General features: G+C 40.0%; 54 protein-coding genes (1 of these 54 running past the window's edge). 9 read left to right on the forward strand and 45 right to left on the reverse strand.

Features of this window, described 5'->3' with window-relative positions:
* The 6 genes from WKU33_RS05245 to WKU33_RS05270 all read right to left on the reverse strand — a co-directional run.
* On the reverse strand, positions 1 to 1,353 hold a 1,353-nt coding region (locus WKU33_RS05245; RefSeq protein WP_336251675.1), incomplete at its 3' end, for an acetyl-CoA carboxylase biotin carboxylase subunit.
* Between the two features lie 41 nt (positions 1,354 to 1,394).
* The gene (locus tag WKU33_RS05250; RefSeq protein WP_188857454.1) at positions 1,395 to 2,537 is read right to left on the reverse strand and encodes an acyl-CoA dehydrogenase family protein; all 1,143 of its coding nucleotides are present in this window, start codon (positions 2,535 to 2,537) and stop codon (positions 1,395 to 1,397) included.
* 77 nt (positions 2,538 to 2,614) lie between these two features.
* On the reverse strand, positions 2,615 to 3,217 hold the full coding sequence (locus WKU33_RS05255) for a TetR/AcrR family transcriptional regulator (protein WP_336251674.1): 603 nt from the start codon (positions 3,215 to 3,217) through the stop codon (positions 2,615 to 2,617).
* Between the two features lie 129 nt (positions 3,218 to 3,346).
* On the reverse strand, positions 3,347 to 5,800 hold the full coding sequence (gene parC / locus WKU33_RS05260) for a DNA topoisomerase IV subunit A (RefSeq protein WP_340453561.1): 2,454 nt from the start codon (positions 5,798 to 5,800) through the stop codon (positions 3,347 to 3,349).
* A 68-nt stretch (positions 5,801 to 5,868) separates the two neighbouring features.
* A complete protein-coding gene (gene parE / locus WKU33_RS05265; RefSeq protein WP_340453563.1) occupies positions 5,869 to 7,824 on the reverse strand; it encodes a DNA topoisomerase IV subunit B in 1,956 nt (651 codons plus the stop codon).
* 995 nt (positions 7,825 to 8,819) lie between these two features.
* Positions 8,820 to 9,236: a CoA-binding protein gene (locus tag WKU33_RS05270; protein WP_156856486.1), complete on the reverse strand. Its 417-nt coding sequence runs from the start codon at positions 9,234 to 9,236 to the stop codon at positions 8,820 to 8,822.
* Positions 9,237 to 9,450: 214 nt separating this feature from the next.
* Here WKU33_RS05270 and plsY point away from each other — a divergent pair, with 214 nt between their 5' ends.
* From plsY to yidD, 3 genes are all read left to right on the forward strand, one after another.
* Positions 9,451 to 10,032, forward strand: a complete 582-nt coding sequence (gene plsY, locus WKU33_RS05275) for a glycerol-3-phosphate 1-O-acyltransferase PlsY (protein ID WP_156856517.1) — start codon at positions 9,451 to 9,453, stop codon at positions 10,030 to 10,032.
* Positions 10,033 to 10,245: 213 nt separating this feature from the next.
* A complete protein-coding gene (folE2, locus tag WKU33_RS05280; protein ID WP_340453565.1) occupies positions 10,246 to 11,181 on the forward strand; it encodes a GTP cyclohydrolase FolE2 in 936 nt (311 codons plus the stop codon).
* 1 nt (position 11,182) lies between these two features.
* Positions 11,183 to 11,422 carry a membrane protein insertion efficiency factor YidD gene (yidD, locus tag WKU33_RS05285; protein ID WP_229782685.1) on the forward strand — a complete coding sequence of 80 codons (240 nt, stop codon included), beginning with the start codon at positions 11,183 to 11,185 and terminating at the stop codon, positions 11,420 to 11,422.
* Between the two features lie 80 nt (positions 11,423 to 11,502).
* Here yidD and WKU33_RS05290 read toward each other — a convergent pair whose 3' ends face one another.
* From WKU33_RS05290 to WKU33_RS05315, 6 genes are all read right to left on the reverse strand, one after another.
* Positions 11,503 to 11,802 carry a hypothetical protein gene (locus tag WKU33_RS05290; RefSeq protein ID WP_156856516.1) on the reverse strand — a complete coding sequence of 100 codons (300 nt, stop codon included), beginning with the start codon at positions 11,800 to 11,802 and terminating at the stop codon, positions 11,503 to 11,505.
* A 2-nt stretch (positions 11,803 to 11,804) separates the two neighbouring features.
* Positions 11,805 to 12,227 (reverse strand): acyl-CoA thioesterase, encoded by a 423-nt coding sequence (locus WKU33_RS05295; protein ID WP_188857467.1) that lies wholly within the window; start codon positions 12,225 to 12,227, stop codon positions 11,805 to 11,807.
* A gap of 238 nt (positions 12,228 to 12,465) precedes the next feature.
* Positions 12,466 to 12,696: a small acid-soluble spore protein Tlp gene (tlp, locus tag WKU33_RS05300; RefSeq protein WP_188857468.1), complete on the reverse strand. Its 231-nt coding sequence runs from the start codon at positions 12,694 to 12,696 to the stop codon at positions 12,466 to 12,468.
* A 61-nt stretch (positions 12,697 to 12,757) separates the two neighbouring features.
* Positions 12,758 to 13,342, reverse strand: a complete 585-nt coding sequence (locus WKU33_RS05305; RefSeq protein ID WP_336251672.1) for a TlpA family protein disulfide reductase — start codon at positions 13,340 to 13,342, stop codon at positions 12,758 to 12,760.
* Positions 13,343 to 13,859: 517 nt separating this feature from the next.
* The gene (gene acnA, locus WKU33_RS05310) at positions 13,860 to 16,565 is read right to left on the reverse strand and encodes an aconitate hydratase AcnA (protein WP_188857470.1); all 2,706 of its coding nucleotides are present in this window, start codon (positions 16,563 to 16,565) and stop codon (positions 13,860 to 13,862) included.
* Positions 16,566 to 16,920: 355 nt separating this feature from the next.
* The gene (locus tag WKU33_RS05315; RefSeq protein ID WP_156856480.1) at positions 16,921 to 18,009 is read right to left on the reverse strand and encodes an ATP-binding protein; all 1,089 of its coding nucleotides are present in this window, start codon (positions 18,007 to 18,009) and stop codon (positions 16,921 to 16,923) included.
* A gap of 291 nt (positions 18,010 to 18,300) precedes the next feature.
* Between WKU33_RS05315 and WKU33_RS05320 the strand changes: the two genes are divergently transcribed.
* Complete coding sequence (locus WKU33_RS05320; RefSeq protein ID WP_156856479.1) at positions 18,301 to 18,762, forward strand: DUF2621 family protein; 462 nt, start codon at positions 18,301 to 18,303, stop codon at positions 18,760 to 18,762.
* A 19-nt stretch (positions 18,763 to 18,781) separates the two neighbouring features.
* Here the strand turns inward: WKU33_RS05320 and WKU33_RS05325 are convergent, their stop codons facing one another.
* From WKU33_RS05325 to WKU33_RS05350, 6 genes are all read right to left on the reverse strand, one after another.
* Positions 18,782 to 19,264, reverse strand: a complete 483-nt coding sequence (locus tag WKU33_RS05325) for a CcdC family protein (protein WP_156856478.1) — start codon at positions 19,262 to 19,264, stop codon at positions 18,782 to 18,784.
* 55 nt (positions 19,265 to 19,319) lie between these two features.
* Positions 19,320 to 20,024, reverse strand: a complete 705-nt coding sequence (locus WKU33_RS05330; protein ID WP_156856477.1) for a cytochrome c biogenesis CcdA family protein — start codon at positions 20,022 to 20,024, stop codon at positions 19,320 to 19,322.
* 163 nt (positions 20,025 to 20,187) lie between these two features.
* Entirely contained in the window at positions 20,188 to 20,787 is a 600-nt protein-coding gene (locus WKU33_RS05335; RefSeq protein WP_156856476.1) for a DNA-3-methyladenine glycosylase, read from the reverse strand.
* A 120-nt stretch (positions 20,788 to 20,907) separates the two neighbouring features.
* Positions 20,908 to 21,129, reverse strand: a complete 222-nt coding sequence (locus WKU33_RS05340) for a YneF family protein (protein ID WP_156856475.1) — start codon at positions 21,127 to 21,129, stop codon at positions 20,908 to 20,910.
* A gap of 373 nt (positions 21,130 to 21,502) precedes the next feature.
* Positions 21,503 to 22,060, reverse strand: a complete 558-nt coding sequence (locus WKU33_RS05345) for a hypothetical protein (RefSeq protein WP_156856474.1) — start codon at positions 22,058 to 22,060, stop codon at positions 21,503 to 21,505.
* A 596-nt stretch (positions 22,061 to 22,656) separates the two neighbouring features.
* A complete protein-coding gene (locus WKU33_RS05350; protein ID WP_156856473.1) occupies positions 22,657 to 22,968 on the reverse strand; it encodes a YolD-like family protein in 312 nt (103 codons plus the stop codon).
* A gap of 437 nt (positions 22,969 to 23,405) precedes the next feature.
* Here WKU33_RS05350 and fabF point away from each other — a divergent pair, with 437 nt between their 5' ends.
* Genes fabF through WKU33_RS05365 form a run of 3 tightly spaced genes read left to right on the forward strand, consistent with a single transcriptional unit; the run spans position 23,406 to position 26,902 of the window.
* Entirely contained in the window at positions 23,406 to 24,638 is a 1,233-nt protein-coding gene (gene fabF, locus WKU33_RS05355) for a beta-ketoacyl-ACP synthase II (RefSeq protein ID WP_340453572.1), read from the forward strand.
* Between the two features lie 29 nt (positions 24,639 to 24,667).
* Entirely contained in the window at positions 24,668 to 26,389 is a 1,722-nt protein-coding gene (locus WKU33_RS05360; protein WP_156856471.1) for a class I adenylate-forming enzyme family protein, read from the forward strand.
* A gap of 39 nt (positions 26,390 to 26,428) precedes the next feature.
* Positions 26,429 to 26,902 (forward strand): acyl-CoA thioesterase, encoded by a 474-nt coding sequence (locus tag WKU33_RS05365; RefSeq protein WP_340453574.1) that lies wholly within the window; start codon positions 26,429 to 26,431, stop codon positions 26,900 to 26,902.
* A gap of 165 nt (positions 26,903 to 27,067) precedes the next feature.
* On the opposite strand, the gene sirA is transcribed toward WKU33_RS05365, so the two are convergent.
* The 4 genes from sirA to WKU33_RS05385 form a co-directional block, all read right to left on the reverse strand.
* Entirely contained in the window at positions 27,068 to 27,517 is a 450-nt protein-coding gene (gene sirA / locus WKU33_RS05370; protein WP_156856469.1) for a sporulation inhibitor of replication protein SirA, read from the reverse strand.
* A gap of 156 nt (positions 27,518 to 27,673) precedes the next feature.
* Positions 27,674 to 29,674: a transketolase gene (gene tkt / locus WKU33_RS05375; RefSeq protein ID WP_445321681.1), complete on the reverse strand. Its 2,001-nt coding sequence runs from the start codon at positions 29,672 to 29,674 to the stop codon at positions 27,674 to 27,676.
* A gap of 101 nt (positions 29,675 to 29,775) precedes the next feature.
* Positions 29,776 to 30,009, reverse strand: coding sequence for a DUF896 domain-containing protein (locus tag WKU33_RS05380; RefSeq protein WP_156856467.1), 234 nt, complete (start codon positions 30,007 to 30,009; stop codon positions 29,776 to 29,778).
* A gap of 170 nt (positions 30,010 to 30,179) precedes the next feature.
* Entirely contained in the window at positions 30,180 to 30,845 is a 666-nt protein-coding gene (locus WKU33_RS05385; RefSeq protein WP_156856466.1) for a YneB family resolvase-like protein, read from the reverse strand.
* 290 nt (positions 30,846 to 31,135) lie between these two features.
* On the opposite strand from WKU33_RS05385, the gene lexA reads away from it, so the two are divergent.
* A complete protein-coding gene (lexA, locus tag WKU33_RS05390) occupies positions 31,136 to 31,759 on the forward strand; it encodes a transcriptional repressor LexA (RefSeq protein ID WP_156856465.1) in 624 nt (207 codons plus the stop codon).
* A gap of 53 nt (positions 31,760 to 31,812) precedes the next feature.
* On the opposite strand, the gene glnA is transcribed toward lexA, so the two are convergent.
* The 9 genes from glnA to mutS all read right to left on the reverse strand — a co-directional run bounded on the left by glnA (position 31,813) and on the right by mutS (position 43,382).
* On the reverse strand, positions 31,813 to 33,150 hold the full coding sequence (gene glnA, locus WKU33_RS05395; protein WP_156856464.1) for a type I glutamate--ammonia ligase: 1,338 nt from the start codon (positions 33,148 to 33,150) through the stop codon (positions 31,813 to 31,815).
* A 58-nt stretch (positions 33,151 to 33,208) separates the two neighbouring features.
* Entirely contained in the window at positions 33,209 to 34,453 is a 1,245-nt protein-coding gene (locus WKU33_RS05400) for a methionine gamma-lyase family protein (protein ID WP_156856463.1), read from the reverse strand.
* Positions 34,454 to 34,462: 9 nt separating this feature from the next.
* Positions 34,463 to 35,695, reverse strand: a complete 1,233-nt coding sequence (gene hflX, locus WKU33_RS05405; RefSeq protein ID WP_156856462.1) for a GTPase HflX — start codon at positions 35,693 to 35,695, stop codon at positions 34,463 to 34,465.
* Between the two features lie 14 nt (positions 35,696 to 35,709).
* Positions 35,710 to 36,624 carry an AAA family ATPase gene (locus WKU33_RS05410; RefSeq protein WP_156856461.1) on the reverse strand — a complete coding sequence of 305 codons (915 nt, stop codon included), beginning with the start codon at positions 36,622 to 36,624 and terminating at the stop codon, positions 35,710 to 35,712.
* Positions 36,625 to 36,863: 239 nt separating this feature from the next.
* Positions 36,864 to 37,088 (reverse strand): RNA chaperone Hfq, encoded by a 225-nt coding sequence (gene hfq / locus WKU33_RS05415; protein WP_156856460.1) that lies wholly within the window; start codon positions 37,086 to 37,088, stop codon positions 36,864 to 36,866.
* Between the two features lie 38 nt (positions 37,089 to 37,126).
* Positions 37,127 to 38,062: a tRNA (adenosine(37)-N6)-dimethylallyltransferase MiaA gene (gene miaA / locus WKU33_RS05420; protein WP_340453579.1), complete on the reverse strand. Its 936-nt coding sequence runs from the start codon at positions 38,060 to 38,062 to the stop codon at positions 37,127 to 37,129.
* Positions 38,063 to 38,090: 28 nt separating this feature from the next.
* Positions 38,091 to 38,513 (reverse strand): Dps family protein, encoded by a 423-nt coding sequence (locus tag WKU33_RS05425; RefSeq protein ID WP_340453581.1) that lies wholly within the window; start codon positions 38,511 to 38,513, stop codon positions 38,091 to 38,093.
* A 428-nt stretch (positions 38,514 to 38,941) separates the two neighbouring features.
* Entirely contained in the window at positions 38,942 to 40,774 is a 1,833-nt protein-coding gene (mutL, locus tag WKU33_RS05430) for a DNA mismatch repair endonuclease MutL (protein WP_188858494.1), read from the reverse strand.
* 31 nt (positions 40,775 to 40,805) lie between these two features.
* Positions 40,806 to 43,382, reverse strand: coding sequence for a DNA mismatch repair protein MutS (gene mutS / locus WKU33_RS05435; RefSeq protein WP_340453585.1), 2,577 nt, complete (start codon positions 43,380 to 43,382; stop codon positions 40,806 to 40,808).
* Between the two features lie 234 nt (positions 43,383 to 43,616).
* Between mutS and cotE the strand changes: the two genes are divergently transcribed.
* Positions 43,617 to 44,192, forward strand: coding sequence for an outer spore coat protein CotE (gene cotE / locus WKU33_RS05440; RefSeq protein WP_156856455.1), 576 nt, complete (start codon positions 43,617 to 43,619; stop codon positions 44,190 to 44,192).
* Between the two features lie 152 nt (positions 44,193 to 44,344).
* Here the strand turns inward: cotE and WKU33_RS05445 are convergent, their stop codons facing one another.
* From WKU33_RS05445 to yfmF, 14 genes are all read right to left on the reverse strand, one after another.
* Complete coding sequence (locus tag WKU33_RS05445) at positions 44,345 to 44,755, reverse strand: RicAFT regulatory complex protein RicA family protein (RefSeq protein ID WP_156856454.1); 411 nt, start codon at positions 44,753 to 44,755, stop codon at positions 44,345 to 44,347.
* Position 44,756: 1 nt separating this feature from the next.
* The gene (gene miaB / locus WKU33_RS05450; RefSeq protein WP_156856453.1) at positions 44,757 to 46,313 is read right to left on the reverse strand and encodes a tRNA (N6-isopentenyl adenosine(37)-C2)-methylthiotransferase MiaB; all 1,557 of its coding nucleotides are present in this window, start codon (positions 46,311 to 46,313) and stop codon (positions 44,757 to 44,759) included.
* A gap of 147 nt (positions 46,314 to 46,460) precedes the next feature.
* Entirely contained in the window at positions 46,461 to 46,721 is a 261-nt protein-coding gene (locus WKU33_RS05455; protein ID WP_156856452.1) for a stage V sporulation protein S, read from the reverse strand.
* Positions 46,722 to 46,865: 144 nt separating this feature from the next.
* Entirely contained in the window at positions 46,866 to 47,663 is a 798-nt protein-coding gene (locus WKU33_RS05460; protein ID WP_188858505.1) for a TIGR00282 family metallophosphoesterase, read from the reverse strand.
* A 660-nt stretch (positions 47,664 to 48,323) separates the two neighbouring features.
* Positions 48,324 to 49,889, reverse strand: a complete 1,566-nt coding sequence (gene rny, locus WKU33_RS05465; protein WP_156856450.1) for a ribonuclease Y — start codon at positions 49,887 to 49,889, stop codon at positions 48,324 to 48,326.
* Positions 49,890 to 50,186: 297 nt separating this feature from the next.
* On the reverse strand, positions 50,187 to 51,245 hold the full coding sequence (recA, locus tag WKU33_RS05470; RefSeq protein ID WP_336251664.1) for a recombinase RecA: 1,059 nt from the start codon (positions 51,243 to 51,245) through the stop codon (positions 50,187 to 50,189).
* A 174-nt stretch (positions 51,246 to 51,419) separates the two neighbouring features.
* Positions 51,420 to 52,670, reverse strand: a complete 1,251-nt coding sequence (locus WKU33_RS05475; RefSeq protein WP_336251663.1) for a competence/damage-inducible protein A — start codon at positions 52,668 to 52,670, stop codon at positions 51,420 to 51,422.
* Positions 52,667 to 53,245, reverse strand: coding sequence for a CDP-diacylglycerol--glycerol-3-phosphate 3-phosphatidyltransferase (gene pgsA / locus WKU33_RS05480; RefSeq protein WP_156856447.1), 579 nt, complete (start codon positions 53,243 to 53,245; stop codon positions 52,667 to 52,669). Before pgsA ends, WKU33_RS05475 begins: the two co-directional genes overlap by 4 nt.
* A gap of 98 nt (positions 53,246 to 53,343) precedes the next feature.
* On the reverse strand, positions 53,344 to 54,243 hold the full coding sequence (locus WKU33_RS05485) for a helix-turn-helix domain-containing protein (protein ID WP_336251662.1): 900 nt from the start codon (positions 54,241 to 54,243) through the stop codon (positions 53,344 to 53,346).
* Between the two features lie 17 nt (positions 54,244 to 54,260).
* Positions 54,261 to 55,049, reverse strand: coding sequence for a DUF3388 domain-containing protein (locus tag WKU33_RS05490; RefSeq protein ID WP_188858514.1), 789 nt, complete (start codon positions 55,047 to 55,049; stop codon positions 54,261 to 54,263).
* Between the two features lie 154 nt (positions 55,050 to 55,203).
* Positions 55,204 to 55,467 (reverse strand): DUF3243 domain-containing protein, encoded by a 264-nt coding sequence (locus WKU33_RS05495; RefSeq protein WP_336251661.1) that lies wholly within the window; start codon positions 55,465 to 55,467, stop codon positions 55,204 to 55,206.
* Positions 55,468 to 55,551: 84 nt separating this feature from the next.
* On the reverse strand, positions 55,552 to 56,268 hold the full coding sequence (gene ymfI, locus WKU33_RS05500; protein WP_336251660.1) for an elongation factor P 5-aminopentanone reductase: 717 nt from the start codon (positions 56,266 to 56,268) through the stop codon (positions 55,552 to 55,554).
* A 4-nt stretch (positions 56,269 to 56,272) separates the two neighbouring features.
* Positions 56,273 to 57,556 carry an EF-P 5-aminopentanol modification-associated protein YfmH gene (gene yfmH / locus WKU33_RS05505; RefSeq protein ID WP_336251659.1) on the reverse strand — a complete coding sequence of 428 codons (1,284 nt, stop codon included), beginning with the start codon at positions 57,554 to 57,556 and terminating at the stop codon, positions 56,273 to 56,275.
* Positions 57,549 to 57,671, reverse strand: the 3' portion of a protein-coding gene (yfmF, locus tag WKU33_RS05510; protein ID WP_336251658.1) for an EF-P 5-aminopentanol modification-associated protein YfmF. 1,167 nt of this gene lie beyond the right edge of the window; the window shows 123 of its 1,290 coding nt (coding positions 1,168-1,290); the start codon falls outside the window, past its right edge; it ends in the stop codon at positions 57,549 to 57,551. Before yfmF ends, yfmH begins: the two co-directional genes overlap by 8 nt.

A 57,671-nucleotide genomic window follows, 5' to 3' on the forward strand; every position in this document is an offset into this window, starting at 1 on the left:
CGATTTTTGGATTAATGGGATATAATAATTATCCACAAAATTAGTCGTTGTATTTCCTTGTTTAAATTGAGGAATCGCTACAGATTTCTCTAGCATTGGCAGATTCGTTTTGATCCCATCAATCCGATAATTTGCCAATGCCTGTTCCAAACGCTCAACAGCTTCTTTCCGTGTCTCTCCCTTTACAATCAATTTACCAATCATTGGATCGTAAAAAGGGGTTACTTGATAATTTTCGGTAAAAGCAATATCATGGCGGATTCCTTTTCCCTCAGGTAAATTCACGCTTGTTATGGTACCTGGGGAAGGGAAAAATCGTACCGGGTCTTCCGCATAAATTCTTGTTTCTATTGCGTGTCCATTCCGTTTAATTTCCTCTTGTTTAAACGGAAGCTCTTCTCCATTTGCAATCCGGATCTGCATTTCAATCATGTCGATGCCTGTTATTTCCTCTGTTACAGGGTGCTCGACTTGAATCCTTGTATTCATTTCCAAAAAGTAATAGTTCTCTTCTTCATCCACAAGAAATTCAATCGTTCCCGCATTCGTATAAGAAATTGCTTTCGCTGCCTGGACGCCAGTTTCTCCCATCTTTTTTCGCGTTTTCTCTGAAATAAATGGTGATGGAGCTTCTTCAATCACCTTCTGATTACGCCGCTGAATCGAGCATTCCCGGTCAAATAAGTGGACAGCATTTCCATACTCATCTGCAAGAATTTGTATTTCAATATGGTGCGCATTTTCTATTTTTCTTTCTAAAAACATGGAACCGTTACCAAAAAAATTCAATGCACGTTCGGAATTACTTGTAAATACTTTTCTAAGTTCTTCCTCTTCCCGGACGACTTGCATCCCGATTCCACCGCCGCCTGCAGCAGCTTTCAGCATAATTGGATAACCAATTTCCTTGGCAAACTCTACCGCTTGTTCTACATCGGTAATTGCCTTTTCTGTTCCTGGTACAACAGGTACGTTTGCCGCAATCATTGCATTCCGGGCATTTATTTTATCCCCCATTTGTTGAATAACTTCACTTTTAGGACCGATAAAACGAATCCCTTCTTTTTCACATCGTTGTCTAAATACGGCATTCTCACTAAAAAAACCATAAGCCGGGTGAATAGCATCGGCTGCGACCTTTTTAGCAACATCGAAAATCTTATCCATATTCATATAACTTTCATTAACTTGAGAAGCTCCTAACAAATAAGCTTCGTCTGCCGCTTTTACGAACGGTGCTTCTTTATCCGCCTCTGAATAAACAGCAATGGATGTAATACCAAGACGTTTACAGGTCCGAATAATCCGAGATGCAATCTCCCCTCGATTTGCAATTAGTATTCTCTTAATCATTGGCTGCCCCCTCTATTAGATTACTGATCTCAACGGTTATCCTAGCATCCTAGATATCTTGCAATAACAAGACGTTGAACTTCGGAAGTACCTTCACCGATTTCTAAAAGTTTAGCATCACGTAGATAGCGCTCTACTTCATATTCCCTCATATAGCCATATCCGCCATGAATTTGGATTGCCTGATCAGCCGTGCGAACTGCAGTTTCTGAAGCATATAATTTCGCAAAAGCTGCCTCCTTACCAAATGGCTTATCTTGATCTTTAAGCCAAGCAGCTTTATGAACCATCGTTCTCGCTAGTTCAACTTCCATCGCCATATCTGCCAGCTTAAATTGAATCGCTTGAAATTTAGATAGGGATTGGCCAAACTGCTTTCTTTCCTTTGCATACTCGAGTGCTTTATCTAAAGAACCTTGGGCTATCCCGACACCTAGTGCGCCAATCGATATTCTTCCTCCATCCAGCGTTGAGAGGAATTGCTTGAATCCTTTGTTTACTTCACCAAGGACATTCTCTTTCGGGACGATGACATGATCAAGGACAATTTCAGCGGTATCCGAACCTCTGACACCCATCTTATCGTAATTGCTCGTAATTGTAACGCCGGCAGTGTCTGTTGGCACAATAATCGAGGAAATAAGTTTCTTCCCATTCTCATCCTTGCCAGTCACCGCAGTAACGATTAAAAGCTTTGCAAAGCTTGCATTCGTTATAAAGCATTTTTCCCCATTAATAACATAGTTGTCACCTTCCAGCACGGCGGTCGTCATTGTACCACCTGCATCCGATCCCGCATTCGGTTCCGTAAGTCCAAAGGAGCCGAGCGCCTTTCCTTCCGCTAAAGGTTTTAAAAATTTCTCTTTCTGCTCATCTGTGCCAAAATAATAAAGCGGACTTGCACCTAGTGAGACTGCTGCAGCATAACTAAGCCCCGTACTGCCGCATACCCGGCCAATTTCCTCCACTGCAAGAGCATAAGAAACCGTATCTCCGCCAGAACCACCATACTCTTCCGGAAATGGAAGTCCAAGTAACCCTAATTCACCAATCTGCTTAAATATATCTTCTGGGAATTCCGCCTTCGTGTCAATTTCAATCGCCCGTGGTCGAATTACTTCTTCCGCAAAATCTCTCACCATTTTCCTAATCATCTCTTGTTCCTTTGTTAATTCAAAGTTCATCCGCCTATTCCCCCTTGTTTAACTTATGAAAATCAAGACCGACTGGTTGGTCGGTATCCTGGTAAAAAAATACTCCTCTAGGAAGTCCCATCTCCTATATGCCCATTCCGAGTGACAGCATGAAGAATCAAGTCTGTGTAGATATCGGCTATTTCATCAATGCGCTTTTCTCCATTTCGCTGGTACCATTTATATGTCCAGTTCACCATACCGAGAATAGCCATCGTTGTAATATCAACGGATAAATCTCTACGGAAATTTCCAACAGCAATCCCTTCTTCGATTACATTTTGAATAATTGTTTTAAATTTATTCCGTTTCTTTTTGACGATTTCTTCATGTTCCGCTTTTAAATAAATGCTTTCTTGATAAAAGACGGTTAAATGAGCTTTATAAATGTCGAATACATTTACAAAGTCTTTGATGATTAGTCTTAATCTATCCTTGGGTGGCACATTCTGTTCATTTGCTTTGATGGCTCGTTCCAAGACATAGGTGATGAAGATATCATGGATAACAAACAATAGTTCATCCTTCGAAGTGAAATGGTGGTAAAACCCTCCCTTTGATATGCCTGCAGCGTCTACGATTTGGTTTACAGTGACGCCGTGGAATCCGTGTTGTTCAAATAAACTTAATGATGCTTCGATAATCCGTTCTCTTAGATCCGTTGAATTCATCCTCCCTCCAATGGAAGCGTTATCAATACTTTATCATATAATTTAAAATTGATAAAGAATAAACTTAATTATTTTAAAGTTGGGTTCTTAAAAAGCCTAGAGAATTCTCTAGGCTTTGTCGTTATTATTTTATTCTTTTTCCTCCTCGGCTTCGAAAGGTTTTTCGTAGGTGGTTTCTTTCCATGCTTCAGTTACCTCGCCGTCATGATCAGTGTCGATGACAAAGGAGCCGTTGCTGACGCGATCACTCATGGATAATTCAAGAGGATAGATCGAATGGGTAACTCCATTGGCCGTTTGAATGCTAATACTATCATTTTCATTAGCTGTAAAGAAACCTACGATGCGATGTGGCTTACTCTTCAATTCTCTTAACATATGGAGACCACGTTTCGCTCTCGTTGTTTTTTCGAACTCCGTAAGTCCCATGCGTTTCACAGCCCCCCGTTGCGTAACAAGGACTAAGGATGGGTCTGCCAAGTCTTCGAATATTTGACCACTAACAATGAATTCTTCGTCTCTTAAATTCATCGCTTTTACACCGGCTGTTCGCTGACCTGTCGGATTTACCTCAGATTCATGATACCATAGACCATATCCCGTATTTGATGCAAGGAAAATATCAGAATAACCGTTTGTTTCGTGGACGTCAATCAACTCATCGTCTTTCCTTAAATTAATTGCAATCATCGCCCGACCTTGTCGCTGGGTTTCATATTTGTCAAGCGCGGTTCGTTTAATCATTCCATTTCTAGTAAAGAAGACTAAATATTTCTTATCGGAAAACGCTTGGACCGGAATAACTCGAACCAGCCGCTCGTCTTCTGCAAGACTTGTAAAGTGTGAAATATGTGCCCCTAGATCCCTCCAGCGAATATCAGGGAGTTCATGGACAGGGAAATAAATAAACCTACCTTTAGTCGTAAATAAAAGAAGATGATCGGTTGTATTCAGCTCATAGAGACCGATTAGATAATCCAGCTCTTTCATTGTCAAATCATCATTATTCGAGGCACCGTAAGAACGTAAACTCGTTCGTTTTATGTAGCCATCCTTCGTAACAGATACAACTACATCTTCACTAGGAATGAGAACCTCGATGTTTATTTTCAACTCTTCTATTTTTTCTTCCACTACTGTCAAGCGTGGTGATTTGAATTTTTTCTTGATTTCCCTTAAATCTTTTTTAATCGTCTTCATTAACGTTGCTTCACTAGCTAGAATTGCTTCATAGGATTGAATGTTCTGTTCCAATTCCTTTGCTTCATTTTCCAACTGGGTAATATCCGTATTCGTTAGACGATATAGCTGCAAATTAACGATTGCTTCGGCCTGTGCATCGGTGAAGTCGAATGCTTTTATTAAATTCTTCTTCGCATCCCCTTTATCTTTAGATGAACGAATCATTGTAATTACTTCATCCAGGATGGAGAGCGCTCTAATTAGCCCCTCGATAATATGAGCTCTATTTTTCGCCTTATTTAAGTCAAATGTGACTTGCCTTGTAACGACTTCTTTTTGATGGTTAATAAATGCGTCCAATATTTGCTGTAAGGACATTAATTTCGGTGTCTTATCTTCAATTGCCACCATGTTGAAGTTATAAGAAACTTGCAAATCCGTATTTTTATATAAGTAATTCAATATCCCGGTAGCATCAGCGTCTTTTCTTAACTCAACGACTACACGCAACCCGGTTCGGTCTGATTCATCTCGGACCTCGGCGATGCCCTCTATTTTCCGGTCAATTCTTAGTTCATCAATTTTCTTCACCATTGCCGCTTTATTCACTTCATAAGGGATTTCTTCAATAACGATTTGCTCTCTGCCACCACGGATTGCTTCTATCTCCGTTTTTCCACGTACAATAATTCTTCCGCGTCCAGTTTCATAAGCTTTTTTAATACCGTCTACACCTTGAATGATACCGCCTGTTGGGAAGTCGGGACCTTGCATTACCTTCATCAACTGTTCAACAGTAGCTTGAGGCTTGTCCATCCGCATGATAACAGCATCAATGACTTCTTCTAAATTATGCGGTGGAATGTCTGTCGCATACCCAGCAGAAATACCTGTTGATCCATTCACTAACAAGTTAGGGAATTTCGCAGGTAGAACAACCGGTTCAAGAGTTGTTTCATCAAAGTTATAAATGAAATCCACTGTTTCTTTATCAATATCCCGAAGCAGCTCGGAAGCGATTTGGGATAGTCTTGTTTCTGTATAACGCATTGCTGCTGGCGGATCTCCGTCAATACTCCCGTTATTCCCATGCATTTCAATTAATTCCTCTTGCAGCTTCCAGTCCTGACTTAAACGGACCATTGCCTCATAAACGGAAGTATCCCCGTGAGGATGGTAGTTACCGATAACAGTTCCGACTGTTTTTGCAGATTTCCGGAATCCTTTATCAAAGGTATTCTTCTCCATATGCATCGCATATAATATTCTTCTTTGTACTGGCTTCAATCCATCCCGGGCATCTGGGAGAGCCCGGTCTTGAATGATATATTTACTATACCTTCCGAAGCGGTCGCCAATCACTTCTTCAAGGGATAGATCTAGAAATTTTTCTTGTTGCATCCGTTAATATCCCCCTCTTGGATTCATAGAGACATTGCTTCCTATTAAAAGAAATACCACTATACACATTATTCTTTTCTTATTTTTTCATTTTCAATAATATTTGTTTCTTCATCCAAGCCAAATCTCACGTTCGACTCAATCCAATTTCGACGTGGTTCCACTTTGTCCCCCATTAGGGTTGTGATTCTTCTTTCGGCACGGGCAATATCTTCAATCGTCACCCGAATTAAAGTTCTTGTTTCCGGATTCATCGTTGTTTCCCATAATTGATCCGCGTTCATCTCACCGAGACCCTTATAGCGCTGAACGATATAACCGTTTTTAAACGTATCTATTGCATCCTTCATTTCTTCTTCTTCCCAAGCGTAAACGACTTGTTCATTTTTACCTTTCCCTTTTGAAACCTTAAATAGCGGCGGCAAAGCAATAAATACTTTACCAGCTTCAATTAGATTCCTCATATACCGGTAGAAAAACGTCAGTAGGAGTACTTGAATATGCGCCCCGTCGGTATCCGCATCGGTCATAATAATGATTTTATCATACTGTACATCTTCCAAGTCAAAGTCGCCACCGACTCCTGCACCAATAGTATGAACGATCGTTGCGATTTCCTCGTTTTTAAAAACGTCTTCCAGTTTAGCCTTTTCTGTATTGATTACTTTACCTCTTAACGGCAGGACAGCTTGGAATTTACGATCTCTTCCTTGCTTAGCTGACCCACCTGCAGAGTCTCCCTCCACAAGGTATAATTCATTTTTCTGAGGGTTCCTAGACTGAGCAGGAGTTAACTTTCCACTTAGAAGTGCATCTTTTCTTTTACGTCTCTTCCCTGTCCGGGCCTCTTCCCGCGCTTTTCGGGCAGCTTCTCTCGCTTCTTTCGCTTTAATGGATTTATTAACCAGAAGTTTTGAAGTCTCCGCATTTTCTTCGAGGAAATATGCAAGCTGTTCCGATATAACAGCATCAACTGCTGAACGGGCTTCAGGAGTACCGAGCTTCGATTTCGTCTGTCCTTCAAACTGCAGCAAATTTTCCGGTATCCGGACAGAAACAATCGCAGTTAATCCTTCTCTTACATCCGTTCCTTCCAGGTTTTTATCCTTTTCTTTTAAAATTGAAGTTCTTCTTGCATATTCATTGATTGTCCTTGTAATTGCACTTCTTGCACCAAATTCATGGGTTCCTCCGTCTCTCGTACGTACATGATTCACAAAAGAAAGCATGCTTTCAGCGTACCCATCATTAAATTGGAAAGCGAATTCTACTTGAATCCCATTACTTTCCCCTTCAAAGAAGGCAACAGAATGGAGAACATCTTTCTCTTCATTCAAATAATCGACAAACGACTTCAATCCATCGGGATATTGGAAAACATCCTTCGTTTCTGAACGTTCATCTTCTAGTTCAATTTGCAGATTTTTTAATAGAAATGCTGATTCACGAAGTCTTTCAGAGATTGTTTCATAGTCATAGACTATTGATGTAAAAATGGATTCATCCGGTTTAAAGTGAATGATCGTACCTGTTCTCCTCGTTGGTTTTCCTTTTTCAAGGGTGCCAACCGGATTTCCGCCATTTTCAAACCGTTGAAAGTAGGTGTACCCATCTCGAAAAATGGTGATCTCCATCCATTCGGAAAGAGCATTCACGACAGAAGCTCCAACACCATGAAGTCCGCCACTGGTCTTATAGCCACCTTGCCCAAACTTACCACCTGCATGGAGAACGGTAAAGATGACTTCTACTGTCGGGACACCTGTTGCATGCATTCCGGTTGGAATACCCCTCCCTTTATCCGAAACGGAAATACTATTATCTTTATGTATCGTCACTTTGATTTCATTTCCATAGCCGGACAACGCTTCATCTACCGCATTATCCACGATTTCAAAGACGAGATGATGAAGTCCTCTTTCATCGGTACTTCCAATATACATACCAGGTCTTTTTCTGACCGCATCTAGTCCTTCTAATACTTGGATGGAATCATCGCTATATCGATTTGCTTGATTAGCCAATTTCTGATTTTCCCCTTTCCACCTGAAATCATTCACTGCTTTATTCCCTGCTAAACATTTTCTTTTCCTATATTATAATAGAACAAATGTTTGTAGAAGTAAATATAAACATTGCAATCATAAGCTTTCACTAAACTATCTTAACCTAAAAATAGAAAAAAATATACTGTAAGCATGATTTTCATTGCTTTCTTAATCCTAAAATACTTAACTTGCGCAGTCCGAAATCATTAGTAATCCTTTAATGTAATTAGTAATATCGGGAATTTATTATCGTTATTCACGCGCTTCAAAAACTTGTCCCGATGTCTCAACAGTTCCCTCCTAAAATCAACGACAAGAAATTACTTATCACTTCTATTCAGCGTAAGTGCAACTTTCATCTGGAGGTCCGCAGTCCAGACACCTCTCGCTTTCCGCAGGCGGCTGGTGAGCCTCCTCGGGCTACCGCCCTGCGGGGTCTCACCTAGGCCTATCCTCCTGCAGGAGTCTCGAGGTGTCTGGACTGCTCCGAGGAAAGTCTTGATTTAGTACACTATTCAATATTACGGAAATGCAATATTTATCATGGATTTCATGATAGAATAACTTCTGTTCATAATAATTATCCATACTAGTTCAGTTGCCCGGAGGACGGTGACTCCTGCGGGAAGGCGGAGACGATGAGACCCCGCAGGAAGTGCCTTTCTTCCAAAGCAGACTACGTTCGGAATGTCCTGTGGCAACGTCTGCATTAGCACGTACTGTGCGTCGAGGCTCAGCGCAGATCCCTAGGATACGCATTCGTCCTCCGGGCAACTGAACCACGATTAGAGAGCCAGCCTAGTGAACGAGCAAAATACTTACGCCGAATAGAAGTGATTAGCAATTTAATTGTGAAATATGTTTTTGCTTTCATATTTTCAAATGTGAAAGTTGAGTGAGAAACATCAAATCTATTGTAAAATCCATGGGAAAAAAAGAACAGGATGAATCTATTCACCCTGTTGCTCTGTCTATTTAACTAATACGGAATGGACTACTTTAATGCAGAGGTCCATAATGACAGTAAAGTCTCTTTCTTTCAAGTAATGATAAGCTTCTTCATTGATGATGCCTTGTTGTGCCCAAAATACCTTGCAATCTGTTTCAGCTGCATCTTTTGCAACATCCGGCAAATGTTCGGGACGGCGGAAAACGTTGATAATATCAATTTTTTCCGGTACATCTCTCAGTGTTGGATAAGCCTTTTCCCCGAGGACCTCGTCTACAGATGGATTGACGGGGATAATACGATAGCCTTGTTCTTGCATAATTTTCGATATTTGATAGGCTGTCTTTTCTTCATTTTTCGAAAGTCCAACAACTGCAATTGTCTTTGCTTCGCTTAAAATCTCTTGTAATTTTTCTTTTGATGGATTTTCCCAGCTCATGTCTCTCATCCTTTCTCTAGGGATTGATACTTCGAGTCATTCTAGTCACATCATAAGGAGAATAAGCTGAATAGTCAACCATACCGTCTTCCGCGATGATACATATTCCCGCTGGGATAAGTAATAAATTCCAGCTAACAGTACTTTTTAAACGAAATCCATGATAAAATATTTATAACATGTGTTCAAATTGTTGATGAAAGTAGGATGAATGATGGAATATGTATTATTTGCAATTATTGCCTATTTATTAGGATCGATTCCCTCTGCATTATTAGTAGGGAAAATTGGGTTCAATAAAGATATTCGCGAACATGGCAGCGGAAACCTTGGAGCTACCAATGCATTCCGAGTGCTTGGAATGAAAGCAGGAATCATTGTTACTTTATCTGATATTTTAAAAGGAACAGTAGCAACGGTTATTCCAATTCTGTTCGATGCATCCGTACATCCTCTTCTTATTGGCTTGTTTGCGGTTATTGGACATACGTATCCGATTTTTGCCAAGTTTAAAGGTGGAAAAGCAGTGGCGACATCATCTGGAATTATATTGGGGAGTTTCCCGCTATTATTCGTAATCATGGTTACTACTTTTTTACTCTCCTTATATTTATCCAAATATGTTTCACTATCTTCTATCATAACTGGAGTGGTTACGATTATTATTTCGTTGTTTTATAAGGACATTGTCTTAATCGCCATTATTTCGTTTCTTACTCTGTTTGTTATCTACCGTCATAAGGAGAACTTGAAGCGAATTAAAAACGGTACCGAACCAAAAATCACATGGATGTAAAATAAGAAGTGCTCTTATCAAGGAGTACTTCTTTTTAGGATAAGAAAACGAATCTTTTCTTTCAAGAGAATAAAATTTACTGCATTGATTTTCATTATGATTGTGCAGTATGTTTACAAATAGCGGATAAATGAAGGTAATCCGTTTAAATTGAATAAGATTAGGCGTTTCGGTATACTGAAATTTAATCAATAATAGAAAGTAGGCTCGATTATGTCTCAAACAAAAAATAGTACTTTAAAACAACTTCCTCATAAAGAGATAAGACATAGATTATTCGGATCCGTTGAACCGATAGAAAAAACAAAACCGACTGAGAAGGAAAATATGCACGATATTCAAAACGAAAAAAAAGATTTTCTCTTTGAACTTGATTCGGTTGGAATTACAAACGTCAAACATCCCATTACTATTAAAAGCGACATGAAACCTACAACCCAAACAACAATTGGAACGTTCAGTTTTAGCTCTTCCCTGCCCCAAGCGAGCAAGGGAACGAACATGAGTCGCTTTACGGAACAGCTGAACAACTACTATAGTGAAGGATTTGTTGTAAGCTTTACCTCTCTTAAGGCATTTACCAAAGAGTTAAGCGAACGCCTGGAGCAACAAGATGCTACAATCGAAATAAGTTTTCCGTGGTTTTTTGAAAGAAACGCGCCACATACAGAACTAAGTGGATTGAACCATGCTGATATCACAATGGCAGTTACGTATGACAAATTATCTGGTTATACAATGTGTGCAAGTCTTCGTGGTAAAGTAGCTACACTTTGTCCTTGTTCGAAGGAAATTAGTGAATATAGTGCCCATAATCAAAGGGGCAATATTACTATGGAGATTGAATTCACAAGTGATTTCACTGAAGGTGCTATCGATTGGAAATCCCATTTATTAGAAGCGGCTGAAAGTAATGCATCAAGCAGGCTTTACCCCGTTCTTAAACGGCCAGATGAAAAAGTTGTCACCGAAACCGCATATGAAAATCCGCGGTTTGTAGAAGATATCGTGCGGCTTGTGGCGGCAGATCTTTATGAAATGGATTTTGTCTCCAAGTTTAAAGTGAGCTGCCGAAATGAAGAGTCTATTCACCTACATGACGCGATCGCTTCTGTCAGTTTCGACAAATCTGCGAAAAGTAGTGAGTAACATGAAATATATCTTTATTGGACTCGTCCGCTTCTATCAACTTGCCATTAGCCCATATACACCTGCTTCCTGTAGGTTTTATCCAACATGTTCGAGTTACAGCCTAGAAGCTTTTAAACGGTTTGGAGCTTTGAAAGGTTTGTATCTCAGTGTGAAACGGATTAGTAAATGTCATCCACTCCATCCCGGTGGGGTTGATTATGTACCTGAAAAGAAAGAGAAACACAAGAACACCAGATAATTGGAGATGGACCCAATTGTCTGGTGTTCTTTTATCACGATCAATCCGTCCGTAGAATTTCTTTTGCATGAAGTTTCACTTTATATATTAAACCGTTTAATCTGTTCCCAAACCGCTTCTTTAAAAAGAATTTTCCGTTGATACTCTCCAAATAAATCATAATGGGGGTACTTGTCTTTATAATCAATCCAATGGTCTTCAAGTCCATGGCTTCTTCCCCAGGTTTTTAATTTTTCAATATCGCCACAGCCCACTTTCGTTACCGTATCACATTCCGGAAAACGTTCATCAATCCAGTAATGTGTAAGGAACGCGATTTGGCCATTGCGAACTTGTAACTTCCAATGCTGCAGCTCTTCACGATTAATTCCAAAAGCCATCGTTATTCTCCTTCAACTTCTCCGCTATAAATTTCGTGCCATTCTGGGAATTTCCTCCTTAGCGATAAAGGACGAAATGTTTCTTTACTAACTATAACGTGTCTCGTCAAGCCCTTTACAGCGACCTCACCGTCTTCCCCGATCACTTCATACCCATATGCAGATCGAATCCCATCATATTCAGCTAACCATGTATCAATATGTACAGCTTCACCGTAACGGACCGGTTTGATAAAAGAAAGCTCTGCATCAATAACTGGTGATACAACACCATGCTTTTCCATTTCCGGATAAGATAGTCCTAACGCTTCGATTAATTTCGTTCTGCCAATTTCAAACCAGATTAAATAATTGGCATGGTAAACGACGCCCATCTGATCCGTTTCTTGATAACGTACTTCTATTGCTGTTCTTACCTTCTTCAAAACAAATACCTCCGTTATTTAGCCGGTTCTTCACTACTATGTATATGATTATCGTATCACGTTTGCGGCTGTCTGCAAAAAAACAAGACCCCAAATTTGGATGGTTGAGGTCTTGTTTTCCTTACTTTTCTACGGCAGCAAAACCGCTCCTGCGCCTAGCAAAGTCCAAGTAGCCGCAGTCACAGATGTTGCAAAGACAATCGCGCATCAGGCCTGTAAGGGCGCTTTTTATTCTTAATTATTTATTTTGATTTTGTGCTTCATCTTTAATTTCTTCACGAAAGCCTTCAATAGCTTCTTTACGACGTTTGTTTTTAGCTAAAATTTGCTCTTTTCCTATTTCGTCGGAGAATTCCATTGTTTCCTCGGCTTCTTCCATATTCTCCAACGTATCCTGGATCATATCCTGCATTTTTTCCACGTTATCACTTCGGTCGTCCGGTTTGGGCTTGTTTTTATCTGGTGACATACAACTTCTCCTTTCAACTGTAGTAGTTGTATGTTTTGCAGAAGCAAGTGAAAATATGCAATTAATTTAAGGTATCAAGCATTTCTTCCATAAACTCATAATCCATTGGCCCTACATGACGCGGTTCCTGGATAACGCCATCTGAGTTGATAAAATAGGTCGTTGGCAATGTAAGTACGCCATACTCCTTACCAACTGATCCCTCACGGTCTAAGGGGCTCGGAAATGTATAGCCAAACTCATCAAGGAAGTCAATTACTTTCTCATCTTTTTCATTAAAGTTAACAGCGATTATTTTAATATCATCCTGATGGGCGTCGTAAAATTTCTGTATTTCAGGCATTTCTTCCCGGCATGGCGGACACCAGGTTGCCCAGAAATTGAGGATTACTTTCCCTCCTTTTAATTCGGATAGGCTAACTACTTCGCCGTCCAATGTTTCCAGTGAAAAATCGGGTGCAGCTTCTCCTGGTTGAATACCAACACTTTCAACAGGTGCAATCATCCCGCCTGAAACCGATGTATCACCCGTCACATCATATAAATTCGGCCCCGCTTCTTCTTCTTTTTTATCGGTGGCTATATTTCCAATCATAATTCCAACTAAAATAACAAGAAAACTAATTCCAAATATTACTTTTTTCACAACATCTCCCCCGATATTCATAAACCTTATATTAATAGTAATTTGTATAAGGATAGAAGTAAAGTTATCCGAGTCATTGTTCGTAAATTAGTCAAAAAAGCGGCTGTATGAACACTTAGCGGCTTTCTATTATGTGCAACCTGCATGGGCTATAGCTTGGTGATGAAAGTCCATACAAGGAACTGTTAGTTGAAGGCAAGGGTGTTAGGAGTGGTTCAGAATCTGAAGGAAGCAGGAAGCAAAACCCCAAACTGGCGAACATAAATTGTATGTAAGGCTTGCTTGGAATGGACGAGTTTGCATGACAAAACAAAGTCCGATACTGCACGAGTACCACACAGTAGATACAAAAGTTAAATGAGAGGAAGGTTATAGCTTACCCGGGAAGGTTTCACAGAGGTTACTTGATTGAAAAAGATTTATCATGAGAAGTCAGCAGAAGTTGTACATAAGGTATGTGAGAAGGTCGACTAACCAATTAATGGTTAGTCACCTACTCAATTTTCACCTAATAAGTTTAAGCTAATTTTTCACGTAGAACCATTTGCAGAATTCCGCCGTGACGATAGTAGTCGATTTCTACCGGGCTGTCAAAGCGGGCAATTGCTGTGAACTCGGTAATTTTACCGTCTTCTGCTACTGCAGTGACTTTTACCGGGCTGTTTGGCTGAACATTTTCATCAATATCGACGTGGAACGTTTCTTTTCCTGTTAAGCCAAGCTTCTCAGCACTGTCGCCTTTTGCAAATTGAAGTGGTAATACTCCCATCATAACTAGGTTAGAACGGTGGATACGTTCATAGCTTTCCACGATAACTGTCTTAATTCCTAAAAGGTTCGTACCTTTAGCAGCCCAGTCACGGGAAGATCCCATTCCATAGTCTTTACCACCGATAACAACTAATCCAGTGTTGTCTTCTTTATATTTCATCGCTGCATCGTAAATTGGCATTACTTCTTCAGTTGGCCAGTATGTTGTGTAGCCGCCTTCGGTACCTGGAGCCAATTTGTTACGGATACGGATATTTGCAAATGTACCACGCATCATGATCTCGTGGTTACCACGACGGGAACCGTAAGAGTTGAAGTTTCTAGGCGATACACCTTTTTCCTGTAGGAATTGACCAGCAGGCATATCTTTTGCAATTGCTCCCGCAGGTGAAATATGGTCTGTTGTAACCGAATCACCAAAGTAACCAATTGCACGTAAGTTACTTAGTTTCTGAACAGTACCTGCCTCTTTCGCTAATCCTTCAAAGAATGGCGGGTTTTGAATATAAGTAGAGTCCTCATCCCACTCGAATAATGGTTCGTCTGTAGTATCAATTGCGTTCCATTTTTCGTTGGAGTCAAAAACGCTCTCATATTCTTTACGGAAGATTTCCGGTGTAACAACTTTCGCGACTTCTTCTTTAATTTCTTGTGCTGTCGGCCAGATATCATTCATGTAAACTGGATTTCCATCTCGATCTGTTCCAAGTGGATCTTCTTGCAGATTAATATCCACAGTACCTGCTAGCGCATATGCCACAACAAGTGGTGGTGATGCTAAATAGTTCGCTTTAACTAGCGGGTGGATTCTTCCTTCAAAGTTCCGGTTACCGGATAATACGGAAGAAGCGATTAAATCGGAATCAACAATTGCTTTTTCGATTTCTTCTAATAAAGGTCCAGAGTTACCGATACATGTTGTACAACCGTAACCAACAAGGTTAAAGCCAAGTACATCCAAGAACTTTTGTAATCCAGCATCTTCTAGATAACGGGTTACAACTTTAGAACCTGGAGCTAAAGATGTTTTGACATGTTCAGGTACTTTCAGCCCTTTTTCTACTGCATTTTTCGCAACTAAACCTGCACCTAACATAACATACGGGTTAGATGTGTTTGTACAAGATGTAATTGCAGCGATTGCAAGGGATCCTGTCTTCATAACAGATTCATTACCGTTTTTATGAGTAACCTTTACTTCTTTATCGAATTCGGATTTATCTTTTCCAAATCCTTGGTTGCCTTCAGGAGCTGTAATCGCCTTCCTGAATTCTTTTTGCATATTAGATAAAGAAATCAAATCTTGCGGACGCTTAGGACCAGATAAATTCGGCTCTAGTTCAGACAAATCGATGATGACAACGTCTGTATATTCTGGATCGCCATCTTCCGGGTCGTACCATAGACAGTTTTCTTTACTATATTTCTCAACAAGGTCAATTAGTTCTTGACTGCGCCCTGTCAAGTGTAAGTAGCTTAATGTCTCTTCGTCTACAGGGAAGAAACCACAAGTTGCACCATACTCAGGCGCCATGTTAGAAATTGTTGCGCGGTCAGCTAGCGGCATGTCTTTCAGGCCCGGACCGAAGTATTCTACAAACTTACCTACTACGTTTTTCTCACGCAGCACTTGAGTAACTTTCAGTGCAAGGTCTGTTGCAGTAGTTCCGTTCGGGAAACTTCCAACAAATTTAACACCGATTACTTCTGGTGCTGGGAAATAAGATGGTTGACCGAGCATTCCAGCCTCAGCCTCAATACCACCAACACCCCAACCGAGTACGCCAAGCCCGTTAATCATTGTTGTATGGGAGTCTGTTCCCACGAGAGTATCTGGGAACGCCTCGTACTCTTTCTCTTCATTTTCAAGGGCGTGCACAACATTTGCAATGTATTCCAGGTTAACTTGGTGAACAATACCAGTTGCTGGAGGAACTGCACGATAGTTGTCAAATGCTTTTTGGGCCCAGTTCAAGAATTCATAGCGTTCAGCGTTTCTTTCAAATTCAATGTCCATGTTCGCTTGCAGGGCATTTGGCGTACCGTATTGATCCACTTGGACGGAGTGGTCAATAACTAAATCAACTGGTACTTCAGGATTAATCTTGTCTGGTTCGCCACCCATATCCACCATAGCTTTTCTTAAGGAAGCAAGGTCAACTACTGCCGGAACACCGGTAAAGTCTTGCAAGATAACACGAGAAGGTTTAAATGGCACATCTACACCCTTCGCGTCTTTCTTCCCCCATTTCGCAAGCGCCTCAACATGTTCGTCTTTAATTTGATGGTCGTCATGTTGACGGAGTACGGACTCTAAAAGAACACGTACAGAGAATGGCAGACGTTTAATATCGCCCAGCCCTTGTTCTTCTAGAGTTTTCAAATCATAGTAATTGTAGGTCTTGTCGTTTAATTCAAATTGCTTTCTCGCTTTAAAAGCATTCTTTGACATTCAATACTACCCCTTTCTTAGTTGCTACCAATCTTTGTTTTTAACAAACTGGTACATTATCATCCCATCACTCATTAAAAAAGAAAGAATAATAAACCTTTACCTATATACTATCGGATTGTAAGCGATAAAACAAATCATTCGCCAATTAACCTATATATTAAATAATTATGTTAGTTGATAAGTTTTACTTATATACAAATGACAGAATTTCCTTTACGGTAAGTTTCGCGATTCGTTTCACGGGCGCCTTGTGCTGCGTCCCCCGTCCTACCGAAGAACGTTTGTACTCGTATATCCAATAGTCGTAGTCACCATTAAAAAGAATGGACGGTCTACATTAGATTGTCCATTCTTAATGGTTCACCTTCGGGAAGATTAGTTGGAAAGTACTGCCCTTTGTCTTATTTTTGAAAAATTTGAGGGATCCGTTGTGTTGTTCCATTATTTCCCTTGTGATATTTAATCCTAAACCAGTACCATTTTCTTTTGTTGTAAAAAAAGCTACCCCTAACTGATCCATTGATTCCTGAGGAATTCCAATACCTTCGTCTTCTACATTAATAATAATATGCTCATCCGTTGTATCGACATAAATACTAATATCCCCAGGTTCATCCATCGCCTCAATTCCATTCTTCACTAAATTGATCAGTACTTGTTTAATCTGGGATGGATCACAATAAATAACCCCGGAGATTGCTTCATCATATTTAATTGTGACGTTTTTAAACTTTGCCTGGGATTGCAGCAATACGACTACATCATTGATAAGATGATGGAGGTGCTCATTTTTCTTTTTGTTTGAAGAAGGCTTCGACATAAACAGAAGTTCAGATGTTATGGATTCAATTTTTTCAATTTCATCTTCCATAATTCTATAATATTCATCCTTATGGTTTACTCCTGCTTTAAGTAACTGTAGAAATCCCTTTATGGATGTTAATGGATTCCTGATCTCATGAGCAATGCTCGCGGCGAGTTGACCTACGACTGACATTCTTTCCGCTTGGACAATCATTTCTTTTGCTTCTTTATAGGCCCTCAAATCTTTCAGCAAACCAGCCACATATTTCCTTTTCGTTGATTTATCTTGAATCCGAGCTAAGCACACTTCCACATAGACAGCTTGTTTATTTTTATGAAGAAGTTCAACATGCATGCCTTCTTCTTTTTCCATGTCTAAGTACTGCTCGACTCTCTTTGGTTCGAGTGGTTGAATTCGCTCATACCATGGGTTTCCGATAAGCTCTTCCTGCCTATAACCCAGTAAGTTTTTCACGGACTGACTAACAAAACAGATTCGATCTTTATCATCCCAGACAATAAATGCATCATTTAAGTGATTCCCCATCCACTCCAGTATGTTTATTGGCAATTTGGGAAAATTGGAAAATAATAGCTGCTGCTCGAATTCTAATGAATAAATCTCTCCTATCTTCATTCAATTGTCCCCTTTCTTTTTAATGAAACAATAAAACCCTTCCCCCTAAATTAAAACATAATATATTTATATGTAATATTATCTATATGATTCGCTATCATTTTTATTCTGATAGATTGAAATGTGATGAATCTATCGACTGTTATACTTGTTACTTGAACAGTTTCTTCTTATAATGATGTTAAGTATATTTCTATCTTACTATAAAATATTCTAAAAATAAATTATTCAATTGTTTATAATCCCATTATTAATAATTTTGTCATAAAGTAAAGAAATAGGTGAATATTATTGAGTATTATTCTTGTATTATGGGGTTTTCTCCTAATTTCGCTTATGGGAATTGGCGGGTTCTTCATGTTCCGTAAGTTCCTGAAAAGCTTGCCTAAGGAAGACGGGAAATCTGTTCTGGACTGGCAAGAGCATTATGTCGATTTGACTAAAGAGATGTGGAGGGATGAGGAGAAAGCTTTACTAGACGAACTCGTCTCCCCTGTTCCCGAGCTATTCCGTGATGTCGCCCGCCAAACGATTGCAAGTAAAATTGGTGAAGTCGCCTTAAAGAAAAAGGAAGAAGTGATTACGCAAGATACATTAATTGAAGGTTATATCATTGCTACACCAAAACGTGACCATAAATTCTTGCGTAAAAAACTTAAGGAGAAAGGAATCCCAGTGGAACCGTATGAACATTTATTCCAACTCTCCAAAAATGACTATCGCACAAACTGGCAAGAGAGCTATAAGAAATAAGACAAAAAGCACCTCGCTTCTATGCAAGGTGCTTTTGCTCTGCTATTGACTTTCTAAGTTGCAGGTACTGATATAACATAGCAATCCGCCATGTAAGGATCATGCCGAATGCGAGCATGAAGAAGATTCCGCCGGTCTCTCCAAGTGAAATGTATCCACTGATTAATACCTTCAATGCTAAGCGGACGACGAGAAGTCCAAATAATATAAACGGAAACGCTTTTGACGGATTGAGGTAAATTTCGCCATCGTGAATCTTAAACTTCGAATACTTAATTAGAATAATAGAGAACACCATTCCAAGTGCAAAGGATTCGATAACTTGGAACCAGCTAATCTGGAATATGGGAAAGATATACATGAGAGCGCCAGTACTCATAAATAGCGGCGGTAGGATAATCTTCTTCACGGATGCAGGCTTCTTCCCCATTTTCAAACGAACAAAAATCATGATGACAGCCATCATTGTGGCTCCAATCGTACTTGCAATACCCCAAAACATGTTTTTATCACTCTCTCAAAAATTCTTACTCCCCATTATATCATCAATAGTTGCATTAAAAACCGTAAAAACCAAACCAGTTGGCAAGCAGTGCCGTCACATCGGTCATCCAATCAAAGAACAGGGCAACTCCGAAGAAGACCATCACATAGCCACCGATTTTAACAATTTTCATGCTGTGTTTCCTGATCCAATTCATCCTTCCGATAAAGAATGCCATAACGAGGAATGGAATCGCAAATCCTAAAATATAAGCGATCATCATAATCATTCCGAGCTCTGGATTGGATGCTGCAAGGGAGAACACAACCATTAAGATCGGTCCCGTACAAGGTGTCCAGCCGAGGGAAAACGCAATCCCGATTAATAGTGTACCGATGTATCCGGTTGGACGGCTTTTAAATTGAATCTGTCTGTTTTTCATTAGAAATTTAAAGTTTAAAACACCGACAATAACCAACCCAAAGAAAATAATTAAGATTGCACCGACTTGTCTAATGATATCTTGATAAGTCAATAAAAATGCTGAAATTGCGGAGGTAGAGAAACCAATCGCAATAAAAATACTCGAAAAACCGATCAGGAAGAAAATCGTATGGAGTAATGCTTGTCGGTTCATTTTTTTATTATCATCTTTAATTTCATTAATGCTCATACCTGTAATATAGGATAAAAATACAGGATATACAGGTAGGACACAGGGTGAAACAAAAGAAAGAAACCCAGCACCAAAGGCTAGAAATATATTGATTTCTGACATATAATCTCCCCTATATTTTTGTTATGTTCCCCTATTTTACCAGAAACGTCTTGGGAGTAGCGGCCTTGTTTTTGACAAAAAGACAACACTTACATCGTATTCCAACTCCTAGTATATAAGAATTGAGAGACCTTGTCGTTTGATTCGCACTTCAAACATCCGCTTATCTTGAAACAAATGAGTTACCAGCAACCCAAAAACGGTAGGGAAAGTCACGAGCTTCTCCTGTATTCGGTATTCCTATACGCGGTCCTGTCAGAATGTCATCAACCGTGATACCTTCAGCGATATATAACGGTTGTTTGTATATTCGCTCGCCATACGCTTGCATCGTTATTCCGAGCGCTTTCGTCAGCTTTCCAGGCCCGCTTGTCAAATTCTGCATTTTATTGACCGGACGTTTTTGCTTCATCAAGTCTATTCCAGTGTATGGTTCTACAGCGCGGATTAGGACTGCTTCCGGCTCACCGACTTCTCCACTCACGATATTAAGTAGACAATGCGTATGCATTCGGTAGGTATAAATTAGCCCCGCCTGATGATACATAATCTCCGTTCGCTTCGTTCGCCTGTATCCATAACTATGTGCAGCCCGGTCTACAGCACCGAGATAAGCCTCTGTTTCCACAATCACTCCGGAACTTATTCCTTCCTCTGTTTCATGGACAAGGATTTTACCGAGTAGTTCTTTTGCAAGCGTGAGCGTTGGCCGCCTGTAGAAACTTTCAGGTAGTATTTGAAAACTATTTTCGTCGTTTATCATTTGGCATTTCCTTTCTGTAAACTATTCTATATTAATAGTATAGATAAAAACATAAAAACCACTCTTTTCTGTTTAAAGTTAACAGAAAAAGTGGTTTTGAATTCGTGTGATGATGTTTTATTACTTATCTACCTGGTTATTCATTGCGCGCATCATTTGATTAATTTTCTTTTGTGATGGCTTTTGACCCATTTGCATCATTAATGTACGAAGCATTTGCTCATTAATTGGCGGATTCTTTTTCAAGTAGTTCATCATATATTTTCTTGCAATAAAAAACCCAAGAGCAACACCTGCTATTAAAGCTGCAATAGCAATTAATACTACCCAAATTGTGCTCATGTCTGCCTTCCTCCTTCGTTACTCTCTTCAACAAGTATATATAATTATGGGTAAGAATACAATCGATTTTGTAAACAATGGAATCAATCTATTGAAACCCTACCACAACAACATTAAATAGAATAATACAAGAAAAATAAAAACGCAAGATAGTTAAGTCGGTGAAACCTGTCCAGTGATCGAATTTAACTGCTTCATTTTCACTAAGTCAAGATATTGCTCTTGCCCATCTTTCCATTTCAATTAGTCTCGGTTCTACGTGTGTATGGTACTTACTTTTTCTACACCTTTGCTTTTACTCATGTCACATCACCTGCCTCCGTAATTTTAAGCATAGAAAAAGACACCCAATGAAGAGTGCCTGTAAAATTAATTATTTTATGTCAATACTCACTACTGAATCATTTAGTGCTTCAAAATTTTCATCCAAGATCATTAATTTAAACTCAAGATTTTCGTTCAGTTCTGGCAGTTCCTCATCAAGCGCCATAATTGAAAGTTCCGCATTTGATTTTTTTCCTCCAGCTACAGTTTCGCTAAAGAATACCATGTCATCAACCATAAGACCATCAAGTGACACTTCATGTGCCTGAACTTCTATAGTTTCATCAAGTTTATTTTCTATAGTTAATTTAACCTTATACTCATCGCCAAAGGTTTCATCTCTAATTGTCTCGATGCCTTGTAAGGAAACCATTGCATCATCATTATCCAGTAGTACCTCATCATAGGTGCTTGACTCAACTTCTTCAGATTCTTCAGCTGCTTCACTTTCTTCTGAATCAGAACTTCCTTCAACTTCTTCTTGCTCGGATTGTTTTTCTCCTTCTGAATCAACTTCCCCGATTTCCTTTTCCTCCGACTCGCTACCACACGCCGCTAAAGTTAAAGCGACAATCAATGACAAAAATAAAATTAAGACCTTCTTCATCACTATTCCCCCTAAAAAAGTAATGTTATAGGCATATTATCTTATATTTTGTAAACTATTTCAAGACTATTTTACTGAATAGATTGTTGCTTATTTTAAAAGTTAAATCCTCTATCTTCCCTTTGATGAAATGGACCATGGTAATTGATTTTTTTACAATCGATTTTGTAAACAATGGAATCAATCTATTGAAACCCTAACACAACAACATTAAATAGAATAACAAGAAAAATAAAAAATAGAAAAGCAAGATAATGCAAGTTAATGAGCCAATTTGAGACTACTTTTGGGGCTAGATTGGGACCGATATTTTGTGGGTAGACTTTAAAAATATGGGACAAATAAAAAACATGAGGCTGAGACATAACTTCTTAGTATGGTTATAAATCCGAACAAATGATAAGAAAGAGCATCAACAACCGCTCCGGGAATATACTACGCTTTCCGCAGGCGGCTGGTGAGCCTCCTCGGGCTGCCGCCCTGCGGGGTCTCACCGATGCCTTTCCTCCTGCTGGAGTCTCCGTATATTCCCAGAGCTAGTTAGCAGTTTTGTTCGGATTTAATTCATATTAGAATAGTTATGTCCCAGCCTCTTGTCAATCAATCCAAACGCCTACAATTGCATCCAACGGCAATTCCATACCCTCTAATCTTAAATAATTATTGAGCGGATCAACAGCCAATAACTTATCTCTAACTTTGTGATAATCATGATTTTTGAAATACTCCACTTCAACAGTTAATTCATTATGTAATGCTAGTTGTAGCTTTAAATTAATTTCCATTACGAGCTGTTCATCTAAGATCGGTTTCTCATTCCATTCATCACGAGCCCACATTTCTTTTAATAAATTTGCGTGCTCCGGTAGCATGATTGATGTCCATTTGATATTTCCTCTATCCTTCATTACACTATCTCCTTCCCAGGCCAAACGAAAAGATATTCAAGTTTCGACGTTCGGTCCTTTTTGCAGTTGTAACGGTAAACCAAGATGTGACTGTCATTCCTACAGACACGTATATATTGCTCGGTAGCTTTACCACTGTAATCATCCAAATAAAAAAGATAATAATCTTTTATTTGGATGATTAAGCTCTAAAATAACCCTTTTTTGCTAGCCTTCAATCAGAACTATTGTTCTCATTCCGATTTAATTGTATGCGAACTTTCATTCCATTTCAAGTGGGAATTAAAACCATTGATTCGCATCCTCTTTTAATTTTTTCAATTGTATGACCAGCTTGGATACTCTGGGGATTTGGACTATACCAATTCAAAAAACATGCCTGAAAGTAAAATACATTGTACAATAAGTATACTTGCGCTTTAAAGGAGGTTATCATCATGAAACGGCGGGTAGTCATTACTGGTACAGGTGTGATTTCTCCACTTGGTAATGACACAGACACACTTTGGAAAAATATAAAACAAGGTCAATCAGGGATTAAACGATTGGATTCTGAAAAATTCCGAGATATCAAGACAAAAATCGCCGGCTATATCGAGGATTTTCAAAGTGAAACATATCTTGAACCAAAAGAAGCACGACGTTATGATTTATTCACTCAATATGCGTATGCGGCCGCTACCCAGGCGCTTGAAGAATCCGGAATAAACTTGAAAAAGTTAAACAAAGACCGGGCAGGCGTTTATATTGGTTCGGGTGCCGGCGGGCTGACAACCTTGCTTGATAATTATAAAACCATGCTTGAAAAAGGATCTAATCGGGTCTCTCCCTTTATGCTGCCTGGCTCCATTTCTAATATGGCGAACGGCTTAACCGCTATAAAAACAGGTTTTCGTGGACCGAGTTTCTCCTCCGCTTCTGCGTGTGCAACGAGCAATCATGCGATTGGAGAAGCTTATCATAACATTGCTCATGGCTATTCCGATGTCATGCTTGCAGGCGGTGCTGAGGCGACCATCCATCCGTTTTACTTTGCAGGTTTTTCAAAAATGCGTGCGATGTCCACAAAAAATGATGCGCCGGAACAAGCCTCTCAGCCATTTAACAGCAATCGGGACGGCTTTGTCATGTCTGAAGGCGCCGGTGTACTGCTGCTTGAAGAATATGAACACGCAAAGCAGCGTGGCGCTAATATTCTCGGTGAAATTATCGGTTATGGGAGCACGACCGATGCCTATCATATTACCGATCCCGCACCCCACGGGGCACAGAAGGCAATGCAGCTAGCCATTGAGCGGGCAGGTATTTTACCGGAAGACGTCGATTACATCAATGCTCACGGAACGAGCACGCCAATTGGTGATGTATCCGAAACAACTGCTATTAAAGAAGTTTTTGGAGAACATGCTTATAGGTTGAAAGTTAGTTCTACCAAGTCAATGACGGGCCACTTGTTCGGAGCGGCGGGTGGCGTAGAAAGTATTATTACAGTAAAAAGTATGAACGAAAATATTTTTCCGCCAACGATGAATTTACATCAACCTGATCCAGAGTGTGATTTAGATTATGTACCGAACAAAGCCGTCAAGGGACATATTGAAATTGCTTTATCGAATGGATTTGGTTTTGGCGGACATAATGCCGTCCTTGTTTTTAAAAAAATGAAATAAATACATCATTGATTGAGAGGAGATTGTCATTGTCTAAGGCTTTATTAGCAAGTGTTGAAGAAAGAAGAAACAAATTAGAAAATCGTTTTCCCGTCTGGCCCCGTGATACGTTAGCCAGACATTTTGAAAAAGCGACAGAAGCTTATGCTGAGAAACCTTTTCTATATATTAACGGTGAAGAGCATCGTTACGGTGATATTTGGGAACGAGCAATCAAGTATGCGAAAGGCTTTATGCAGCTTGGTGTCAAACGCCGCGATCATATCGCTATTTTAATGGATAATGATGCATCCTTCCCCTCCCTCATGATTGCTGCATCGATGGTCGGAGCGGTATTTATTCCAATAAATTCAATGCTGACCAAAGGGGAAGTTGAATATATTTTGACCCAATCAGACGCCAAATACTTAGTTTTACAGGAAAAAGTCAAAGATAAACTGCATGGAAAAGCTGTTAAAGAGCTCATGTCAACACCAACGTTTCAAGAAAACAGCGTCCTTGAGAAAGTCATTAGTTTTGAAAAAGTGGGTGCAGAACCTATTGATGAACAGTTCCTGTCCCGGGAAGACTTTTTAAACGGAGCAAAGAAGATTTCCGATTCAGAGCTAGACGCACGCTGGGAGCTGTCCCGCTACCCAGATGAAGTAGCAATTATTATGTATACATCAGGTTCTACCGGCAGTCCTAAAGGGGTTATGTTAACGGATGATATGCTGCTCAGATGCTCGTATGGTACGGTCTTAAGTCGGGCGATAGAGGAAGGAAGAGTGACATTTGCACCGCTCCCGTTTTATCATTGTTTTGCGATTATTGAAGCGATTGGTGCCATGTCTTTTGTCGGAGGTTCAGTCGTTTCCGCACTAGGGGCTTCCCCGCTTAAATCCCTAGAGTTGATGGAGAAGTACCAAGCAAATGATTATCTCTGCGTCCCTTCCACGTTGATGCCAGTTTTAAATCATCCGAGGGTCGGGGAATTCGATTTATCGAATTTGTTCGCCATGTGGTGTGGAGCGGCCGCGGCACCCGTATCAGTTTGGCAAAAAGCGCTTGACGTTCTTGGTGTCACTGAAATGATCACAGGTTATGGACAAACTGAAGTGGTTTCATCCGGCGTAACTACAGAAATAGGCGATCCTTTAGAACGCATCTCCACCCGAGTCGGTCGTCCTAAACTGAATGGCGCGAGCGGTTTACCTGAGTTTAATGGGAGCAGTGTTCAATATAAAACGATTGACCGCGACACAGGTGAGGACTTACCAGACGGCGAAATCGGTGAGCTTGCTGTTAGAGGTGCTACCGTTACGCATGGTTATTATAAAAAGCCTGAAGAAACAGCTAAAGTCATTGATAAGGATGGTTGGCTCAGAACAGGCGATGTCGGCAGAATTGATGAAAATGGCTATATCCAAATGCTCGGCAGAAGTAAGGAAATGTTTAAAGTGTCCGGAGAACTTGTCTCACCAAGAGAGGTAGAGATTGCGATTTCTTATCATCCAGCCGTCGAAGCAGTACAGGTCGTCGGTGTCAGTGATAAAATCACAACTGAAATCGGAGCGGCCTTCATTGAATTAAAAGAAGGTGAAACCTTAAAACGAAAAGACGTCACCGATTGGTGTGCCGAGCGCTTAGCCAAATTTAAAGTTCCACGTCATGTTTGGTTTATAGAATCCTCAGACTGGCCAATGACGAGTACCGGTAAAGTGCAAAAGTTCCGTTTGCAAGACATCGCTGAAGAGCGAATCAAAAGATAAAGTGGAAAATCAATCAAAAAAAGAAAGGAGATTTTTATATTGACAGCAAAGTGGCATCAAACAAATTATCGTGTACCCTATAAAGACACAGACCGAATGGGCGTTGTCCATCACGGCAACTATATCAACTGGTTTGAAATGGCTCGGACCGAATGTATGCGCCACTACGGTGTGGCCTACAGTCATGTGGAAGAAAGGGGCTTCTTACTCCCGGTTCTTGGGGTCGAATGCGATTATAAACAATCGGCGACATTCGATGACTGTATTGCGATTTACACAAAAATCACTGACTATTCACCTATCAAACTCACATTTGCTTATGAGGCCCGGAAAATATCAGAAGAGAATTTCAACACAACACATAATCAAATCGTTATTGAACCTACAGGTGAACTCATTACTTCAAGTATCACAAAACATATGTGGGTTAATCAAGACTTCAAGCCAACGCGGCTCGAGCGATCTGCGCCTGATTTATACCGTGTTCTCGAGAAGTTTGGAGAGAAAGAGTAAGTACACGTGCAGTTGTTCGTTGAAAACCATTGAAAACTCTAATCTTACGTGAAAATTTACCGTCTGAAATCCATTTTAATTTATCGATTTCAGACGGCTTTTATACTAAAGAGGTTCATCTGGTTATAAACATCTATTCAACCTTGCAATAGATAAAAAATATAATTATGGGTAGGAAAAAAATATTTGATTATTGATCAATTTGTTATTTTTAACTGATAACCAGCCATAGTCATTCAAACGATTGTTTATGACAAAATAAAATCCTGGTGAATTACGAAGGATTGGAAAGAAGAATTCCTCTGCTTCTTGAATGGATGAACAAGTTAGTTCAATATGATGACCATCCTCATAGATCGTCAAACTTTTTCCTTCCCAAAAAATCTGTATGTATTTATCCTTCTTTTCTATGTTTACGTCATCGGTTAAGCTGCGCAGGTAAGCTGCCACAAGTGATAATTGGAGTGGTTCAATGACATAATTATATTGTAACTGCAAATAGGTAAGCCTTGGGCATTCTTTAAACTCTTTGAAAAAACGGAAAAGAACACTTGTCTTATAGAAATAATGTACGGCTATCTCGGATTTAACAGAAAAAATAGAATACGTATACATGGAAAGCACTCCTTTTTCATTCCATTATACGTATTCCGCGATACGATTACTGTCATATTCTGTTATAAATTCCCACTAGTTTTGTCGATTAAAAAATTGGCCTCTAAAACATTCGCGTTTTAGAGGCCTGCTCTTCTTTTGAAAATCTAGCTAATCTTAGTTATTAACAAGTTTTTCAGTTAGTTGTACGACATTTTCAACAGTGAATCCAAACTCTGCTACAACTTTATCTCCTGGGGCTGATGCACCAAAGCGATCGATCGCAAGAATGTCACCTTCTGTACCTATGTAGCGGTCCCACCCGAAGGATGCACCCATTTCGATACCTAGACGCTTCGTAACATTCTTAGGCAGTACACTATTCTTATATGCTTCGTCTTGTTTGTTAAAGCGATCCCATGATGGCATGCTTACTACGGAGACGTCAATTCCTTTTTCTTTCAGCGCTTTTTGTGCTTCTACAGCGAGTTGTACTTCAGAACCAGTTGCTAGCAGTAAAGCATCCGCTGTTTCTTTCTCAGCTGGACTTACAATGTATGCACCCTTCTTCACGCCTTCATAAGCTTTCTGGACTGTACCAGGAAGGGTCGGTAGGTTCTGTCTAGTAAGAACAAGTGCTGTCGGCTCATCTTTAGATTCTAACGCAAGTCTCCATGCTGCAGCAGTTTCATTCGCATCTGCTGGACGGATTAAGGAAAGGCCAGGCATTGCACGTAATGCAGCAAGATGTTCAATCGGTTCGTGAGTCGGACCATCTTCCCCTACCGCAATCGAGTCATGCGTAAACACATATGTTACCGGTGTCTTCATGATCGAAGCTAGACGAATGGATGGGCGTAAGTAGTCACTGAACACAAAGAACGTTCCGCCATAAACTTTCAAACCGCCATGAAGTGCCATACCGTTTAAGGCAGCACCCATTGCGTGTTCACGAACACCAAACCAGATGTTGCGCCCTGCATAATCTGCTTTTGTGAAGTCACCTTCATCGTTCATCATTGTTTTGTTCGAACCTGCCAAGTCTGCACTACCACCGAAGAAAGTAGGTACTGCTTTAGCGATTGCGTTTAACACTTCACCAGAGGATGCACGAGTTGCAAGAGAGCTTCCTTCTTCAAATACAGGAATCGCTTCTTCCCAATTAACTGGAAGTTCACCTTTGATAGCTTGTTCCAATTGTTCTGCTTCTTCCGGATATTTTTCTTTGTAAGTAGCGAATTGGTCATTCCAAGCATCTTCTGCTTTCTTGCCATTATCTTGAATTTTCTCTTTGAAATCAGCGTACACTTCTTCTGGTACGTTGAATTCTTCGTGAGCCCATTTGTAATATTCTTTTGTAAGTGTTACTTCATCTTTACCTAATGGCGCTCCGTGGGAAGCTGCTGAGTTTGATTTGTTTGGTGAGCCGTATCCGATAATTGTTTTTACTTCGATTAATGTTGGTTGATCAGTGTTTGCTTGCGCTTCCTTAATGGCTGCACGGAGAGCATCTACATCATTACCATCTTCCACACGAATTACTTGCCAACCGTATGCTTTGAAACGACTTTCTGTATCCTCTGAGAAGGAACGATCAAGTTCACCATCTAGAGAAATATCATTCGAATCATATAGAGCAATTAGCTTACCTAAGCCAAGGTGGCCCGCTAAGGAAGCTGCTTCATGGGAAATACCTTCCATCAAGTCACCGTCACTCACCAGTGCATATGTGTAATGATCGATGATGGATGCATCTTCTTTATTAAATCTTGCCGCAAGATGTGCTTCTGCCATTGCCATTCCAACAGACATTGCAATACCTTGTCCAAGTGGTCCAGTAGTTGCTTCTACACCGTCTGTATCGAGAACCTCCGGATGTCCAGGTGTCCGGGAATTCCATTGACGGAAGTTTTTAAGATCATCAATTGTAACATCATAGCCTGAAAGATGTAATAGGCTGTATAACAGCATAGAACCGTGTCCTGCAGATAAAACAAAACGGTCACGATTAAACCATTTTGAGTTTTTTGGGTTATGATTCATAAAATCAGTCCATAGCGTGTAGGCCATAGGTGCAGCACCCATCGGTAGACCCGGGTGGCCAGAATTGGCTTTCTCAATCGCATCAATTGAAAGTGTGCGGATCGTATTGATCGATAGTTGTTCAATATTAGACATAATTATCTCCTTTCAAAGTTCCACAATAATATGTATCTATTTTCTATTCTATAATGAATGTGCAAACTTCACAAGCGAATTAAGTCGAATGCCCAAACAAATTAGTGCTTTTCATTTCTTTTTTGCATATCTTTCACCTTTAGTGGAGTGACGTCATTACCTGCTGGATCAATAACTTTAAGGGTTTTCAGTTGGTTTGTAAATGAACCGCGGATGTTTTGTAAATATTCTTCGCGGAGTTGTTTTTGCTCGGATTTTTCCTCATCGGTTAGGGAGGATTTTTTTGCTTTTTTTGCTAGCTCGTTAATCCGCGCAAGTTTTTCTTTTGATAACATATATGTACCTCCTCTTACAGTTTCCATGAAGGATTAATGCAGGTTGTATCTAACATGTAATAATACCCTACTTTGTACAATAATAACCGTAATTATTTGTAGTATTATTATTGTTTTTCACATTTATTTATAAAGCATAAAACAAAAAAAGACAAGCAATACAACTTGTCTCATTTAAGGTTTTCATTTTGCAGGTCGCTATTTTGTTCATACTCTTGATAACGACGGTGGACGGTTGCTTTTGAAATATTATACCCCAAGCCATTTAATGTGCTTGTGATTTCCCCGAAAGTAAGTTTTTTATCGCGAAGACGTACAATTTCCTCAAGCGGCACTTCCAATCTTTCTCTCCCCGGTGCTTTTCCGATATTTTTTAAATTATTTCTCGGATTATATCCATCTTTTACTGCCCGTTGCATTCCACGTTTAATTTTCAAATTATGAATTTTCCTTTGGTATTCCTCGACAATACCGACAATCTGTAAAACCATAGAATCTGATTCTGATAATTCCAGCTCTCCATCATGAATCGCTGTGTATATAGAAATATTTAACTTTTGTAATTGATGAAACAGGGCTATTTTCGTATTCCCTCTACCTAGTCTCGTTTCATCTTGAATTAATAGGCATTCCGCTTCCTCATTTGAAAAATGTTCAAGCATTTCAAAGATACCGTCCCTATTAATCTCATAACCACTCACCTGCTCTTCAATACATGTAACGACATCCAATCCTTGTCGGGTCGCTAGTTCATACAATTCTTCTTTTTGCCTAGCGAGTGATGATTCCTGTTCTTTTTTATCTGTGCTTACTCTACAATAGATGACTGCTTTCACGATTCGATTTCTCCTTCTTGGGTGATTAAGCATTGGCAATGAGAGAGAAATATAAGAATACCAAAGTTAAGATGAAACCGACAGTAAAGAATATATCTTCTTTTGAATACTTCGCAAATAATCTATTGAACATAGTTAAATCCCTCCACTTTTTTAGAACTTTTGTTCTAGAACGTATTATCGCACGAACAAGTGGTCCTGTCAACAGTTTTTTCGAACGAACGTTTGCATAATCTTTCTTACGATGGTAAACTAGTAATAATAAATCCTATGTAAGAGGTGATAAATAGATGACAAAAGTTTCTAAAAGACAACAGATGATTTTAGATTTTATAAAAAAAGAAGTTCATGCAAAAGGTTATCCACCATCCGTTCGAGAAATCGCTGTGGCTGTCGGACTTGCATCGAGTTCAACCGTTCATGGACACTTGGAAAGATTAGAAGCAAAAGGGTTTATCCGTCGTGACCCGACTAAGCCAAGGGCCATTGAAATATTAGATCAAGACGGTGAAGGGAATATTCCGAAAAATACAGCTCGTTATGCTCCAGTAATCGGTAAGGTTACTGCTGGAATACCCATTACCGCTGTTGAAAATATCGAGGAGTATGTCCCTGTGCCGAGTTCACATGCGAGCCCGGATGATAATTTATTTGTCCTTGTCATTGAAGGTGAAAGTATGATTGAAGCTGGTATTCTTGAAGGTGACATGGTCATTGTAAAACAGCAGAACACGGCTAATAATGGAGATATCGTTGTAGCGATGACAGATGATGACGAGGCAACGGTGAAGCGTTTCTTTAAAGAAGAAAAAATGATTCGCTTGCAACCAGAAAACGCTACAATGGAACCATTATTTTATGAAAAGGTTAGTATTTTAGGTAAAGTAATCGGATTATACAGAGATATTCATTAAAAAACATCTGATCTTCGCATTCGGTGCAAAGATCAGATGTTTTGTTTACAAGATTAATAGGATGTTAAATATTGTTCGCGCTCCCAAGGATGAACTGTATTATTAAACATTTGCCACTCATATTCTTTTGCTTCCACATAATTTTGATAGAGATGTTTTCCTAGTGCCTGAATAATGACAGGGTCTTTTTCCATCTCATCAAGCGCTTCTTTCAATGTGGCTGGTAAATCTTTCACTCCATTTTCTATTCTTTCTTTTTTCGTCATTGCATAAATGTTCTGGTCAACTGCTTGTGGTGGTTGTAATTTATGTTCGATCCCGTCTAGGCCTGAAGCAAGCAAGACAGAAAGTGCCAAATATGGATTTGATGCCGGATCCACACTTCTTACTTCAACACGTGTACTCACACCTCTTGAACTTGGTATCCGTAATAACGGACTCCGGTTCGAACTGGACCAAGCTACATAACAAGGTGCTTGGTAACCTGGTACGAGCCGTTTATATGAGTTTACAATTGGGTTTGTCACTGCAGTGAAGTTAGTTGCATGTTCCAGAAGCCCAGCGATAAATTGGCTAGCTATATCCGTCAATTGGCGTTCACTTGCTTCATCAAAAAACATATTTTCACCGTCTTTAAACAGGGACATGTTGACATGCATCCCTGAGCCGTCTACACCAAATAGTGGTTTCGGCATAAATGTCGCGTGCAGATTATGTCTTCTTGCGACCGTTTTAACGACAAGCTTAAACGTTTGGATATCGTCCGCGTGACGAACAGCATCCGAGTATTCAAAGTCAATTTCATGTTGTCCTGGTGCACCCTCATGGTGCGATGCTTCAATTTTAAAGCCCATTTCTTCCAGTTCCAGAACAATATCCCGCCTGCAGTTTTCCCCAAGATCTGTCGGGGCAAGATCGAAATAACCACCGTGATCATTCAACTCAAGAATTGGTTCACCTTTTTCATTCAGCTTGAATAAAAAGAATTCCGGTTCGGTACCGATATTAAATGTATCAAATCCGAGCTCTTCCATCCGTTTCAAATTTCTTTTTAAAATATAACGGGGACATCCCGAAAATGGTGTTCCATCCGCATTGTAAATATCACAGATGAAACGGGCTACTTTTCCTTTATCAGATGTCCAAGGAAATACAACAAAGGAATCTAAGTCCGGATATAAATACATGTCTGATTCCTCAATACGCACGAACCCTTCGATTGAAGAACCATCAAACATCATCTTATTGTTTAACGCTTTATCCAATTGACTGAGTGGTATCTCCACATTTTTAATTGTTCCAAGAATATCGGTAAATTGCAGTCTAATAAAGCGGACATTTTCCTCTTTAATCTTTTCTTTGATCGTTTCCTTTGTAATTTCGGTTCCCAACTAAATCTCCTCCAACTATTAGTTTGGATGTTAATCTCCACCCAAATATTACTATACCCTATTCAACGAGGAGAAAACCTTTTTTCTCAAGTGCTGTGACTGCCCGGGTTAAAGCAAGTTTTACGTGGGAATACGTAAGCCCCCCTTGAACGTAAGCCGTGTACGGAGCACGGATTGGTCCATCTGCGGATAATTCAATGCTTGATCCTTGGATGAATGTTCCCCCTGCCATAATGACTTCATCTTCATAGCCTGGCATTTCACTTGGAAATGGTGTCACATAAGCATTTACAGGGGAATTCTCTTGGATTGCCTGGCAAAATGCAATCATTTGCTCCGCTGTATCGAATGTGACGGATTGGATTAAATCGGTCCGTTTGCTCTGGTAAGCTGGTGTCGTTGTAAACCCGGCCAATTCAAGGAATCGTGATGTAAATATTGCGCCCTTTAATGCTTCGCCAACTACATGAGGAGCGAGGAAAAATCCTTGAAACAGTTCTTGCAGCATGTTTAATGTCGCTCCGCTTTCTTTCCCTAGTCCAGGTGCAGTTAAACGGTTGGCACATTGTTCGACCAAAAGTTCGTCTCCCACAATATAGCCACCAGAGCGAACAATTCCTCCGCCTGGATTTTTAATGAGGGACCCTGCCATCAGATTAACACCTACATGAGTTGGTTCCAGCTCTTCCACAAATTCACCGTAACAATTATCAACAAATACGATAACGTCATCTTTTATTTCTTTTACAAAATCGACCATTTCTTTAATTTCTGCCACTGTGAAAGAAGGTCGGTCATCATAACCTTTTGAACGCTGAATGCCGATTACTTTCGTATTTGCTCGGATTCTTTGACTGACGGCAGCAAAATCAACAGCCCCGTCCTCCTGCAAATCAACTTCTCCATAACCGATTGCATACTCTTTTAATGAACCTGGAGAATTTCCTCTTTTACCAACTACTTCTTCGAGCGTATCGTACGGCTTTCCTGTTATATATAGGAGTTCATCTCCTGGTCGAAGCACACCAAATAAGGCGGTCGAGATGGCATGTGTACCGGAAACGAGTTGGGGACGGACGAGCGCATCTTCTGTCCCGAATACATCACGATATACCGCTTCAAGCGCGTCCCTGCCCATATCATCATACCCATAACCAGTTGTAGAGTTAAAATGGCTGTCACTTACCCGATTTTCAATAAAAGCATCGAGCACACGTTGCTGATTTTTCTCCACTACGGTATTTACTTGTTCTTTCAATGTTTTAATATCTTGTTCTGTCTGGTTGATTAAGTCCAAAAGCATATTTGTTCATTACTCCTTTAATCTGTTTAATAATGCATGATTTTCTCGAATGTATCCTTTAATATGATAGCGATTATCCGCTTCATTATAGGACTTATCTGTAAGGATTGCTTCTTGCTCCAATTGGACCATCAGTCTGCCTTCATTTGCTTCCAGCGCGACATGGAACGGCACCCATACCTCTTTTAACATCTCTTCTATTTTCCTTAAGATGAGCTGCATATCTTCTTCTTCGTACGCAGAAACAAGAGAATACGGGCGTTCGTGAGCAATGAAATCTTCCTCTAGAAGGTCTTTCTTATTATAAATATATAACATCGGCAATTGATCTGCATCCAATTCCTGTAAAAGTTCTTCCACTGTTTCAATATGTTGTTCGTAATCCACATGGGATACATCGATAACATGTAAAAGAAAATCAGCTTCTGCAACTTCCTCTAATGTTGAACGGAATGCTGCAATAAGAGATGTCGGAAGATCCTGAAGGAAACCAACCGTATCGGTCATTATCGCTTGAAATCCAGAGGGGAGTACGACCCTCCTCGTTAATGGATCCAGTGTCGCAAAAAGCTTATCTTCCTGAAGTGTATTACTATCCGTTAATTGATTAAATAAAGTTGATTTTCCAGCATTTGTATACCCGACAATGGCAATCTGGAAAATCGCATTATTCCTTCTGCGTTTCCGGTATTGCTCACGCTGGTTGACAACAAGTTTTAGGCGATTTTTAATATCACCGATTCTGCGCCGGATATGACGGCGGTCTGTTTCTAATTGCGTTTCTCCCGGACCTCTTGTCCCAATTCCACCGCCGAGACGGGATAATTCAATTCCCTGACCTCGTAATCTTGGTAATAAATATTCCAATTGGGCAAGCTCCACTTGCAGCTTACCTTCTTTCGTTTGAGCCCGCTGCGCAAAGATATCTAAGATCAGCTGGCTCCGATCAATAATCCGGACTCCTAGATAATTATTTAAATTCCTTAATTGGCCGCTAGACAATTCATCGTTGGAAATAACAAGGTCGATTTCCTTTGCTTCAACCTCATCTTTAATCTCCCTCAATTTCCCTTCACCGAGGTAGGTTGCCGGATGGATGTGGTTGCGATTTTGCGTGAAAACCCCCTCCACTTTCCCGCCGGCTGTATTACTCAATGAGATTATTTCATCGAGTGACGATTGAAACCGTTCCTGTAATTGTTCTGGCTTTCTTACTGCGATAACTAAAATCTTTTCTGCCATAAGTTACCTCTCTTTTACTCATTTTCAAATTTAATATCTGCTGCGGTAATTTCCATTAGCCTTTCCGGTTGGTAATTTTCCGTCTGGACGAGTCGGTATGCCTGTAACCGAATCGCCTTTTCCATCAAGTTCCGTACCGAACGGGCATTGGCGAAATGTCTTCCTTTCGTTGCTAATTGATGATATAAATAATCCCTTAGCTTTCTGTCCGCTTCCATTGTTAATTGATATTCCCTTAATCGAACCATTTGATGTGCTATTTCCATTAATTCTTCCAATTTATAATCGGGAAAATCAAGAATAAACGGAAACCGCGATTCCAGTCCTGGATTGGTCGAAAGAAATCGGCCCATTTCAGAGGGATAACCTGCGAGTATAAGAATGAAATCCTTGTGACCGTCTTCCATATGTTTTACAAGTGTATCAATCGCCTCTTTACCAAAGTCCTTTTCTCCACCGCGGGCAAGTGAATAGGCTTCATCGATAAAGAGAATGCCCCCCATTGCTTTTTCAATTAGCGCTCTTGTTTTTTGCGCCGTCTGTCCAATATATTCCCCAACAAGATCGGCCCGTTCCGCTTCAATAAAATGTCCCTTCGAAAGGATTCCAAGGTCAACATATAATTTAGCAAGTCTGCGTGCAAGTGTTGTTTTTCCTGTACCGGGATTGCCCTTAAATAACATATGCAATACTTGCTGGTTAGAAGAAAGCCCTGCTTCCTTTCTTTTTTCGTTAATAAGTACGGTCGCATAAATTTGTTTTATCGTTGTTTTAATTTGTTTAACGCCAACAAACGAGTTAAAAGCTTCCTCTATTTGTTTGAACTGATTATTAAAACCGGCTGAACGCTTTCTTTCAGTCTGGGATAGAGTATCTTGCAAAACAATATTGATCCGGCCATTCCGGCTCGCTCTCATTTCCGTTTCCATATACTCACTCCTTCGTCATCCCAGTATACGTAAATAATCATAAAAGGGTGACAAACGCCCAAATTCAAAGACAGTAGTGTCCATCCAGGCTAAGTGCGCGGGTTCGATGTCGCCCCATACATGAGAGTACTTAATCGAACTTCCTTTTTACAGGAATGCTATAAAGTAAAACTCATTCAGCAAGTGGGAGGATAGAAGTTTCATTAGAAAACGGATGCCAATAATAGCATCCGTCGTTATTACTCATTTTCTAAGTTAACATTTTTCACTGGCGCAAAAGTTGAAATTGCGTGTTTGAAAATTAGTTGCTGCTTTCCGTCGGTTTCCAGTAAAATCGTAAAATTATCAAACGCTTTGATAATCCCTCGTAATTGAAATCCATTTGTCAGAAAGACAGTAACCGAAGTGTGATTTTTTCTTAATTGATTTAAATAATGTTCTTGAATGTTGACATTTTGTGCCATGGTACTTCCTCCCTTTTTCTATCTATATAATCTTAATTCTACTTCATTTTCAATATTCCTGCTATCTTTTGCAAAATCATTGTAAACTTTTCCTCTTTTTCTTCCGGATGGATCGAAAACCACTCTACTGGCAATTGGTTTTTAAACCAGGTAAATTGCCTTTTTGCATAGCGTCTTGAATTTTGTTTCAATTTCTCGACTGCTTCATCCAGACCTTCTTTGCCTTCTAAATACGGAATAAATTCTTTATAGCCAATCGCTTTCATTGCCTGGGTATTTGCGTAACCCGCATGATAGAGGGCCGTAACTTCTTCAAGCAGGCCTTCTTCCATCATCATATCCACGCGGGCATTAATTCGTTCATAAAGCGTTGCTCTTTCCATTTCAAGCCCGATAAACAATGTATTGTACTTCGGTTCTTTTTTTTGCTCACTTTCCCATTCCGTTTTTGTTTTCCCGGTAGTTTCATATATTTCCAGCGCACGAATAACGCGGCGATGGTTGTTTGGGTGAATTTTTCTTGCCTGGTCGGGATCGACCTCCTCAAGACGGCGGTAAATCTGGTTAATCCCTTCTTCTCTTGCTTCATTTTCTAACTTTTTAGTCCTGAATTCATCCCGAGGGATGTCAGGGAAATTATAATCAAATAAAGCAGCCTGTATGTATAGACCGCTACCGCCCACAATTATAGGCAGGCGGCCTCTTGCGGTAATTTCTTCGATTCTGTTTTCCACATCAGCTTTGTATGCTGCTGCCGAATAATCTTCCGTCGGCTCTAACATATCAAGCAGATGATGGGGGATTCCTGCCATTTCTTCTTTAAGGATTTTAGCCGTACCGATATCCATCCCTTTGTACACTTGCATCGAGTCACCGCTGATGATTTCTCCTTGCAGTTGTTTGGCAAGATAAATACTGAGAGCTGTTTTCCCAACAGCTGTTGGACCAACAACGGCTATGACTGTTTTTTTCATCGTATTACCCCTAGATTATTATAAATTGTTATTTCTCTTCCTGATAGCTCTGGAGCATCCATAGTTCTTTCTCGAGTGACGCCAATTGTTCAATAAGCAAATCATTCGTCGGTTCATCCGCAAATTCTGCAGTTAATGCAAGACCGGTCTCTCTTATTTCATTTGCGATTTTCTCAAAATCATGAATTAATTGGGTAATCATTTCCGCTTCTGTATCATCCGCGTTCGCTTCTTCAAGCGTGCCTTGCTTCAAATACATACTCATTGTCGCGAGCGGCTGGCCACCGATCATAATGATTCGTTCAGCAACTTCATCAAGCTGGTCTGCTGAACGATTGTAGAGCCCTTCAAAATGTTCATGGAGCTGGAAAAAATTCTTCCCTTTAACGTACCAATGGTAACGATGGAGCTTCACATACAGAATAAAGTGATTGGATAGTAATTGGTTCAAAAAGTTTATTAACGACTGGTTATCCAAAGCTTTTCACCTCATGTATTTTTTCTTACTAGTTTACTCCATTCAGGTGTTTGTTATACCCTAAAACTTTCACACCTCAAAACAGGAAAGTAAATCAGCCTCATCAACAGCTCGCTGTCTTTGAAGAATTTTTTTAGGTGATCCCTTTTATTTAGCGTAAATGCATCTTCCACCTGGAGGTCCGCCGGGCAACTGAACGGCAGGTAGAACTAGGACGCTAAAAATGAGAATGATCAAGACACTTGTGCCGAGTGAAGGTAATCCGTAGTGTCTTTCGGTTACTTTTAAAAAGGCATCATTGGGAAATGGAACAAACTTTTAGAGTCGTGTCCATAAGCCTAAGTACTAATTATAGCAAGGGATAGCTGAATGTTTTTAGGCTGCGAAGTGAGTTTATACCTTTACATGCTCCGCTTAAACATCTTCTCAAGCTCATAGCTGGAAAAATGGATAATGATCGGTCGTCCATGAGGACAAGTAAACGGATCTGTTGTCGATCTCAAGTCTTCAATTAGTTGGAACATATCATCTATCGTCAGATGGTGATTTGCTTTAATCGATCGTTTACAGGCCATCATAATTGCCGCTTCCTCACGGATATGCGCGATATTAATTTTATCATCTTTCATAATCTGCTCGATAATATCACGAACGACTTCTTCCTCAAATCCCTTTGGAAACCAACTCGGACAGGAACGAATGATATACGTTTTCTCCCCAAACGGTTCAAAAAAGAGCCCGACCTTTTCCAAGTCCTCTTTATATGCTTCGATAAACAATGCCTCTTGGTTCGAAAATTCAAAAGTTAAAGGGAGGAGCAGTTGTTGGGAGTCCGTACTCGGTTTCCCAAGTTTATCCCTAAAAAACTCATATTTGATTCGCTCCTGGGCAGCATGCTGGTCAATCATATAAAAGCCTTCTTCATTCTGTGCGAGAATGTACGTGCCATGCAGCTGACCAATCGGATAAATCAATGGAATCCGGTCTTCTTTAGGTGCCTCTACTGCCTCTTCCTGTACCGGTTCTAAATATTCTGGTTCAGGATCTGGCACCGGGATCGTTTCATCCTGTTGCTGAATCGACTCTTTCATGACCGGTGGCTGTATTTCTCTTGTCGGTTCTTTAATAATGGTTTCTTCTCTAACCGATTGCTTGTTCACTTCCTCTTCCATAGGTGCCGAAAAGGTGAATTGTTCTTGGATTGATTGCTGTTTTTCTTTCGGTTGTTTATATTCGATTTCCGGTATTAAAGTCTCTTGTCTAAGTGCTGTTCGGATTGTTTCTTTCACAGATTCATAAAGTTCTTTATCCTTACTAAACCGTACCTCCAGTTTCGTTGGATGAACGTTCACGTCCACTAAAATTGGATCCATGTTTATTTTCAGAACGACGAGTGGATACTTTCCAATGGTAAGCATTGTATGATACCCATCCATAACTGCTTTAGCCAATGGATAATTCTTAATATAACGGCCATTGATAATCGTCGATATGAAATTACGTGAAGCACGAGTCACTTCCGGCCGGGCGATATACCCTGTAATTTCATAATCAAGCGATTCATGGTGAACTGGAAGCATCTTGCGCGCTACCGACATGCCATACACTTGAGCAATGACTTGCAACAAATCACCGCTTCCAGAAGTTTTAAATAACGTTCTTCCATTATGAATCGCCTCAAAGCGAATTTCCGGATAAGATAGAGCGAGTCGGTTTAATAAATCAGTAATATGGCCTAATTCCGTATGAAGGCTTTTCATATATTTCAATCGGGCTGGAGTATTGTAAAATAGTTGCTCGACAGTTATCTCTGTACCCTTTCTCGCATCACTTTTATTTCTTTCTACAATCTCACCGCCTTCAATGGATAAAATAGTACCAGCTTCTTCTCCTGTAGATGTTTTGAGAGTTAGTTTGCTGACAGCAGCAATACTTGCAAGCGCCTCGCCACGGAATCCGAGGGTACGGACATGGAATAAGTCTGTCTCATTACTGATCTTGCTTGTCGCGTGGGCGAGAAATGCCCGCTCGCTATCAGCCGCGGTCATTCCATCCCCATTGTCCGTCACTTTAATTCGGGTAATTCCTGCTTCATCAAGTTCTATTTTTATCGAGGTACTACCCGCATCAATACTATTTTCCACCAACTCCTTCACAACAGATGCAGGACGTTCGACAACTTCTCCTGCTGCAATTTTATTCGCCAGTTCGGTAGGCATCTGTTTTATTTTCATAGAAACATCCTTTCTAACTTCAAGCCGTCCGTTATTTTAGCTTTTTTTGGAGTTGATATAATGCATTCATTGCTTCCATTGGCGTCATTTCAAATAAGTTTAACTGTCCTAAGTCATCGATTACTTGCTGCTCTTTTTTTGTGAGCTTATTTTCTTTCTCAGGTGAATTTTCTTCAATAAAGAAGGAGAGTTGACCAGCTTCCATTCTTTCTGTGACCGGTTCATGTTCAGCACCCTCTTCCAATTCTGTAAGAATCGCCGTCGCCCGTTCAATTAATGCATCTGGAAGTCCAGCGAGCTTGGCAACTTGAATTCCGTAACTTTGGTCTGCCGAACCTTCCTTAATCTGGTGAAGAAATACAACATTGCCCTCATATTCTTCCGCGCGGACATGAATATTCTTCAACCGTGGAAGGGTCTCTTCCATCGCAGTTAATTCATGATAATGTGTGGAAAACAATGTTTTTGCTTCTATATTATGATGAATGTACTCTACAATCGCTTGGGCAAGTGCCATGCCATCATATGTACTCGTTCCCCTGCCTATTTCATCCAGTAGGATTAAACTGCGATCGGTCGCTTTTGCCAAAGCATGATTTGCTTCAAGCATCTCCACCATAAATGTACTTTGACCAGAAACAAGATCATCAGCAGCACCAATCCGCGTAAAAATCTGATCGAATAGGAGCAAATCAGCTTCCTCACACGGTACAAAACATCCGATTTGAGCCATAATTACCGTTAGAGCGAGTTGCCGCATATACGTGCTCTTACCTGACATGTTCGGACCGGTAATTAATAGAATACTATTTTCGTTATCCAGTTGAACGTCATTCGGCACAAATGTCCCCTCTGTCATTACTTGCTCAACAACTGGGTGGCGGCCATTTTTAATCGATAAATTCTCTCTCACAAAGCGCGGTCTTGTGTAATTATTTGCCTCACTGACTGTAGCAAAGGACTGAAGCACATCAATCTGACTGATATGCTCAGCAAGTTCTTGGAAGAGTGGAATATGATTTTTCATTTTATCTCTAATTTCAACGAATAAATCATGCTCCAGTTCGATACTTTTATCTTCTGCTTCAAGAATAATCGTCTCTTTTTCTTTTAGTTCTGGCGTGATGAACCGTTCGGCATTCGTTAACGTTTGCTTTCGTTCATATCGTCCTTCTGGTAAAAGATGTAAATTCGCTTTCGTAACTTCAATATAATAACCAAATACTCGGTTATATCCGATTTTTAATGATCTGATGTTGGTTCGTTCTTTTTCTTTTTGCTCTAATTCTGCGATCCATTGTTTCCCATTTCGCGATGCATCACGGTATTCATCTAGTTGTGCATTGTATCCATCTTTGATGATATCTCCTTCTGTGATCGATGCAGGCGGGTCATTCGTAATACTTTGCTCAAGCAGAGCGACGACTTCTTTTGGATAGGTAAGTTCATCTGCCAATACTTTCATTTCTTCATTCGGGAATTGATAGAGAACTTGTTTGATTTCAGGAATGTTTTGTAAGGATTGTTTCAACTGGATGAGATCGCGCGCATTTACATTCCCGTAAGCGATCCTTGCAGCCAATCTTTCCATATCATATACGGACTTCAACGCCTCTCTCAGCATGTCCCTTTCCATAAAACCGTTGTAAAATGCTTCAACAATATTCAATCGTCTTTCAATTTCTGTTTTCGTTAACAACGGTCGCTCGAGCCACTTTTTCAATGTACGAGAGCCCATTGCTGTAATTGTTTCATCAAGTACCCATAATAAACTGCCATGTTTCCCTTTTTTAATAATCGTTTCTGTTAATTCCAGATTACGTTTTGAAAACATATCGAGTGATAAATAATTCTTTAGTTCGATAACAGTTGCCTGTTGTAAATGGTCGAGCGAACGTTTCTGGGTCTGTTGAATATAGTTAAGCAACCTGCTAAAGGCTGTCATTAGACGTTCGTCATTTAAATTCTCCGCTAAATCACGGTACTCCCCATTAAATGTAATCTCATCTTGATAAGATAATGTAACCTGTAACCTTTCTTTTAATTGCGCTTGCAAATCCTCTTCTAAAGTGGAAGATATGACGATTTCTTTGATCGGCTGATTGTATAATTCATGAAGAACTGCTTCCCAGCCTGCTTCAATGAGAGTTACACGGTTCTCCCCGGTCGATAAATCATTATAAACAACGACATAAGAGCCGTCATTGAAATGCGAAAGACTGCAGAGATAATTATTCTCCCCTTCATCAAGCATCGATTGCGACATAACCGTACCAGGAGTAATAATCTGAACGACCTCTCTTTTCACAACTCCTTTTGCTGTTTTGGGGTCTTCTACTTGTTCACAGATTGCTACTTTATAGCCTTTATCTATTAGTGTTTTTATATAGCTCTCCGCAGAATGATAAGGAACTCCGCACATTGGAATTGCTTCACTTTCACGCTGTGCGCCTCTTTTTGTTAATGTTATTTCAAGTTCTTGCGCCGCTTTAATTGCATCATCATAAAATAATTCATAGAAATCACCTAGGCGGTAAAATAAAAATGAATCTTGGTGAGCGGCTTTTATTCTTAAGTATTGTTCCATCATTGGTGTATTCTTTGCCATTATTAAGCCTCCAACATATCCGAAATCTTCTCCCGCCATTATAGCATAAATTAATAACTTCCCTCTAACCCGCTGACTTTTTCTTTCCAAATCAGTAGATATTAGAAAGTCAGGCAGATTTCTTTCCAACTCCAGTAGAACGATTTGAATTTAATTTATTGATTTTGGAAGTATGCACTTTAGGTGTTTGCCATGCATAAAATGACTATGAAAAAAGAGGAGGTAAATACAGCTATGTCTTTTCTAAAAAAAGATTATCGAGAAATCATCACCAAGGCAGTTATTGGGAAGGGACGTAAGTTTACAAAGGAATTTCATACGGTTACTCCCCCAAACCGTCCCTCGAGCATTCTCGGGTGCTGGGTGATTAATCATTTATACCACGCAAAAATGAAATCTACGGATAGTGTAGAAATAAATGGTAGCTATGAAGTAAATATCTGGTATTCCTTTAATGATAATACAAAAACACAGGTTGTTACGGAAAAAGTAACATATCGGGATATTGTGCCCCTATCCATCAAAGATGAAAATTGCCTGAATGATGATTTCGATGTGATTGCGAAAGTGTTACAGCAGCCAAATTGCCTGGAATGCAAAATTGAGAAAAAAGGAAGTAAAATTAAAGTTGAGGTGGAAAGAGAATTTATCGTGCAAGTAATTGGCGAAACAAAATTACTTGTAAAAGTGGATCCGACTTGGGATGCAAATAAGGTGGAAGATGAAGACGACGATGAAGTGTGGGAGCATGCCGTGACGGATGATGAATTAGAAGATGTCCAAACAGATTTCATCCATACTAAAGATTAAGCAGTTTCCCAAGCGGAGAGCTAAAGTGAAGCTTCATTCAATGAGGGAGGTATCCTTACCTCCCCCACTGAATGTTAGTTTAACAGAATCAGGGATTACAGACCGTTCATACGTGATTAAAAACCAAGCATTCTATTATGCTTGGTTTTTAGCTATTTTGTTACTTTTGTACCTGTTTTCCCTTCTAATACATTACCGCCTGTTCCTTCAATAATACGGTTTGTTACTTCTCTAGAAATTGTAGTAGATACAAGCTGTAAGACATCATTTACTGTCACTTGGAGTTCTTTGAATTCTGAAACGATAGGGATACCGTCTAACTCACTTTGTAAACGATCCAGTTGCTCTTCTACACGAGCTAATGCTTCTTTCTTATCATAAGCCTGTAAATTTACTGCTTGTTTTTGTAAAGCTTTAATCTTTGTAATAAGTGTTTGAATTTTTGTACTTGCATTTATTTTAGCTTCGAGTTCTTTAAAGCGGTCAATTTCTTCCGTATTTGCTAGCATGTCTGCCAATTTTTTTGCCGCGTCAAGTACTTCTTTCCTTGAATACTGTGCCATGTTACTTCACCTCAATTTTACTTTCTGCCATGATACCATCTAAGGACCAAGTTTTTGCTTCGGTAATTTCCACTTCCACAATCTGACCAATTGCTGATTTCGGCCCTTTGAAGTTCACAAGCTTATTCTTCTCTGTATACCCTGCGAGAATATCAGGATTTTTCTTACTTTCACCCTCAACGAGTACTTTTACTGTTTTTCCTTCATATTTCCTCATTGATTCCGCAGATTGTTTGTTTACAAGTTCATTTAAACGATAAAGACGCTGTTTCTTCACTTCTTCTGGTACATCATCTTTTTTTCTTGCAGCCGGCGTTCCTTCACGCGGAGAGTAGATGAACGTGTATGCTGCTTCAAAACCGACTTCTTCCATTAGTGTCATCGTCTCTTCAAACTGTTCATCCGTTTCGTTCGGGAATCCGACAATGATGTCAGTCGTCAATGTGACATTTGGAATTGCTTTTTTAATTTTACGGACAAGTTCCAAGTATTCTTCCCGTGTATATTTACGGTTCATTTTCTTCAGAACTTCCGAGCTTCCGGATTGGACCGGTAAATGGATGTGGTCGAGCAAGTTTCCACCCTGGGCCAATACGTCAATCAAATGATCATCGAAATCTCTTGGGTGTGATGTCGTGAAACGGACCCTTGGAATGTCAATTTTATGAATGTCATTCATTAAATCTCCAAAGGTATAATCCAGATCTTCAAAATCTTTTCCGTAAGCATTCACATTTTGACCGAGTAAGGTGACTTCTTTATAACCCTGGGCGACCAGATGTCTTACTTCTTGAATAATATCCTCCGGTCTTCTGCTGCGCTCTTTTCCTCTTGTCATTGGGACGATACAATACGTACAGAACTTATCACAGCCATACATGATGTTGACCCAAGCTTTGATTTTTCCTTTACGAGCTTTCGGAAGGTTTTCAATGATATCGCCTTCTTTAGACCATACTTCAATGACCATTTCCTTTCCAAACATCGCTTCTTTAATCAGGTGGGGTAACCGATGGATATTATGTGTTCCAAAAATAAGATCAATATGTTGATGTTTCTTTAATATCCGGTCAACAACTGATTCTTCTTGGGACATACATCCGCAAACACCAATAATGAGATCCGGATTTTCAAGCTTTAATGGTTTCAAGTGTCCAATCTCACCGAACACTTTATTTTCCGCATTTTCCCGGATGGCACAAGTATTTAATAAGATAATATCTGCTTCTTTTACATCTTCTGTTGCAGTATAACCCATTTCCATAAATATTCCAGCCATTACTTCTGTATCATGTTCATTCATTTGACAACCATAGGTGCGAATTAAGAACTTACGCCCCTCACCCACCGTTTGCATATCTTCGGGAATAGAAAAATCATATTTAAATTGGACTTCTTCTTTCCTTCTCTTTCTTGCTTTTTTAATGTCAGGGGTTTTGGGGGTGTAATTGGTATGGAAATACTTTGCGATCATATCTTCACTGGACGTTTGTTTAATCCGTTCGAAATTCTCTTCTGTATTAATTTGTGCCTGCTGCTTTCGCTCTTGTTCGTTCATCTCGGCTCTCCTTTCAATGAGTACTTCTATGTATAAGTTTACAACATAATAAGTATAAGGCTTATGAATAAATTTAACAATATATACCGCGAAACTGCAAATAAAAACCTTCCTTGATTAGAAGGAAGGCGTATGATTGCTTTTTAATTATCTTGGTTCCACGATTAATTTGATTGCAGTTCTTTCTTCTTCATCAATCTTGATATCAGTGAATGCCGGTATACAAATGAGATCTACTCCACTTGGAGCAACGAATCCTCTTGCAATGGCTACAGCCTTTATTGATTGATTCAATGCTCCTGCACCAATCGCCTGAATTTCTGCAGTTCCTCTTTCGCGAAGCACATTTGCGAGAGCCCCTGCTACTGAATTTGGATTAGATTTTGATGAAACCTTCAATACTTCCATTAGTAGTACCTCCCTTACCTCAGTTTTATAGTTCTATTTCTACTATATTCTTTGAGTTGTAAGCTTATTCCCTAAACCTGTTAGAAGACATCAGGAACAGCCAACTCGTATTGCCTCAGTAAAAGGGATGTTTGTGAATAACAGTCAGGCAAAGAAGGGGTGGTCATCATTGATTAATATTCTTTCGATGTCTACTGCTTTCCCTGTTTTTGAATCAATGGAAACTAACACTGCATTTAATTGTTTTCTACCCTTTTTTGTAATTTCAAAACGTACAGGCAGTGATGTTAGAAAGCGTTTTAGAACAGCTTCTCTTTCTACTCCAAGTATTCCATCGTAAGGACCAGTCATGCCTACATCAGTGATATAGGCGGTACCGTCGGGAAGAATTCGCTCGTCTGCAGTTTGTGTGTGAGTGTGTGTGCCGACGACAGCGCTGACTTTTCCGTCAATATACCAGCCAAATGCTTGCTTTTCACTTGTTGCTTCACCGTGGAAATCGACGAAAATAATGTTCGTGTGCTTTTTTGCTTCTTGAATCAGGTTATCTATCGTGGTAAATGGGTCTTCAATTGCTGGCAGGAAGGTTCTCCCTTGCATGTTAATGACAGCTACTTTAAGATCATTCACGTTTAAATAGATGATTCCTTTTCCTGGGTTGTTGTCCGGAAAGTTTGCAGGGCGGATAAGGTATTTGGCTTCATCAATGAAGTCAAAGATTTCTTTTTTATCCCATGTGTGGTTTCCCATTGTAATTGCTTGGGCACCCCATTCGAGGAAGTTGCGGTAAATCGTTTCTGTAATTCCTTTGCCCGCTGCTGCATTTTCGCCGTTAAGAATCGTGACGGTTGGGCGGTATTTTTCTTTTAATCTTGGCAGATATTCCTTAACCATTTCCCGTCCTGGTGAACCAACAACATCACCAATAAATAAAATTTTCATCTTTACATCATCCTAACCTAATTCCTAATTTTTAAAAGTCTGTTCTGTTTTCCCAATTACTCCCTCTTAGGAAGTAACCGAAAGAAACTACTGAATCCTTTCATTCAGCGTAAGTGTCTTTGCTCGTTCCTATAGTTTAGAACTCTAATCGCCGTTCAGTTGCCCGGTGGACGGATGCTTTCCGCGGGCACAGCCGAAGCCTCCTCGGGCTATCGCCCTGCGGGGTCTCCGGACTCGTGCTATTCCCGCAGGAGTCACCGTCCACCGGGCAACTGAACTGGAAGAGAGCGTTATTATTATTGGAAACAATCATATCATGATGAGAATTCTATTCCTAAAATAATAAATAGGATTCCAAATTCGGTCTTCCCTGGGAGCAGTCCAGACACCTTGAGACTCCAGCAGGAGGATAGGCATAGGTGAGACCCCGCAGGGCGGCAGCCCGAGGAGGCTCACCAGCCGCCTGCGGAAAGCGAGAGGTGTCTGGACTGCGAACCTCCAGAAGAAAGTTGCACTTACGCTGAATGAAAGTAATTACGATTTCGATTTCTTGGTGTCATCGTTTTCTTATTTTAGGGGTGGCGAAGGTTGAATTATTATTTTACCCAGTAAAGATTTTTTAAACGGTGGCAAAAAATAAAAGCAGTCCGATGACTGCTTTTATTTGGCATATTCAACTGCTCTTGTTTCCCTGATTACCGTTACTTTAATATGGCCAGGGTAATCGAGCTCGCTTTCGATACGATTACGAATCTCCCTTGCAACTCTCAATGAATCAAGATCATCAATTTCATCAGGTTTTACCATAATACGAATCTCTCTACCCGCCTGAATTGCATAGGATTTCTCTACACCTTCGAATGATTCGGAGATTTCCTCTAGTTTCTCCAGACGTCTAATGTAGTTCTCGAGCGTTTCGCTTCTTGCACCTGGCCGTGCAGCGGATAGGGCATCAGCTGCTGCGACTAATACTGAAATGATGGAAGTAGGTTCTTCATCACCATGGTGGGAAGCAATCGCATTAATGACAACCTCATGCTCTTTATATTTCATCGCAAGTTCTTTTCCAATTTCTACGTGACTACCTTCTACTTCATGGTCAATCGCTTTTCCAATATCATGAAGTAAACCAGCTCTTCTTGCTAATATTACATCTTCACCTAGTTCTGCAGCAAGCAAACCAGATAAGTAAGCAACTTCTGCCGAATGTTTTAATACGTTTTGACCATAGCTTGTACGATATTTTAGACGACCAAGTATTTTCACAAGATCCGGGTGCAGTCCATGCACACCAACCTCAAATGTCGTTTCTTCACCGACTTCACGAATATATTCATCAACTTCACGTCTTGCTTTATCTACCATTTCTTCAATTCGTGCCGGATGGATTCTTCCATCTTGGACAAGTTTTTCCAAGGCAATACGAGCAATTTCCCGGCGAATTGGATCAAATCCAGATAATATAACAGCTTCTGGCGTGTCATCGATAATTAAATCAATACCAGTCAACGTTTCTAATGTTCGTATATTACGTCCTTCTCGACCAATGATTCGACCTTTCATCTCATCATTTGGCAGGGTGACGACAGATACAGTTGTCTCAGCAACATGGTCTGCAGCACAGCGTTGCAGCGCTAACGAGAGAATGCTTTTCGCTTTTTTATCAGCTTCTTCTTTCGCCTGATTCTCTGTTTCTTTAATCATAATAGCCGCTTCATGCTTCACTTCTTTTTCAATTCGTTCTAAAATAATTTGTTTTGCCTGGTCCGTTGTATAACCTGAAATGCGCTCAAGCTCAGCTTGCTGCTCCTCTTTCATAGCCTGCACTTTGCTTTCCATTTCTTCAGTTTGCTGTTGTCTCTCCGTTAAAGCTTCTTCCCGTTTCTCCAGTGATAATTCACGGTTATCTAGAGAGACACTTTTTTGGTCAAGAATATCTTCTTTTTGCGTTAAGCGATTTTCTTGTTTCTGGAGTTCAGCACGGCGTTCACGCAGCTCATCCTCTGCTTGCTGTCGTAATTTATGGTTCTCATCTCTTGCTTCAAGGAGTGCTTCCTTTTTAGCTGCATCCGCATTCCGATGTGCTTCTTCGACGATTTGTTTCGCTAAGTCTTCTGCACTTGAAATCTTTGCTTCTGCAATCGATTTACGAATCAGATAACCAACAAACAGACCTATGATAAGGATGAATACTAGCAAAAGGGAGATGATCAAAGGGTGGTCCATATTTTTCACCTCCTATTGCTATAAAGTTGTTGTACAATTCATTATCTTCGTCATGTACCCATTATCAATACAAGGATTAATAATTACCGTATAATTGAATAAAATTATACAATGTTAATTTTAATTGTCAATTTACTTATTGTCAAGGAAACTTCAGAACTATTTCAGAAGTATTTCAAGTAAAAGTCATATTGTAAGAAAGCAAGTACAAGTTCCACTTCCTATCCTCTCATACCTCTTACCAGAAATTCAATAAAAAAGCTGTCCTCCGATAAAAACCGAATAGACAGCTGCGTATTATATGTCAAGACTTTCCTGTTCATCAGATGACGACGATGTATTCTCTGTATCCGCGTCTGTGCTTTCACTTGCTTCAAGCTCATAATGACTACGGATTTCACGATTTACTTCTTCAAAAATTTCAGGGTTTTCTTTCATGAATTGTTTTGCGTTCTCTCGACCTTGTCCTAAGCGTTCTCCTTTATAAGAATACCAGGCACCACTTTTTTGAACGATATCAAGATCTGCACCAACATCGATGATTTCACCTTCTTTAGAGATTCCTTCACCATACATGATATCTACTTCAGCTTGTTTGAACGGCGGTGCTACTTTGTTTTTCACAACTTTTACCCTCGTTCGGTTACCAATCATTTCATTTCCTTGTTTCAACGTTTCTGCTCGGCGAACTTCTAAGCGGACAGAAGAATAGAATTTAAGTGCGCGGCCTCCCGGTGTTGTTTCTGGGTTACCGAACATAACTCCAATCTTCTCACGGACTTGGTTAATGAAGATGGCGGTAGCATTTGATTTATTGATTGCACCTGATAGCTTACGCAAGGCTTGAGACATTAATCTTGCCTGAAGTCCCATATGAGAGTCGCCCATTTCACCTTCAATTTCCGCTTTTGGTACAAGAGCAGCAACGGAGTCAACAACAATAATATCAACTGCACCGCTACGCACAAGTGCTTCTGTAATTTCAAGTGCTTGTTCTCCGGTATCAGGCTGCGAGAGCAACAGTTCATCTGTATTTACTCCAAGTACCCGTGCGTAAGTTGGATCAAGTGCATGCTCCGCGTCGATAAATGCTGCTTGTCCACCTTGCCTCTGAGCTTCAGCAATTGCGTGGAGGGCAAATGTTGTTTTACCCGAGGATTCAGGTCCGTAAATTTCAATTACTCGTCCTCTAGGATACCCACCAATTCCAAGTGCCACGTCCAAGGCTAAGGAACCACTTGGGATTGTGGCAATCTGTTGGTTCTGCTCTTCTCCAAGTTTCATAATCGAACCCTTACCGAATTGTTTCTCTATCTGTCTTAAAGCCATATCTAAAGCTTGTTTTCTCTCACTCAATGAAAATACCTCCTCAAATTATCTATCTCTATCATACGCTTTTTTTCACCGTTTGACAAGCAAAAAACGAATAGACGTTCGATAAATATCACACCTGTCCTCACCGTCATTTTTAAATTTTTAAGTAGAGCTGGAGGTTCGTTTCTTCAATATAAAGCATGAATAGAACGTAAATTACACTTTTACATAGTTAAAAATTAATTCAAGACCTTTCATAACTGTGCGGTTTCGGATGGTATTCCGGTCTCCCTGGAATTGGAATCCGAATGCTTTATCCTCTTCCCCAATAACGGATAACCCAATATAAACGGTTCCAACTTGCTTTCCTTCCACTTCATTCGGACCGGCAACGCCTGTAAAGCTGATACCGACTGAAGATTGTAATTTCTCTCTCACATTTCTTGCTAAAGATAGAGCGCATGCTTCACTTACCGTACCCTTTTCCGCTATTACTTGCTCTGGTACTTCCAGGACGCCCGTTTTCACCGCTTCACTATAGCAAACTACACCGCCTTGTACGACTTCACTTGCTCCAGATACGGAGATGAGCCGATCGGTAAATTTCCCGCCGGTAAGACTTTCCGCAGCTGCGATAGAGAGTTGTTTCTTTTTAAAGTGTTCAATAATAATTTGTTCAATTGTTTCATCATTCTCAGCTACAAAATAATCTCCCACTTTCAGGAGTACAGCGGATTTCGCTTCAGTGAGTAAGGCGTCTAGCCCTTCTTCCGAGTCAGCTTTTGCTGTTAAACGAATGATAATCCCATCATCTGTTGCAAGGGGAGCGATGGTCGGATTCGTTTGTTCACGGATGAGATCCTGTAATTCATGTTCGAGTGCCGATTCACCAATCCCGAGAAACTTTAGAATGGTCGAACGAATCATTTGCTCTTTACCTGTCAACTTATAAAGGTATGGTAAAATATCTTCTTTAAACATTGCTTTCATTTCACGCGGAACACCTGGAAGAAATATCCATGTTCGCTCCTCGTACTGGACAATCATCCCAGGCGCCATCCCTTGCTTATTAAATAAAACGGTAGCTGTTTCAAACACGCGCGCCTGCCTGCGGTTATTCGGCGTCATTTGCCAACCTGTTCGCTTAAACCAATCTTCAATCTTTTTCATCGATGGCTCATGTTCGACGATTGGAATATTACAAATAGCTTGGAAAGCTTCACGGGTCAGATCATCTTCCGTTGGACCTAACCCACCTGTGACAATAATAATATCTGAACGATCATGAGCCTGTTTAAACGTGCCTGCAACCCGGTTCAAATTGTCACCAACGACGACATGGTTATAAACATTTATACCGTATAAAGCTAACTGCTTAGATATCCACTGTGCGTTTGTGTTCGCGATTTGCCCTAACAATAACTCTGTTCCTACTGCAAGAATTTCTGCTTTGTATTGTTTTTTCATTTCGAATCCCTCATTACATGCCAGTTTTTGTAAAAGTAATCAACACCTGAAATCACAGTAAAGATTAGAGCTAAGTAAAGCATGATTGTTCCCAATGGGAAATTTAAATAAGAAAAAGGAAAATTATGAAGGAGCAGGATAATAATAGCAATCATTTGCGTTGCTGTCTTCAATTTACCCATACTGCCGGCAGCAAGGACAATACCTTCTCCTGCAGCTACTAAACGCAGCCCGGTGACAGCGAACTCCCTGCTAATAATGACAATTACGATCCATGCAGCTGCAAGATCCATCTCCACCAGCATAATGAGCGCAGCAGAAACGAGCAGTTTATCAGCTAATGGATCAAGAAACTTACCAAGGTTTGTAATTAGATTATGTTTACGGGCATAATATCCATCGACCCAGTCCGTTGCAGAACCAATAATGAATATAAGTGCTGCAATGAAATGGTGAACCGGCAATGTAGTGTTACCAATATCCCATTCTCCAAAGTCGAGAGGGAGCGATAATAATAAAATAAAAATCGGGATGAGAATAATACGAGATAGGGTGAGTTTATTAGGTAAATTCATGAGCCTTCCTCCTTGATGCTAATGCTTTTCTTTTTTAGTTTTCTTGATATTAAAATGATAAAACCCTTCCGCATTCGGTTGGAAGGGTTGAAGCATAATTACTTAGTGTTGAACCATAAGCGTTGATGGTCTTTTTCAGTTGGATCAACCGGATATTCAAATGGTACATCATTAATTGTTATATCCAAGTTGGGCGTGCTGCCGATATTTAAAAAGATTGATTCTTGGCCAGTAACATCTACTTCTACCGGTGAATTTTCAGAAGTAACAAAGCTTCCGTAAAAAACTTCCCCGGCACTGTTCTTCACATCGAGCCAAACACTTGACTCGGATTCAAATTGGAAGATTAACTTATCTCCGGGATTTGTAATGGCAACAGTCGATTCAGGCGGAGATCCAGTACCGACTTCTTCCACTTCAAAAGTTATTTCTTCTGTTTCTTCTTCAGTAGAATCTTCTTCCTTCTCTTCTTCCTCGGCATCATCCGTTGCATCATCTTCTTTGGCGCTGTTTCCTTCTGCACCTGAGGCGTCTTGGTTATTCTCACTAGGGTCCTTAATAATTACTTCATCCGATTCTTCAATCTCCTGCGGGTCGTTAGGTGAATAGGATTGGTAATAAAACCAAATCCCCGCCCCGATAATACCGATAATTAGGAGGACGACAATAATTTTAGGTAACACAGAAAAGAATGTTCCTGATCGTTCAGCTGCATTTTCCTTTGAGCGTTCAACTCGTGTATATTGGATTTCGCTCTCTGTTTCAGATTTTGGAATTTCTTCTTTATGTTCTTTTAACAATTCATCGGAATCGAGTCCAACTGCTGTTGCATATTCTTTAATAAAAGCTCGAGCATAAAACTTTCCGGGGAGCAGATGGAAATTTCCTTCTTCAATTGCAACTAAATATCTCTTCTGTATCTTCGTTGTTTCCTGTAAACTTTCCAATGAAAGGCCTTTTGCGATTCTCGCTTCCTTCAGCCTAGCACCCACATCCATAATTAACACCTTCCATCTTAAATATCAAACATATTAAAGCCACCACTTGAACCAAATGTTTGATTTTCAATTGATTCATATGTAATTTCTTCTTCTTTGTGGCTTCTTAATTCAATAATATAATCAAAATCATCTAACGTATATTCCGTGGCCTGAACAAATATGTCAGGATGTTCCACAACTTTTACAGCAGGAAGCTGCATCACTTCTCGAATGAGACGCCAATGCTCTTCATTTGCCCGTTTTTTTGAAACAACACCATCTATAATAAAAATATTGTCTTTATCATACTCTCCAGCAATTAATTTATTTCTTACCGTTTGCTTTATCATGGTACTTGAGACAAACAACCAGCGTTTATTGGAAGAGACACTTGCTGCAACAATCGATTCTGTTTTACCTACCCGCGGCATTCCCCTGACACCGATTAGCTTATGGCCATCCTGTTTAAATAATTCTGCCATGAAATCAACAAGAATACCGAGTTCATTTCTTACAAAGCGCACTGTTTTCCGGTCATTATCCGTATGAATATATTTACCGTGACGCACAGCCATCCGGTCTTTCAATTTTGGTTTTCGGATTTTAAGAACCTTTATAATATCAACGGTTTCCAGAATGGAAGCTAATCTTTTTATATTCTCATCCCGTTCAGAAAGCAGTAGTAGGCATCTTCTGGAGTTCTCAAGGCCATTAATCGTAATAATGTTAATTGAAAGCATACCTAACAGAGATGAAATGTCCCCTAATAAACCAGGACGATTAATCTGATTCTCATATTCAAGATACCATTCTGTTCTTTCCATCTTCCGGTCTCCTTTACAAACGGGGAATGGCGTTTGTATGAAATGATGAATAATCTATTTATACTATAAATGATTTTTTTAAAAGTGAAAAGCGAAATAGCGAACAAATTGAAAAAGAAGCTATATAGATTAACTATACAGCTTCTTTAACGAATTATCCATTATTATTTCCTTGTTGTTCAACCAATCTCACCATGGAGCTTGCAATTGCTTGTTGCTCCTCTTCAGAAGCGGCATTCCACAGTTCTTTCAATACAGCTTCTTCATTATTCTTTGCATCTACATTCGATGCAAGATAGTCTCCCACTTCTTGTGCGACGTTCGTAATGGTTTCATGATTCATCCCACTAGATTTCGCTTGCTGCAAGCGATTAGCAAGAAATCCTTTCCATGAATCGAAATTATCGAGAATGGACATTGATTTAGCCTCCTTTTTATTACAATCGTATGCACCTATAGTATTCAACATCTACTTCTGCTTTATGCACCGGAAACGAGTTGGCTAAATCATCCATCCCCCGGTAACCGGAAGAATCTGGCCGTTTAAATACGGTGTCGGACAATCCATAAGATAGCTTACAGCTTCTGAGACCTCATGTGGAGAGCCTGCACGCTTTAAAGGAATTGCTTCGTAAATTTCAGCCCTTTCCTCTGCCAGTAAAGATCCGTTCATTTTCGTATCGATGAATCCTGGACTAACTGCATTTACTGTCACGTTACTTGCCGCTACCTCTTTGGCAAGTGCCTTCACGAAACTGTTCTGCGCCCCTTTTACAGTTGAATAGAGCACTTCATTGCTCGCTCCTACTTCTCCCCAGATAGAAGTGATAAAAATCAGCCTGCCAAATTGATTCCTAATCATGCTTGGCAGTAACTCGTTCGTTATTTTAAGTGGTGCATGTACATGGAGAGTGAGCATCTCGGTAAAGCTAGCTTCATCCACGTCCTGGAATAAGCCGAATTCTGTTTTCCCGCTTGCAAAAATAATACTGTCGACCTGAAAAACAAGACTCGAAAGCAGCTTATTTATCCCCTCTCCTGTTGAGAGGTCAGCTTGGATAATCTGTAAAACCTGATCACTTGCAAATTCTTCCGCCAACTTAATAACGGAATGATTGGAATGATAATGAAGAATTAATTGATCACCTTTTTTCACGCGCTGTTTGGCAATAGCTATTCCGATATCACCACTTGCACCAATGATTAAAACATTTTGCATTATGTTAAGCCTGCTTGATCGTACAAACTGCAAGCTGGTCTTCGTTAATCCATTCCTTTAGAAACTCATTGACATCCGCTGTGGTCAACGCTTCAATTTGTGGGATGACATCAAAGAAATTAATACCGTGACGATGATAATCAATAAAATTGTTGGCAATATACTCTAGCGAATTCATGGCGCGAAGCATCTGACCGATTTTCTTTTTCTGCATTCGCCGAAACGCTTCGTCCGTTATTTCTGCATGAGTTGTTGAGAGTAGTAATTCCTTCACTTTAGCGGCAAAATCTTCTGGTCTTGCCGTGTTACCGCCAATTAATGAGTAGCCGAAGCTCGTTTCTAAATTCGTTTCAAAAGAGAAGCTTCCATCAATCAATTCGTCTTTATACAATTCTTGATAAAACTCGCCACCTCTTGCAAAGTAATGATCTAGGACCATCGTTGTAAGCAGTTCTTTTTTCAAAAATGCTTCTTTATCTAAATGGCTGCTCGACTCTTTAATTCCAACCGTACATTTCGGAATTGAAACCGGCATGTTGATTTCCATGTATTTCTCTGCAACTTCTTCCGGCTCATCTGGAAATTCTCGCTTGATTTCTGCGATATCCGCAAAGCGTTTTCCTGCTTGGTTTTCTTCAATCAGTTGGGACAACGATTCCGCGTTAATATTTCCAATGATGAACAAGGTCATGTTTTCAGGATGATAAAACGTGTTGTAGCACGTATATAAATCATCTTTCGTGATCTTCATGATGGAATCAACCGTTCCTGCAATATCAATATTTACCGGATGATTCTTAAACAAAGCTTGGATGGTACCCATGAAAGACTGCCAATCCGGCTGGTCATCATACATATTGATTTCTTGTGCGATGATTCCTTTTTCCTTTTCCACTGTTTGTTCGGTAAAATAAGGGTCCTGCACAAAGTCCAGCAGTATCTCCACATTTTTCTCAATATGATTGGTTGCAGCGAATAAATAAGCGGTCTTCGTAAAAGAAGTGAATGCGTTGGCAGAAGCACCTAGCTTTCCAAAGTCAGCAAATACATCTCCATCTTCTTTCTCAAATAATTTATGTTCAAGGAAATGGGCCACCCCGTCGGGTACAGTTACTGCTTCCGATTCACCAATCGGAACAAATCGCAGGTCGATGGAGCCATAATTTGTTGTAAAGATTGCATAAGCTTTCTCCATTTCCGGTCGTGGCATGAGAAAAACAGATAAGCCGTTATCTAGCTTTTTGGAGTAAATAACTTCATCAATGTCTGTATATGTCTTCTTATTCACTTACTTCTCCTCCTTTTGCAGTGAGAAGATATAATGTATCTTCCTCGATTCGTTCACCAACACGAATCACATCTTCTTTTGTTACTGCGGAAATATTATCAATAATTTCCTCCAG

Source organism: Oceanobacillus sp. HCA-5259, from assembly GCF_037892815.1.
GTDB lineage: Bacteria > Bacillota > Bacilli > Bacillales > Amphibacillaceae > Oceanobacillus > Oceanobacillus indicireducens.

Bases quoted from the DNA above. Each gene is read 5' to 3' on its own strand.
- WKU33_RS05250 (WP_188857454.1), bottom strand. From the start codon at position 2,537: ATGAACTTTGAATTAACAAAGGAACAAGAGATGATTAGGAAAATGGTG.
- WKU33_RS05255 (WP_336251674.1), bottom strand. From the start codon at position 3,217: ATGAATTCAACGGATCTAAGAGAACGGATTATCGAAGCATCATTAAGT.
- parC (WP_340453561.1), bottom strand. From the start codon at position 5,800: ATGCAACAAGAAAAATTTCTAGATCTATCCCTTGAAGAAGTGATTGGC.
- WKU33_RS05270 (WP_156856486.1), bottom strand. From the start codon at position 9,236: ATGAGCTGGGAAAATCCATCAAAAGAAAAATTACAAGAGATTTTAAGC.
- plsY (WP_156856517.1), top strand. From the start codon at position 9,451: ATGGAATATGTATTATTTGCAATTATTGCCTATTTATTAGGATCGATT.
- folE2 (WP_340453565.1), top strand. From the start codon at position 10,246: ATGTCTCAAACAAAAAATAGTACTTTAAAACAACTTCCTCATAAAGAG.
- yidD (WP_229782685.1), top strand. From the start codon at position 11,183: ATGAAATATATCTTTATTGGACTCGTCCGCTTCTATCAACTTGCCATT.
- WKU33_RS05290 (WP_156856516.1), bottom strand. From the start codon at position 11,802: ATGGCTTTTGGAATTAATCGTGAAGAGCTGCAGCATTGGAAGTTACAA.
- tlp (WP_188857468.1), bottom strand. From the start codon at position 12,696: ATGTCACCAGATAAAAACAAGCCCAAACCGGACGACCGAAGTGATAAC.
- acnA (WP_188857470.1), bottom strand. From the start codon at position 16,565: ATGTCAAAGAATGCTTTTAAAGCGAGAAAGCAATTTGAATTAAACGAC.
- WKU33_RS05315 (WP_156856480.1), bottom strand. From the start codon at position 18,009: ATGAAGATAGGAGAGATTTATTCATTAGAATTCGAGCAGCAGCTATTA.
- WKU33_RS05325 (WP_156856478.1), bottom strand. From the start codon at position 19,264: ATGTTTTGGGGTATTGCAAGTACGATTGGAGCCACAATGATGGCTGTC.
- WKU33_RS05330 (WP_156856477.1), bottom strand. From the start codon at position 20,024: ATGTCAGAAATCAATATATTTCTAGCCTTTGGTGCTGGGTTTCTTTCT.
- WKU33_RS05335 (WP_156856476.1), bottom strand. From the start codon at position 20,787: ATGATAAACGACGAAAATAGTTTTCAAATACTACCTGAAAGTTTCTAC.
- WKU33_RS05340 (WP_156856475.1), bottom strand. From the start codon at position 21,129: ATGAGCACAATTTGGGTAGTATTAATTGCTATTGCAGCTTTAATAGCA.
- WKU33_RS05345 (WP_156856474.1), bottom strand. From the start codon at position 22,060: ATGAAGAAGGTCTTAATTTTATTTTTGTCATTGATTGTCGCTTTAACT.
- WKU33_RS05350 (WP_156856473.1), bottom strand. From the start codon at position 22,968: ATGAAGGATAGAGGAAATATCAAATGGACATCAATCATGCTACCGGAG.
- fabF (WP_340453572.1), top strand. From the start codon at position 23,406: ATGAAACGGCGGGTAGTCATTACTGGTACAGGTGTGATTTCTCCACTT.
- sirA (WP_156856469.1), bottom strand. From the start codon at position 27,517: ATGTATACGTATTCTATTTTTTCTGTTAAATCCGAGATAGCCGTACAT.
- tkt (WP_445321681.1), bottom strand. From the start codon at position 29,674: ATGTCTAATATTGAACAACTATCGATCAATACGATCCGCACACTTTCA.
- WKU33_RS05380 (WP_156856467.1), bottom strand. From the start codon at position 30,009: ATGTTATCAAAAGAAAAACTTGCGCGGATTAACGAGCTAGCAAAAAAA.
- lexA (WP_156856465.1), top strand. From the start codon at position 31,136: ATGACAAAAGTTTCTAAAAGACAACAGATGATTTTAGATTTTATAAAA.
- WKU33_RS05400 (WP_156856463.1), bottom strand. From the start codon at position 34,453: ATGCTTTTGGACTTAATCAACCAGACAGAACAAGATATTAAAACATTG.
- hflX (WP_156856462.1), bottom strand. From the start codon at position 35,695: ATGGCAGAAAAGATTTTAGTTATCGCAGTAAGAAAGCCAGAACAATTA.
- WKU33_RS05410 (WP_156856461.1), bottom strand. From the start codon at position 36,624: ATGGAAACGGAAATGAGAGCGAGCCGGAATGGCCGGATCAATATTGTT.
- hfq (WP_156856460.1), bottom strand. From the start codon at position 37,088: ATGGCACAAAATGTCAACATTCAAGAACATTATTTAAATCAATTAAGA.
- miaA (WP_340453579.1), bottom strand. From the start codon at position 38,062: ATGAAAAAAACAGTCATAGCCGTTGTTGGTCCAACAGCTGTTGGGAAA.
- mutL (WP_188858494.1), bottom strand. From the start codon at position 40,774: ATGAAAATAAAACAGATGCCTACCGAACTGGCGAATAAAATTGCAGCA.
- mutS (WP_340453585.1), bottom strand. From the start codon at position 43,382: ATGGCAAAGAATACACCAATGATGGAACAATACTTAAGAATAAAAGCC.
- cotE (WP_156856455.1), top strand. From the start codon at position 43,617: ATGTCTTTTCTAAAAAAAGATTATCGAGAAATCATCACCAAGGCAGTT.
- WKU33_RS05445 (WP_156856454.1), bottom strand. From the start codon at position 44,755: ATGGCACAGTATTCAAGGAAAGAAGTACTTGACGCGGCAAAAAAATTG.
- miaB (WP_156856453.1), bottom strand. From the start codon at position 46,313: ATGAACGAACAAGAGCGAAAGCAGCAGGCACAAATTAATACAGAAGAG.
- WKU33_RS05455 (WP_156856452.1), bottom strand. From the start codon at position 46,721: ATGGAAGTATTGAAGGTTTCATCAAAATCTAATCCAAATTCAGTAGCA.
- WKU33_RS05460 (WP_188858505.1), bottom strand. From the start codon at position 47,663: ATGAAAATTTTATTTATTGGTGATGTTGTTGGTTCACCAGGACGGGAA.
- rny (WP_156856450.1), bottom strand. From the start codon at position 49,889: ATGGACCACCCTTTGATCATCTCCCTTTTGCTAGTATTCATCCTTATC.
- WKU33_RS05475 (WP_336251663.1), bottom strand. From the start codon at position 52,670: ATGAAAAAACAATACAAAGCAGAAATTCTTGCAGTAGGAACAGAGTTA.
- pgsA (WP_156856447.1), bottom strand. From the start codon at position 53,245: ATGAATTTACCTAATAAACTCACCCTATCTCGTATTATTCTCATCCCG.
- WKU33_RS05485 (WP_336251662.1), bottom strand. From the start codon at position 54,243: ATGGATGTGGGTGCTAGGCTGAAGGAAGCGAGAATCGCAAAAGGCCTT.
- WKU33_RS05490 (WP_188858514.1), bottom strand. From the start codon at position 55,049: ATGGAAAGAACAGAATGGTATCTTGAATATGAGAATCAGATTAATCGT.
- WKU33_RS05495 (WP_336251661.1), bottom strand. From the start codon at position 55,467: ATGTCCATTCTCGATAATTTCGATTCATGGAAAGGATTTCTTGCTAAT.
- ymfI (WP_336251660.1), bottom strand. From the start codon at position 56,268: ATGCAAAATGTTTTAATCATTGGTGCAAGTGGTGATATCGGAATAGCT.